The organism is Paraburkholderia tagetis (assembly GCF_022213065.1).
GTDB lineage: Bacteria > Pseudomonadota > Gammaproteobacteria > Burkholderiales > Burkholderiaceae > Paraburkholderia > Paraburkholderia tagetis.
The window spans coordinates 1-57,671 of sequence record NZ_JAKLJA010000010.1 but is presented as its reverse complement, the minus strand read 5'-3'; the positions used below and the strand labels follow the sequence as shown (position 1 = coordinate 57,671).

Here is a 57,671-nt window from a genome sequence, read left to right as displayed (position 1 = left end):
CGGGCAATACGCATGGGCCAAGCGCACGCTCGACAAGGAATTCCCCGAAGTCGTCTCGATCCTGCTGCGTCAGGCGGGCGAATTCGGCTTTGGCTTTGCGTCGCGGCCCGGATGGACGCCCGACGAGCTAACGAAGCAGTGCCGCGAATGGGCTACCGCGATCGTCCACGAAGCGAGCGCCGACGAAGCGCTGATCGACCCGCTCGCCGCGCAGATCAAGTCCGGCGTGCAGGATATCCAGACGCTGGAAGAGTCGATGCAAACGCCGGCGTGGCGGCTCGCCGAATCGGTGCGCCAGCGCGTCTATGAAGCGAAGATCGGCTGCGAGCAGGCGAACGGCAGTCTTGCGCGCGAGCGTCTGGGCGAATTGCGCGGTCTCCTGCGTCTGGGCATCGCACACGGCACGTTCCAGAAGCATGAAGCGCAGCAGATCATGGAATATCTGCGTCTGTTGAAGCCGGAAATTTTCGTCGAGGAACCCGACGATGTGTTCACGCGGCTCGCCGCGTGGCTGCGCAACTTCTTCGTGCCGCCGCCAAAAAATCAGGCGCGCTAACCAGTACGCCAAGCAGGCAGACCAGGCGCCAGGCACACCAGGCGCGGCCCTACTCCCACATCTTGCGCAGCTTCGCGCCGATCTCGACCTTCGCGCGCGCCGCGGCGGCCAGTCCCGCCGCGCTCGGCGCGCTCGCCACCGGCGCGGGTGGCCAGGCGCGCGACTCGAAGAGCGGCAGCATCTGCGCCGCGATGAAGCGCGTGCGCGACGCCCACACGTGACGGTCGCCGCTCGCGGCCTGGTTGTGCACATAGAAGCGCTGCGGCACGACGATGTGCAGGTCCTCCTTCGCGCGCGTCATCGCCACATGGAGCAGGCGCCGCTCCTCTTCCAGTTCCTCGTCGCTGCCCGCGCCGAGATCCGACGGAATGCAGCCGTCCACGCCATTGAGCACGAACACGTTGCGCCATTCCTGGCCTTTGGCCGAATGGATCGTCGAGAGAATCAGATAGTCCTCGTCGAGCAGCGGATCGGCCGACTCGGCGCTCGTGGCGTCGGGCGGGTCGAGCGTGAGTTCGGTGAGGAAGCGCTCGCGCGACGCGTAGGTGCTCGCGATGCTATCCATCTGCAGCAGGTCGGCGAGACGCACCGGGGCGTCTTCGTGATTGCGCTCGAGATGCGGCTCGTACCAGCGGCGCACGCGCTCGAACTCGGCGGGCCACGGCGTCGCGCGCGCACCGAGCGTATCGACGAGCGCCGCGAACGCAGGCCAGTCCTCGGCCGCGCGCGGCGGCGGCGCGAACGCGGCGAGCGCCTGCGCGGCGCGATACGCGCCCGTACAGGCCGCGACCTGATCGAGCAGGCGCGCCGCCGTTGCCGGCCCGACGCCAGGCAGCAGTTGCGTCACGCGAAAGCCCGCCACGCGGTCGAGCGGATTTTCGGCCCAGCGCAGCACCGCGAGCACGTCCTTCACGTGCGCGGCGTCCAGGAAGCGCAGGCCGCCGAACTTCACGAACGGGATATTGCGCCGCGCCAGTTCGATCTCGAGTGTCGCGCTGTGGTGCGCGGCGCGAAACAGGACCGCCTGCTGCTTGAGCTTCATGCCGCCCTCGCGCGCCTCCAGGATCTGCTCGACGACGTAGCGCACCTGGGTGGCTTCGTCGGCGACCGTGACGAGGCGCGGACGCTGCTGCGACGCGCGATCGGTCCACAAGTTCTTCGTGAAGCGCTCGGCGGCGGCGTCCATCACGGCGTTCGACGCCGCGAGGATCGGCTCGGTCGAACGGTAGTTGCGCTCGAGCGTGACCTGGCGTGCGGGCGGATCGAATTGCGCCGGGAAATCGAGGATGTTGCGCACCGTCGCGCCGCGAAACGAATAGATGGCCTGGGCGTCGTCGCCCACTACCGTGAGTCCGCGCCCGTCCGGCTTGAGTGCGAGCAGGATCGACGCCTGCAGGCGGTTGGTGTCCTGATACTCGTCGACGAGGATATGGTCGAAGCGCCCCGCCAGATCCGCCGCGATGGCCGGTTCCGCCGCCATATGCGCCCAGTAGAGCAGCAGGTCGTCATAGTCGAGCACGTTCTGCTTCTGCTTGGCGTCCACATAGGCCGCGAACAGCGCGCGCAGTTGCGGCTCCCATTCGAGGCACCACGAGAACGAGCGCGCGAGCACGTTCGCGAGCGAGTCGCCCGTGTTGACGACGCGCGAGTAGATCGCGAGACACGTCGACTTCGCGGGAAAGCGCTTTTCCTTCGCCGATAGCCCCAGTTCGTGACGCACGAGGTTCATGAGATCGGCGGAATCCTCCCGGTCGTTGATCGTGAATGCGGGCGAGAGGCCGATCTGCTCGGCGTATTCGCGCAACAGGCGCGCGCCGATGCCGTGGAAGGTGCCCGCCCAGGCGAGCCCCTGTGCGAGGGCCGCCGCTGCGCCCGACACCCCGGCGGCGATGCGCGAGACGCGCCGCGTCATCTCCTGCGCCGCGCGGCGCGAGAAAGTCAGCAGCAAGATGCGGTGCGGATCTGCGCCATTCGCGACCAGATGCGCGACGCGGTGCGCGAGCGTGTTGGTCTTGCCCGAGCCCGCGCCGGCAATCACGAGCAGCGGCGCCGGGAGCGCGGCACCCGGCGCGAACGCCTGCGGCCCGCCGTGCTCGACGGCGGCGCGCTGGGCGTCGTTAAGCTTCGCGAGGTACGGCGCCGCTTCGGGCGCGACGTCGCTCGTGTGAGGGGAATCGGCAAGAGAGACGGTGGACACGGCGGACGCGCTGGCTATCAGGAGAGAGCGGTGAGAAATGAAAGGATCGAGCCGCATTACACTTCGTGCAGGCGCCGCGGCGACGCAGACGCATACTGTATATCCATACACCCCGGGCCCGCAAGCGGCGATCTTGCAGCGATCTGGCGCTATTCAGCACTGAACTTTCGATCCGGGCACACACCGCTGAGTTGGCCCCAAAGCAACGTTGCATCTTCTTGCGAAATCATGACATCCGGCCCCGAGTTGCTATACCCGCCCGCTCGCCCGCGATCGCTTATGATGCTCACCCTTCGCGTGCCCTGCCCGGCGCGCCCTTGACTCCCGTTTCCGCCATGCCCAATCTCGATTTCACCCTCACCGGCGATTACGTCGAACTCCACAACCTCCTGAAGATCACCGGTCTCGCCGACAGCGGCGGCTCGGCCAAGCAGATCGTCGCTTCCGGCGCCGTGAAAGTGGACGGCGAGGTCGAACTGCGCAAGACGTGCAAGATCCGCGCGGGCCAGTCCGTGCTGCTCGGCGACACGCGCATTGCCGTGCGCGAAGCCTGACCCACACTACCGAAGTGAAATGCATCCGAAAGCGGATGCACCATCTAGGTGCTTTTTGTCCGAAAGAAGGGTAATCTCGCAGGAGTCCCCGACCTCGACATAAACGCACTTTCTGAACGCGCGGCGCGATTTATCGCGCCGCGCTTGCTTTTCATGACCCGACCCACTGCCCCCGCGCGCGCCGGCCAGGCGAGCCGCGCCATCGCCCCGCCCTCGCTCAGGCGCCACGCCGCCGACACCGCGCGCCTCGCCGCGCCGCTCGCCATCGCCCAGCTTTCGCAGATGGCCATGAGCGTGACCGACACCGTGCTGCTCGGCTCGCTGGGCGCAGGCGCGCTCGCGGCGGGCGGGCTCGGCGCGAACCTGTTCTTCGTGGTGGTGACGGTGCTCCAAGGCGTGCTGACCTCGGTGAGCGTGAGCGTCGCGCAGGCGCGCGGCGCTGACGATCTGCACCGCGTGCCGCATATCTACTGGACCGGCTTCGCGCTTTCGCTGCTGCTGGCCGTGCCCGCGTTCGCGCTGCTGTCGTTCGCGGCGCCGCTGCTGGTCGCGCTCGGCGAGCCGCCCGTACTCGCGCACCAGGTGGGCGAGTACGCGGCCGTGCTGCGCTGGGGCGCGCCGGCCAGCCTGATCGGCGTGGGTCTGATGCGCTCGTTTCTGCCCGCCATCGGCGCGGCGAAGCGCCTGCTGTGGATCTCGATCATCAGCGTGTTCTTCAACGGCTTCCTGAACTACGGGTTGATTCACGGCGCGTGGGGCCTGCCGCGCCTCGGCTTTCTCGGCTCGGCGGTCGCCACCGCGATCACCGTCTGGCTCACCACGCTCGTGCTGATGGCGCTGCTGCATCTGCGGCCTTCGCATCAGCACTTCGTGGTCGCGCGGCGGCCCACCGCGCCGCTGATGGGCGAGCTCTTCGCGATCGGCTGGCCCGTGGCGATCACCTACGCGGTGGAATCGATGCTCTTTCTCGCCACCGGCCTGTTGGCGGGCCTGCTCGGCGCGATGCCGCTCGCCGCGCACCAGATCGCACTGAACGTGGCTTCGGTGATGTTCATGGTGCCGCTCTCGATCGGCCAGGCGGCCAATGTGCGCGTGGGCTACTGGATCGGCGCGGGCGTGCCGCGCGCGGCGCGCCACGCGGGCTTCGTCGCACTGGCGCTGGGCGTGGGCTTCATGTCGATGTCGGCGCTCGTGATGGTGCTCGCGCCGCACTGGATCGTCGGGCTCTACCTGCACCTCGACGATCCGGCCAACGCGCAGACCGTCGCGCTCGCGGCGTCGCTGCTCGGCGTGGCGGCCCTGTTCCAGATCGTCGACGGCATGCAGACGGTGGGCTCCGGCTGCCTGCGCGGCCTGAAGGACACACGCGTTCCGATGGTCGCCGCGACGCTCGGCTACTGGGGCATCGGCTTTCCGGTCGGCTATGTGCTCGCGTTCCATTTCGGCATGGGCGCGCTCGGGCTCTGGTGGGGGCTCGCGGCCGGGCTCGCGAGCGTGGCCGCGTTCATGACGTGGCGTTTTCATCGCATGAGCCGGCGCGGATCGTTAAGCGGGTCATTAAGCGGGTCGTTAAGCGGGTCGTTAAGCGAACCTCGTTAAGCGAACCTCATTAAGCGAACCATTAAGCGGACAGTTAAAATAGCGGGCTGGCGCGGCCCGCCGTCCGTCCCACAAGGGCGGAAGGCGGGCAGAAAAAGGCAGGAACACAGCACCCCCGTTGTATGAGCCCAGAGCAAGTACTCCGCGCAGATCCGCAGTCAGCGCAGAAACACTTGCCGCGACCAACCACCGAAGCACCACTCCGGCCGGCAAAAGGAGACATGCACGCTTCGCAGCCATGCCGGCCACCCCGGCCGCGCGCGACGCACCGCAGACCAGCCGGCGCATCAGCCATAGCCATGACCCCCCATCGCATTGCGTGCGCGCCAGGCCGCACGCGCAGGCGTCGTCATGGATGCGGCTGCCGCGCCTTTCGCCCCGACCGGTCTCATCGATAACAATCGGCTCGCGACCCGCTCGCAAGCCAATAACGCCCCCGCTCACGGACCACCCACTCATGCTTGCCCCGATTACCCGACTGTTCCCGCTCTGGGCCGTCCTCGTCTCGCTTTTCGCCTACTTCAATCCAGGCGCGGTCGCGCCCATCACGCCGCACGTCACGACGCTCCTGATGATCATCATGCTCGCCATGGGCGTGACGCTCTCGTTCGCCGACTTCCAGCGCGTCTTCACGCGGCCCGCGCCCGTGCTCGCCGGCATCGTCCTGCACTATCTGGTGATGCCGCTGGCCGCGTGGGTCATCGCCCATGCGCTGCACATGCCGCCCGATCTCACCGCCGGCATGGTGCTGGTGGGCAGCGTGGCGAGCGGCACCGCCTCGAACGTGATGATCTATCTCGCGCGCGGCGACGTCGCGCTTTCCGTGACGATCAGCGCGCTCTCGACGCTCGTGGGCGTGTTCGCGACGCCGCTCCTCACGCGCCTTTACGTCGATGCCTCGATCGTCGTCGACGTGCGCGGCATGCTCATGAGCATCCTGCAGATCGTCGCGCTGCCGATCGTCGTCGGCCTTGTGGTGAATCGTCTCGCGGGTGGCCTCGTGCGCCGCGTGGAGCCCGTCCTGCCGCTCGTCTCGATGGTCTCGATTCTCGCGATCATCGCGGCGGTGGTGGGTGGCACGCACGCGAGCATCGCCACGGTGGGCCCGATCGTGGCGCTCGGCGTGGTGCTGCACAACGGCATCGGGTTGCTCGGCGGCTACTGGGGCGGGCGCCTGCTCGGCTTCGACGAATCGGTGTGCCGCACGCTCGCCATCGAAGTGGGCATGCAGAACTCGGGCCTCGCCGCGACGCTCGGCAAGCTCTACTTCTCGCCGCTCGCCGCGCTGCCGGGCGCGCTGTTCTCGGTATGGCACAACCTTTCGGGGTCGCTGCTCGCGGGCTACTGGGCCGGCAAGCCGGCGCGCGGCAGCGAGCGCGATGCCGCGCGAAACTTGCACGGCACGGGCCACACCCGGCGCGTCGCTTCCCGATAGAATCGGTGACAAAAGGCGCACGACGTAAGCGAACCATGGCGGACGCCGCAGCGCCGACAGCTTCGCAAGGGACTGGAGTCGCGAGCTTTGCACCCGGTCGACCGCAGAGGAGAATCCGCTTGTCCGCGCATACCGTTCAGAGCTTCGCCACCGATGTCCCTGATGTCCCTGACGCCCCCGACCTCCCCGATGCCCTGCCCGCCGCCGCAGCAGCGGCACCGCGCCGTGCCGCTTACGCTCGCGCCCAGCGGCGATTGAGCCGATTGAGCCGATTGGGTCGATTGAGCCGATTGCACCCATCGCTTCCGCTGCTTGCGCTTCTGAGCATCACGCTTCTCGCGGCCTGCGCGACGCGCCCGCCCGCCACGGCGTTCCCGCGCGAGACCTCCGCGGCGCTGCCGAGCGCCGAGGCGCGCGCCACCCCGCTTGGCGTCGCGCTCGCGGGGCCCGAGGCGGCCCACCCGAACGAATCGGGTTTTCGCCTGCTCACCACCGGCACCGACTCGCTGCAGATGCGCATCGCGCTCGTGCGCGCGGCGACGAAAACCCTCGACATGCAGTACTACATCGCCAACGAGGACACCACCGGCAAGCTGCTGCTGGGCTCGGCGCTTTATGCGGCCGATCGCGGCGTGCACGTGCGCATGCTCGTCGACGACCTGAATTTCCACGACATCGACCGTCTGATGGCGGCGCTCAACAGCCATCCGAACATCCAGATCCGCGTGTTCAATCCGTATGGCAGCCCGAGCGAGAGCGTGTTCACGCGCACGCGCAACTTCTTCACGAACGTCGACCAGTTCACGCGCCGCATGCACAACAAGGCGACCATCGTCGATAACGAACTCGCGATCGTGGGCGGGCGCAATCTCGGCGACGAATACTTCAGCGCCAGCGAAACGCTACAGTTCCGCGACCTCGACGTGCTCACGGCCGGCCCCATTGCGGCGAGCGTTTCGGCGAGCTTCGACGACTACTGGAACAGCAGCGTGTCCTACCCGCTGAGCGTGCTCAATCACCAGAAGTTCGATCCGCACGATCTCGACGTGGCGCGCGACGACCTGCGCAAGCACTGGCGCGAGACCGCCGACCCGTACAACGCGAAGCCGCTCAACGCCACTCCGCTCGCCCAGCAGATCGCGCGCGACCAACTCGGGCTCGCCTGGGCGAAGTGGGAATTCGTGGCCGACTCGCCGGAAAAAATCTCGGGCGCCGAGCGCGGCCAGATGGGCGACGCGATGCGCTCGCTGCTCGATCGCCTCAACCACGCACACAGCAGCGTGCTGATCGTGTCGCCGTATTTCGTGCCGCACGATGCGGGCATACAGGCCATACGTGCGCTCACCGGGCACGGCGTACGCGTGGCAATCCTCACCAATTCGCTCGCGGCCACCGACGCCGTCGCCGTGCAGGCCGGCTACAGCCCCTATCGCGTGCCGCTGCTCGAGGCCGGCGCCGAGCTCTACGAATTCAAGCCCACGCCGTCCGGGCGCGAGGACGCGCGGCGCATGCACGTGATGGGTTCGCGCTCGCGCGCGAGCCTGCACGCGAAGGCCTATGTGATCGACGAGAGCACCGTCGTGATCGGCTCGCTCAATCTCGATCCGCGCTCGGCCAACCTCAACACGGAGCTCGCGCTCGCGATAGCAAGCCCGCCGATCGCACACGAAGTGGCTGACATGTTCAAGTTCGCGACCTCGCCGAAGGTGAGCTATCGCGTCTCGCTCGCAACGCCCGCCCAGCTCGCGTCGCTGCGCGGCACCTCGATCACCTCCCCGCTCGTGTGGACCGACGAGGAAAGCGGCATGATCCGTACCTACAACCTCGATCCCGGCGCGGGTTTCTACAGGAATGTGCTAACCGGGCTATTCTTGTTGTTGCCAGTCGACAATCAGTTGTGAGACGCAGCTGTGAGGCGCCGCGCACGTTTTGTCGCGCGCGCCGCATCCACTATCGGAGTGTCACCATGACCGCCAGCAACGAGAACGTACGAATGGAGCGCGACACGTTCGGCGAGATCGCCGTGCCCGCCGCGCAGCTCTGGGGCGCGCAAACGCAGCGCTCCCTGCAGAACTTCCGCATCTCGAGCGAGAAACAGTCGCCCGAACTCATCACCGCGCTCGCCACGATCAAGCGCGCCGCCGCCGAAGTGAATCTCTCGCTCGGCGTGCTCGACGAGAGCAAGGCGCGCGCGATCATCGCGGCCGCCGACGAGATCATCGCAGGCAAGCACCCGGGCGAGTTCCCGCTCGCGGTCTGGCAAACGGGCTCCGGCACGCAAACCAACATGAACCTCAACGAGGTGATTGCGAATCGCGCGAGCGAGATTCTCGGCGGCGAGCGCGGCGAAGCGCGCAAGGTGCATCCGAACGACGACGTCAACCGCGGCCAGTCGTCGAACGATGTGTTCCCCACCGCGATGCACGTGGCCGCCGCATACGGCATCGTCAAGCATCTGCTGCCCGCGCTGAAGACGCTGCGCGATACGCTGGAAGCCAAGTCGAAGCAGTTCGCCGACATCGTGAAGATCGGCCGCACGCATCTGCAGGACGCCACGCCGCTCACGCTCGGCCAGGAGTTCTCGGGCTACGTCGCGCAGCTCGATCAAGGCATCAAGCACGTGGAGTCGACGCTGCCGCATCTGTACGAACTCGCGCAAGGCGGCACCGCCGTGGGCACGGGTTTGAACGCGCACCCGCAGTTCGCGCAGAAGGTGGCCGAGACCATCGCGAAGCTCACGGGCGTGCCCTTCGTTACTGCGCCCAACAAGTTCGAGGTGATGGCCGCCGCCGACGCGCTCGTGTTCGCGCACGGTGCGCTCAAGACCGTGGCCGCCAGCCTCATGAAGATCGCCAACGACATTCGCTGGCTCGCGAGCGGCCCGCGCTGTGGACTGGGCGAGCTCTCGATTCCCGAGAACGAGCCGGGCAGCTCGATCATGCCGGGCAAGGTGAATCCTACGCAATCCGAAGCAGTGACGATGCTCTGCTGCCAGGTGTTCGGTAACGACGTGGCCGTGAATGTGGGCGGCGCAAGCGGCAACTTCGAATTGAACGTGTTTCGCCCGATGATCGCGCACAACGTGCTGCAATCGATCCGCCTGCTGGCCGACGGCGCGCTCTCCTTCAACGATCACTGCGCCGTGGGCATCGAGCCCAACCGCGCGCGCATCGACACGCTGCTCAACGAGTCGCTCATGCTGGTGACGGCGCTCAATCCGCACATCGGCTACGACAAGGCCGCGCAGATCGCGAAGAAAGCGCACAAGGAAGGCACGACGCTCAAGACCGCCGCGCTCGCGCTCGGCCATGTGACTGGCGAGCAGTTCGACGAATGGGTCAAGCCCGCCGACATGGTCGGCACGCTGAAGAAATAACTTCAGCCCATCAGACCCGGCCTTTCGCTACTTCGTCGGGCTTCAGCTCGACGATCGCGTCGAGCGCTTCCTTCACGTCGAGCGCGTATTTCGCAAGGCGCTTTTGCTCGTCCGTTTCCGGCACGAACGGCGGCACGGGAATCGGGTTGCCGTTTTCGTCGACGGCCACGAACACGATCAGGCAATCGGTCGTGAGGCGTAGCTGGCCGCTCTTCGGGTCGCCCGCGTGCACGGTGATGTGGATGTGCATCGAGGTGCGGCCCGTGGCCACCACGCGCGCGCGCAGCTCGACCATGTTGCCGACGAGAATCGGCCGGCGAAAGCGGATATTGCCCACGCTCACCGTCACGCAGTAGCGGCCCGACCAGACGGCGGCGCACGCGTAGGCGGTTTCGTCGATCCATTTCATCAAGGCGCCGCCGTGGACTTTGCCGCCGAAATTCACCGAAGTGGGCTCGGCAAGAAAGCGGAACGTCGTTTCCGAACGGTCCAGCGGCTGGGAAGGCGTACTCATAGTGGCTCCGCTCGTGGGGTTTGCGCCTGACTGGCAAGGCGTCGTTATGGGGTGCCGTCGATTATACGAGCGCCGTATGTCATCCAGAGGCCAGTCACGCACAGACACCTCCCCCTGCGGACACCCACGCGGACGGGAGCGGCAACTGGCGTATTTGCCCGGTACTGGACACCGGCATCTGGCATCTGGCGCCCGGCAAATGCGCGCTCAGGCCGCCGAAAAGCGCGCCCGGTAGTCGAGCGGCAGCACGCCATAGCGCCGCTCGAACGCGCGCCGCAGATTCTGCTCGGTACCGAAGCCGCAGTCCGCGGCAATCCGCTTGACCGGCAGCCGCGACTGCGCGAGCGCGTGCGCCTCGGCTTCCACACGCATGGCCGCAACGGTGCGCGCGGGTGTGCGCCCTATCGCCTCGACATAGCGCCGCGCGAAGGTGCGCGGGCTCATGCGCGCCTCTTCGGCGAGACGCTCGACGCTCAGCTCCGCATGCAGGTTCGCGGCCATCCAGCCATGCAGCGCGTCGAAGGCGCCGCCCGCCGCGCTTTGCGCCGCCAGCGCCTCGCTGAACTGGGACTGCCCGCCCGGGCGCTTCATGAACACCACGAGCCGGCGCGCGGCATGCATGGCGACCGCGTGACCGCAGTCCTCCTCGATCAGCGCGAGCGCGAGATCGATGCCGGCCGTCACGCCCGCCGAGGTCCAGACCACGCGGCCGTCGCGCTCGTCGCGCACGAAGATCGGCTCGGGATCGACGCTCACACGCGCAAACCGGCGCGCAAGCTGCGCGGCGTTGCGCCAGTGCGTGGTGGCGCGGCGACCGTCGAGCAGGCCCGCTGCGGCGAGGTAGAACGCGCCGGTGCAGACCGAGGCGACGCGCCGGGCGCGCGGCGCGGCGGCGGCGATCCACGCGACGAGTTCGGGCTGCAGCACGGTCGAATCGTCGATAGGGACGCCCGGGACGATCAGCGTGTCGATAGCGGCGGTGTCAAGCGCGTCGAGCCGCTCGGTGACGACCGGCATGCCCGCGAACGTGGATAGCACGCCGCCCGCCACCGAGGCGAGTGTGACGCGATAAGCGCAGGGATCGGCGGAATGGGGGGAATTGGCCAGCTCGGCGGAGACGGGCAGCGCCGCAGCGCGCCCCGCGCGCATCGCCAGTTCGGCTCGCCAGAAAGCCTCGACGGGCCCGCAGGCGTCGAGCAGCACGAGATCGGGCGCAACCGCAAAAACCACATGGCGCACGCAATGAGACGCAGACATAGGGGGCAAAGGGCGATGAAGGCTCGATGCCGCCATCATCGCACGCGCGCCGCTGGCAGATACGGCGATCTTGCGTCAATTCCTGCCATGCGGCGATGCCTGCGAGGACAGAACGATGGGACGGCGGAACGACGCCATGTTCGCCCGGTTACTTGTGGACCGTGATGCCTTGGTCGATCGTGCCGTACATCGTGATGCCGCTCGCGCCGCTCGACGACGTGCTGCCGCCTTGGGCGCAGGCCGTGCAGAGCAGCGCAAGCGCTGCAAGGGCCAGAATACGTTTCATGACTGCCTGTTTGCTTCCTGAGAGGAACTCATTCTAGCGCGGTGCGGCCAGGCGCCCGCGCTCGCGCCCCAAGCCGGGCGTTCCGCACTGGGCGTTCCGAATCGGGCATCCACGATTAGCCAGCAACGCCGCACTGTTCGCGCCCAATTTGCACGCCATATTTCATGACAGCCTGAAACGTCGAATGCCAGGTTTCGCTAGAGTGAACACATGGGCCGGCGCGCCACGCTCGAACAGGCGATGCAAGCCGGCCGTCCGAACCGGCCATCCGAACCGGCCTTCGGACGTCAGATCCGCACGGGAGCCATCATGCCTATTCCCCCTACCGATGAAACCAGCCACTTCCCCGGTCTCGCGCGTGTCGCGGCACTGCTCGCCGACCCCGGCCGCGCCGCCATGTTGTGGGCGCTCATGGACGGCAGCGCGCGCCCGGCAGGCGAACTCACGATGATCGCGGGTCTCTCGCCGTCCGCCGCCAGCGCGCATCTCGCCCGCCTCGCCGAAGGCGGCCTGCTCAAGCCCGAAGTACGCGGGCGGCATCGCTACTACCGCATCGCCACCGCCGAAGTCGCCGCGGCCATCGAAGCGCTGATGAACGTCGCGCACGCCGCCGCGCCGGCGCAGCCCGTGACGCGCCCCGCGCGCGCCGTGCCCGTGGAAATGCGCCACGCGCGCACCTGCTATGACCACATGGCGGGCGTTGTCGCGGTGCGCGTGTTCGATCGGCTCGTCGAAGGCGGATGGCTCGTGCGCCAGGCCGACGATCTCGAAGTGACGGAGCAAGGCGTCGCGCGGCTTTCCAGTTGGGGCGTCGATCTGCGGGCGCTGCACGCACGCCGTCGGCGCTTCGCCTGCACCTGTCTCGACTGGAGCGAACGGCGCCCGCATCTGGGCGGTGCGCTCGGCGCGGCGCTGCTCGAACGCTTTACCTCGAATGGCTGGGTCGAGCGCACCAGCCGCCCGCGCGTACTACGCATCACGCCGCTGGGACAGCACGAATTCGACACGTTCGCGACGACCTAACCGCGCCAACAATCTGACAAATACCCGACAACGTCACCTAACATGCGTCGAAAATCGGCCTTATCAGGAAGTGGCACACGTTCTGTTACATCTGGTGCATAAGCCCTAACAATTGAGCGCGCATGGAAACAGACGCGGCGGATAGAGTTCCCCACATAGCTCCCTGAAATTCGCTCCAGGGGCTGGAGAACCAACATGACAACGCGCACCTCATCGCTGACCACGTTTCGCCGCTACGACAACACCCAAGAAGCGCTCCGAGGCTCGCACCAGGACTCGCGCGTCGCAGCGCACCGCCCGCGCGGCCGCACGCTCATCGCCGGCGCCGTGCTCGCCGCCTTTGCGCTCAGCCTGACAGGCGCCAACGCCTGGGCACAAGCCGCGCCGCAAGGTGCGCCCGTCGCCAGCGCCGCTGGCGACCCGCCCGGACGCGTCGCACGTCTCGACTACATGGCGGGCGACGTGACGACCGAGCCCGCTGGCGCCACCGACTGGTCCTATGCGCAGCTGAACCGCCCGCTCACGACTGGCGACCAGCTCTGGAACGACGCCAATGCGCGCTCGGAGATGCACATCGGCTCGACGGCCGTGCGCATGGGTGCGCAAACGAGCGTCGACGTGCTCAATCTCGACGATTCGAGCGCCCAGCTCAAAGTCGCGCAAGGCACGCTATCGACGCGCGTGCGCCAACTGCCTCCCGGCGCCTCATACGAAATCGACACGCCTAATCTCGCACTCGGCGTGACCAGCCCCGGCGACTATCGCGTGGACGTCGCGCCCGACGGCAGCGCCACGACCGTCACGGTGCGCAGCGGCAATGTGACGGTGTATGGCGAGAACGGCCAGACGCCGATGTCGGCGGGCCAGCAGATCCGCTTCGCCGGCACCGACCTGCAACAGGTGGCAAGCGACGCCGCGCCGCCTCCCGATGCCTTCGACCGGTGGGCGCTCGCACGAGACGCCAGCGAGGACCGCTCGGTCTCGGCGCGCTATGTTTCGCGCGACATTCCCGGCTATCAGGACCTGGACGCCAACGGCTCGTGGCGCGAAAGCCCGCAGTACGGCGAGGTATGGACGCCCAACGACGTGCCCTCGGGCTGGGCGCCGTATCACGACGGCCACTGGGTATGGCAGGCGCCGTGGGGCTGGACATGGGTGGACGACGCGCCGTGGGGCTTCGCGCCTTATCACTACGGCCGCTGGGCCTACGTCGACGATTCGTGGGCGTGGGTGCCGGGTCCGATCGTCGAGACCGCGCCGCCCATCTACGCGCCCGCGCTCGTCGCCTTCGTGGGCGGCGGTGGCGAAGGCCCCGATTGGAGCGTGAATCTCGCCATCGGTGGAGCGGCGGCAGCGGGCGTCGCGTGGTTCGCGCTCGGGCCGGGCGAGCCGTGGCATCCGCGCTGGGGCGACTGGAGCCCACATTACTACGACCGCGTGAACCAGACCGTGATCGTCAATAACTACCGCCGCGACGTGAACGTCACGAACATCAACGTGCATAACAACATCAATGTGCACAACACGTACGTGAACTACCGCGTGCCGGGCGCCGTGACCGCCGTGCCCGCCACGGCCTTCGTGCACGGCCAGTCGGCCTCGCGCTTCGCGCAGCGCGTCGACCCGCGTCTATGGCAGAACGCGCGCATTCAGCCGGGCACGCCGGGCATCGCGCCGGTCAAGGGCAGCTTCGGTCCGAACCTGCGTCGCGCCGATTATCGGCCGCCCGCCTCGCTCAATCAGCGGCAGGTGGTGGCAACGCGTGCGCCGGTCGCACCGCCCGCATTCCGCGACAACCTCGCGCAGCGCTTCGCACACGGCGGCGGCGCCGTGCCGGGCGCGGGCGCACCGGTCGTGCGCGTCGCCGCGCCGGCGCATGCCGGCTTCTCGCCCCTCTCGCCCGCCTCGCGCGGAGGATGGCCGCAGCAGAACGTGCGTGTCGTGCCGCCACACTCGCCCGTGATCGGCGCGGCGGGACGGCCTGACGGCGCCGCGCGTCAGGGACCGGGACAAATGCCGGGACAAACGCCGCGTCAAGTGCCGGCTCAGGTGCCGGGTCAGGTGCCAGCTCAGGTGCCAGGTCAAGTACCGCACCAGGCGCCGGGCCAGTCGCCGCATCCGGGTGCTTTCGCTCAGGGCGGTCCGCATGGCCCTGGTGCGAACGAGCCCATGGCCCCGCGCGGACAACAACCGGGCCAGCCTGGCATGCCCCCCGTCATGACGAACGGACACGGTCCGGCCGCCCCGCAGCAGAACGAAGCGCATGGTGGCGTGCCGCGTCCGCCGCAGTTCTCCGGCCGACCGCAGGGTACGCAGCCGCAAGGCGCCCTGCCCGGCGGCGAGCCGCGCGCACCGGGAGCCGCCGGCAACATGAATGGCCGCGCGATGGCGGACGCGCCGAGAGAGGCGCATCAGCCCTCGTGGATGCAGCCGCATGCGCCGATAGCCCAGCGCGGACAGCCAGGCGCTGCGCCGGGCCAGCAGAACCGGCAGCAAGCGCTCGCGATGCAGCAGCCGCATGAAGGCGCGCCGGCACGCGTGCCGCAACCCGCCATGGGCGAAGCGCCGCATGGCCCGCAACCGATGCAGCCGCAACCGCGCGCGCAAGCACAGCCGCAGCCACAACCGGAGCCGCGCGCCGACCTCCGTGCGCAACCTCAGCCGCAACCACGCGCCGAGTTTCATCCGCAGCCGCAACCTCAGCCGCAACTTCAGCCGCGCGAAGCGCCGCGCCCGCAGCCTCAGCCGCAGCCGCGTGCCGAGTTTCATCCGCAACCTCAGCCGCAGCCGCGCGCCGAGCCGCGCCCGCAACCGCAGCCGCGCGCGGAATTTCATCCGCAACCGCAGCCGCAACCGCGTCCGGAATTCCACCCGCAACCCCAACCGCAGCCGCGCGCCGAATTCCACCCGCAGCCCCAGCCGCAGCCGCGCGCCGAATTCCACCCGCAGCCCCAGCCGCAGCCGCGCGCCGAATTCCACCCGCAGCCCCAGCCCCAACCGCAACCCCAGCCGCGTCCGGAATTCCATCCGCAGCCGCAACCCCAACCTCAGCCACATCCGCAAGCAGGCGGCGGCCACGACGAACGCCATCACGGCTGAGCCCCACCACCCCGCGCGCGCAAAAACGCGCGCCATCAACGCAAAAGCCCGCGAACGTCGCCGTTCGCGGGCTTTGTTTATCGTGCGCCAATAACCAGGGACTAACGGCGCCAGGGCACGCTAGACCGCCATCGGCGCCGTGAGCGGATCGTGGTGCCGGTAGCCCGCCAGCGAGAAGTCCGCCGGCTCGACCTTTTCGAGCCACTCGGGCTCGTAGACGCCGGTCTTCGCGTACTCGGGCACGCGCGACGCGATCTCGAGGCGCGGGCTCTCATAGGGCTCGCGGCGCAGTTGCTCGTTGAGCATGCCGAGCTGGTTCTCGTAGATGTGCGCGTCGCCGATGAAATACGTGAACCAGCGCGGCGTATAGCCCGTCAGGCGCCCGACCAGGTGCAGCAGCACTGCGCCCTCGGTGAGATTGAACGGTGTGCCGAGCCCGACATCGTTGCTGCGAATGTACAGGCACAGCGAAATCTCGCGCTTCGCCACGTTCGGCAGGAACTGATAAAGCAGGTGGCACGCGGGCAGCGCGATCTCGTCGAGCACCGCCGGGTTCCAGCCATGAAACAGAATCCGGCGATCGGCGGGATTATTCATGATCGTGTCAAGGCACTGGCGCAGTTGGTCGACCGCCTTGTAGAGCAGCACCTTCGGGCGGCCATCCTCGCTGAATTCGCTCACGCGCGCAAAACCGCGCGATTGTGCGTCGGCGAGCTGCGCGCTCGCGTCGGCGTCGAGCACCTTGTAGGCGGGCCACTGGCGCCACTGCACCCCGTAGACATCGCCCAGATCGTCGGTGCCGCGGCGATACGGATTGGCGAGCCACTGGGCGTTCTCGTTCGCGTTGGCATCCCAGACCTTGCAGCCGAGCGCACGGAAATCCGCCGCGCTGCGCGAGGCGCGCAAGAAGCCGATCAGCTCGCCCACCGCCGACTTGAACGCCAGCTTTTTCGTGGTGACGGCGGGGAAGCCCTGTTGCAGGTCGAAGCGCAGCATGGCGCCCGGCATGCTGATCGTGCGGATGCCGGTACGGTTTTCCTGCCAGGTGTCGGTGTCGAGAATCGAGCGGACGAGCTCGAGATACTGTTTCATGCGCGCTTCCCTGAGCGGGCGCGCGAGCGCACCCGGTGCGGATTCAAAAGCGAGATTCTATAGCAAGCGGGCAAACGGCAGACCCGGGCCCAATGAGTGGCAAGTGGGGAACAAACGGGTCACAAGCGGATCGCAAACGCTCGTGAGCGCTTACAAGCCCACTAGCGGCGATAAACCAGGGAGGAAACACGCAACGGCACAATGACATATCGCCATAACATGCTGATGCAATGCGCATTATCTTGGAGAAGCAGAAAATAAAATATATGTTGGAAATAATGTGCCGCAGGGCGATGCCCGGCAAAGGTAAACGTAAACGGCGTGAATATCGATAAGCAGATTAGCGTGACAACCCTGTGGCGAATGATCGGCGCATGATCCGCAAATAGCCCGCAATATCGCCACCGGCAAGCGGCGCTGGCCGCGAGAACCGCAACCGCGAACGAGCGAACGAGCAAAAGCGATCCGGAACAGGCGGACAAGGCGGCCCACACGCGCGAGCCGCCTGCCGCACGAACCTGCGCCCCCGCGCAAGCCCGCTTGCACCCCTGCACCCTCTTGCACCCTTACGGCCAGTTCCAGCTCTTCGTCGCCTGCTCGGTCACTTCTTCTTGTCCGGCCACGTCGCGCGGCCGTGATGTGGTCCCCTCGACAAGGCCGCTTTCAGGCCCCGCCCCCCGAAACCAGTCCGCCCGGATGCGGCGCGAGCGGATCGCTTTCCATATGCCGCATGCCGTGTGCGCACAGCAGCCGGTACAGCGTCACGCGAGAAATACCCAGTTCCTGCGCCGCGTCGCCAAGACGCCCGCGATGGCGCAGCAACGCGAGTTCGATGGCCTGGCGCTCGGCGGCCTCGCGCGCCTGCGCGAGCGAGACCGGCACCACCTCGACGTAATCGCCCAGTTCCAGATCGCGCGCCGTGATTGCGCGCCCTTCGGTCATGACGATTGCGCGCCGCACGCGGTTGATGAGCTCGCGCACATTGCCGGGCCAGCTGTAGTTGTGCAGCGCTGCGATGGCATCGGGAGAAAAGCCGCGCAGGCGCCGCCCGCCGTCTTTCTTGAAACGTTCGAGCATGTGCCGCGCGAGCAATTCGATGTCTTTGCCGCGCGCGCGCAGCGGCGGCTCATCGATCTGCAACACACACAGCCGGTGATACAAATCCTGACGGAAGCGTCCCTCGACCATGGCCGCACGCATGTCCACGTGAGTCGCGGAAATGATGCGCACGTCCACGGGAATCTGCTCGTGGCCGCCAAGACGCTCGATCTTGCCTTCCTGGAGAAAGCGCAGCAGGCTCGCCTGGCTTTCCATCGGCAGGTCGCCGATTTCATCGAGAAAGAGCGTGCCGCCGTTGGCCGATTCCACGCGCCCGATCTTGCGCTGGCTCGCGCCCGTGAATGCGCCGCGCTCATAGCCGAACAGTTCCGATTGCAGCAGATGCGGCGGAATGGCCCCGCAATTGATGGGCACGAAGGTCGCATTGCGCCGCGACGAACGTTCGTGAATGGCAACCGCCGTGAGTTCCTTGCCGGTGCCCGACTCGCCCGAGATGAACACCGGCGCGTCGGTCATCGCGACCTTGCGGATCGAGCGAAAGAGCGCCAGCATCGCCTCGCACGAGCCCACCATTTCGCCTTCCGCGCCGCCCGAGGTATCGTTCGAGGCAGACTCGACCAGCGAGACCATGCCATATGCATGACCCACGGAATCGACGATGCGCTCGCCGCTCCACGGCACCGTTACGTAATCGAAACAGTAATCGCGCACGAGACGGCGCAAATTGGCGTCCTGCAACTGGCCGGTGGTGGTCGCGGCAACCCAGCCCACGTTAGGCAACGTCAGGCACGGCTCGAAAGCGCCGATCTCATGCAGATGGAATTCGCTCGACAGATCCAGCAGCCCGCCCGCGGGCAACCCCGCGCGCAGCGCACGCCGCGCGTCCCGCGCGTTGCCGACGACTTCCACCTGCCAACCCCGGTCGTGGAACCGCTCGTTCAGCGCTTCATTCGGATTGCGCGTCACGTAAACCAATTGCCGCGTTGCGGATTCCATTATTCAGATCCTCTTGCCAACACATCGTTGCGAAATGACGGCACGCACCTGATGTACAGACACGCAGCAAAAGAAACCATTCGCCGGGCACAAATAAGCGCGGCGAACATGGGGGCTTTTGCTGACAGTGAATCCCCGAACTGCGGCGTGTGTCAACTTGCCCTTGGCGGGGCATTTGTTATGGGTATTACTCGTTTTTCTGAAGCTTACTATATGGATCGGGAAGTTGGATAGAAAATATGCGGTGCGAATCGATAAGGGCACGATGGAAAGGTTTCCATTACGTAGCCACTGAATAGTAAGAGGAAAATCAATTGCGGATGTTTCCATTCCGTTGCTCCCGCACCGTTTTCCGAAACGTGCCGCGATACGTGTCGATTACGTAAGAAAAAAATCGCGCAAACGTTCTCCGTTGAAACTCTCAAGCGAATTCTGGCGTTTAAAACAGCCTGGCGTTTCAGCGCTGAAACGTTTTTGCGAAAATCCGCTATTCAAAATCCGTAGAAAATATTCGAACCCGCGACGTATCAACGGATTGCGTGGCATGGCACACGTTTCGCTAAATGTCCCGCACCAGGAGATACGCCATGCGACTCATTCCTTCGAACGTCAGACGCAGTGTGCCCCGCACGGGCGGCATGCTGGCCGCCGTGCTGATTCCCGCCGCGCTCTTCGCCTTCTCGCCGTCGGTGCACGCACAGACCGCAACTGATGCGGCAAGTGCGAACGTCGTTGCGGCGAGCACCACTGTCGTCCCTGCAACAGGCGCGGCCATGGTGCCCGCGACGCTCGACGTGAGCATGGCACCCAACTCTGATAACGGCGCAGGCAGCAAAAACTTGAGCGCCAGCATGGACACCGGCACGCTCGCCGCCGATCCGGGTCCCGCAGGGGACGATCCGGTGCTCGCGGGCATCGGCGCACTCGACGACCAGACCCTCGCCCGCCAGCACGGCGGCGCCGTTGGCATGGTGATGGTCGCCGCCACGCCGCAGCTCATGCGCGGCAACAGCGTGACGCTGTGGGACGAAATCGCCCCGCCCGCCCCGCTGCCGATCCCGGTGGACGCCGGCCAGGCAGCGCAGAACAACATCGCCAGCTACATCCGGAAGTAACGAAAGCAACGCAACTACACGCGGTTATCGCCAGACAGGCCCGTGCCCGGTGCGGTGCGGGCCGGAGGCGGCGCCCGATGCGCGCCGCTCCGGCATACAGACGGAGACAGACATGATCGTTCGCTTAAAGACGCCTGGTGCGCGCCGGCACTCCGCCCGGCTCGCCGCCGTCCTGAGCGCCGCGTTCGCCGCAGCGCTGACGGCAGGCGTCAGCGCACAGCAGGTGACCAATCCCGGCGACATCATCGTCGAGCGCGACATCACCCCGCGCAGCGCGTTTGCCAACGTGCCGAAGAACCAGGACCCCGTGCTCGTGCGGGCCACCACGTTCCCGAAGAACACGTTCGACCCGACCATGGCGGCGCTCGTCACCGACACGGACCTCACCAACGCGCACGGCAATTCCGGCGTGAACACGAGCGGCGCGCTCGCCGGCGGGGCCGCGGGCGTGCAGGCCATCAACCGCATTCTGGTGGGCAACCCGGCGGGATCGAACTCGGCGCTCGGCGCGGGCGGCAGTGCCCAGGCCGTGGGCGGCCTCGGCGGCACGATCTCCTCGACCGTCACCGGCGCGCTCGCGCCGATCACGAGCGCGCTGGGCGCCATCGGAGGTGTGAAATGAGCCGCCTTCCGCATTTTCGGCACGTTCAACCCATTCAGCACGCTTTTGCAGCGACCGCGCTCGCCGCCTCACTGGTTGCATTCGCAACGACTGCGCAGGCTCAGGTCACGGTAGGCGCAACCGCCGTGATCGCGCCAAACGCCGCAACCTCGACAACCGGCGCGCTCGCCGTGAACGAAGCGGCCGGGCTCGACAACGCCCAGGCCAACCAGCTGACGATCACCAGCGGCGGCTCGGTCGCCAATGTGAATCTCGACGAACAAGGGACCACGACGCGCGCCCGGCTTGGCAATGCCAGCGCGCTGATCGGCTCGGGTGCTTTCTCCAACACGTCCGGCGCCATGATGGTGAATCAGGCGGCGGGCGTGGGCAACATCCAGCGCAACAGTGCGCAGATAGGCACTGGAGCCCCTGGAGTCACGTTGGTATCGGACGGGGAACTGTCCGCGACCAGCGCGACGAACGGCGGTATGGGCAGCCAGGCAGGCGCGGCACGCGGCATTCGTGAGGTACGCATCGACAGTGCGGCCTTCAGGAATGCAACGGGCCTCGTACAGGTGAACCAGACAGCCGGAGCCGGTAACGCAACGGCGAACAGTTTTGTGCTCCGTCCCCCGGCGGGCACTCTTTTTTAACTGATCACTCAAGTATCGGAGCGAAACATGAAGCGCACCCTCATCGCAGCAGCAGTCCTCGCGACGGCGGCAAGTTCCGCTTTCGCCGGCCCCAAGACGGCTTTCCTCTTCAACGCCACTGGCGTAGTCGAAGCGGTAGGCATCGAAGGCTTTGTTGGACTGTTCGGATGCGTCGCCGTATCGAGCACGGCCGGCGCGGTCATCAACAACACGCAGACGACGGGCGGCGGCACGCTGCTCCCGCAGGCACAGAGCTATGACCTCGGCAATGTCACGACCACCTTCAACAACAGCGTGCGGAGCAGGGTCGGCACGGGTACGAACTCCAGCTACCGGACCTCGTATTTCGCCGAAGGCTCCGCTTCGCAGTCGGCCAGTTCGTCGTCGAGGACGCATAACGTAAGCGCATCGACCTCGACGACTTCGTCGAGCGACTCGAGATTCAGCAGGACCTTCAACGCCGGCATCGCGGCCAGCTACCACGTCAGGACCGACAGCGGCAATACGAGCAACTCGACAACCGCCAGCTCCTCCAGCGACGTGGGCCACAACAATCAAACCCAAACGTCCAGCAGCGTCGGCAGCAACACCTCGACGCATTCGCAGAACGGCAACGCCCACGTCCAGGCCAATGCCTCGTGGTCGCACACCGGCGACTGGTGGAACGGCTCGGCCAGTTTCGCCGCGAACGGGTCGGAAGGCTCGTCGCACACGACGACCAACTCGCATGACAACAACAATACGACGTCGACCGCGAATAACTGGTCGAGTGCCGACAGCCGCAACACGCGCAATAGCTCGACCAACGCGAACACGGCCTACGCCGACGGCTCGGGCAGCGCCACGGTCTCGGCTTATGCGAACGGCACGAGCAGCAGGTCGAGTGACTCGAGCAACACGTACAACCACAGGTTCAGCGAATCGAGCAGCAGTTCGCACTCGCACTCGCAGTCCTACGCGAGAGCCACGGCAGAAAGCCATACGTCAGGCTACAGCGTGAATGACACGATGACCACGGTCAACGAAACGACGACCGGCTCGCTCACGCATCACATCGACACGCGCAAGGCCGCCACGCTCGACGCCAATACGGGCAGCAACGCGGCAGTGGGCGTGCAAGGCAACCTGGGCGTGAACGTCGCCGAAGGCATCAACAACGCGCAAAGCAACGATGTCGCGCTCGCTTCGGTCGACGTGGGCAATGTGTTCGGTAACGCTCAGATTTTCAATAATCAGGCGTCCGCTGGCAAAGCGAATGTGAAAAACTTCAATCTGAACGCATCGGTGGGTGACGGCTCGCTCGCCAGCGTCTCGGGCAATGTCGGTGTAAACGTCGCTTCGGGTATCGGCAACGCGCAGAACAACAGCCTCGCCGGCTCCGTGACGACGACCAATGCGGGCTCCGCCCGGACGACGGCGATGGTCGCGACCGACAACAATGTGCAGAACGCAGGCATGGCGGCTACCGGCCAGTTCCAGGGTACGGCTAGCCTCGGCGCCGGCACGCTCGCCCACGCCACCGGCAACATCGGCGTGAACATTGCTGGCGGCATCGGCAACCTGCAGCACAACGGCATGGCCATCGCGGCAATGAATAACGGCCACTAAGTATTGCCAGCTATCACCTGGCAATCCTGAAGACGCTGTCATTCCATGCTGTACCCCGGCGCCGGTCGCTGCCACACAGCGGCCGGCGCACAAACCAGAAGCAGGAGACCACCATGTCCGGGTCCGTATCGTCCCCGGGGTCAAGGATATGTGTCGTCGCGCTGGCGCTTGCCGCCATTGCGGCATGGGCGCCTTGCCGTGCGCAGTCGAGCATCGACGCGACGCACCTGGTCGGCGTGCCGATCAAGCTGCCGCTCCACTCGATGCGCGACATCCGCTACCGGAGCGTCGTCACCCAGCAATACGACTATAGCTGCGGTGCCGCCGCGCTCGCGACGTTGCTCAAGTACGGCTACGGCATCGACATTGCTGAACCGGAATTGATCCGGCGCATGATGGTGTTCTCCACGCCCGAGGTGGTCGTGAAAAATGGCTTCTCCATGCTCGACATGAAGAAGTTCGTCGAAACGATCGGCCTGCGCGGCCGGGGCTTTCGCGTCAATACCGACGCGCTCTATCACCTGCAGATTCCCGTGCTCGTCCTCATGAACATCGATGGCTACGAGCACTTCGTGATCGTCAAGCATGCCGAGAACGCCCGCATCTTTATCGCAGACCCCGCGCTCGGCAACCGCATTGTCGCCGAGGACGACTTTGCGAAGACGTGGAACGGACTCGTCTTCGCCGTGCTCGGCAAACCGTTCCTGGAGGATTCTCCGCTGTTGCAGAACAACGAGTCGCTCGCCCTGAAGCTGCGCGAGAACGCCCTGCTGAACGGCTCGGCGCCGACTCCCTTCTTCGAATATGGCCTCGACAAGGCCATGATGTTCTGACGTCCTGAATAATCATGAAACGCAACCTCTCACAGTGTGGCATCGCGGCAGGCGTCTGCGCGCTCGCCTGCGCTTGTTCGGGCAATGCGTACGCAGCAGAAAGCCTTGCCGCCACGCAGGCGGCCGTGCCTGCGTTTCTCTCCGCGGGCGGCCCCGATGCGCAGCCCGTGCGCTGCGAGCCCGTTGGCGACGACGTGCTCGCGCATCAGACCGGCAAGTACGCCGGCAGCGACATGATTTCCGGTTTCGTGCTCAACGTGCTGTCGCAATGGCAGTTGCCCAACGGCGCCAGCGCCGTGGCGCAAGGCTCGCTCACCGTCGCCCAGAACGCGGCCAACCGGCTGAGCGCCGGCGTGCAGACCACCGCGCGCGTCGCGGACCCGATGCCGGGCGGCAAGAACCCGGGCAATAGCGGCGCCGCCCCGAACATGTCGGCCTCGGGCGGCCAGAACGTGACGGTCAACGGCGTATCGCAGATCACCCAGGTCGCCGGCAACGGCAACGTCGGCTCCAACGCCGCGACCATCGACTACAGCAACACCGCCATGCAGCTCGCCGGCATGACTGGCTCGAACCAGACGAGCGCATCGGCTTCGAATGCGAACGGCACCATCAAAGCGGGCATCGCATTCGGCAGCAACGGCATCAACGTCACGCTACAGACGCCCGCCGGCATGGCAACGCAGAACATCGTGCCAGGCAGCGCCCAGCAGGCGGGCGCCATTGCCCAGTTGCTCCAGGTCGCAGGCAATAACCAGCAAGTCGCCAATCAGTTGCAGCTCAGCCTGCAGACGCAGCAGCTGAGCGCGCACATGATCCGTCAGGCCGGCGTATTACAGGCGCTACGCAACACGCGCTAACAAACAGCGTCGGCCATTTCGCCAACCCCATGCCGTCGACCGCCATCGCCGGCCAGAACAAGGAGACATAACACGGAGGCCAGCACGCGGCTAGCCAGACCGCGTGATGTATCGAACAACGTATCGACGGCGCGGCGCGGAACCAGGGGGTTCTGTCGTGCACCAGCTTTCGATCCGGGGGGGAAAAGAATGAACTTGATGTCCAAGACGGCGGCACCGCGTTTGAGGCTGGCCGCCATTCCAGCAGCAGTCCTGCTTTTCACGCTCGCGCAAACCGCCAATGCGCAGGCATTGCAGAGTCAGTCTGTCGAAGACCGGCTCACCACACTCATGCGCGTGGTCGACGAGCAGCAACGGCAGATCCAGTCTCTCGAGCGCCAGGTCACGAACCTCGAAATGGCGCAGCGCGGCCGCGGCATGCCGGGCGCTGGCGCGCCTGACGCCGCCGCCGGCACGAGCGTCGCCGAGCAGCCCGGCGCGGACGGCCTGCCCGTGCCGCTGCCCCCGCTCGCGCAGGCGCTGCCCGGCGCCACGGCGCCCGGCTCTCTCACCGGCACCGCCACCGGCGTGCCGGTAAACCCGCCTTCGCCTGACGCCGGCCCGACCGCGGGCGCCACCGGCTCCTCGGCCGCGAGCGGGCCGCAGCAAGGCGCACCCGTGGGCGTCAATGCGGGTGCCAACGCGGGCGCGAGCCCGACCGTGGGCGAAACGCAAAAGAACGCCGCGCCCACTCGCACCGAGGCGGAGCAAGCGGTCGTGCAACGCGAGCACGCGCCGCTCTTCGACCACAAGCTCACGCTGGACTGGGGCATCAGCGACACCTATTACGACCGCCGCCAGCTACAGCTCTCGGGCTTCCTCGCACTCGATGCGATCTTCCTCGGCAACATCAATCTGGGCGAGACGAAGTCTCACCAGATCATGGCCGACCTCGACACGCGGTACGGCATCACCGACCGCATGAGCATCGACGTCGACGTGCCCTACATCTACCGCCACAGCAGCTTCATCGTGGGCGGCGCGGGCGGCGCGGCGAACACGCTCTCCGATGCGTCCGTGAACTCGAACGCGATCGGCGACGTGAACTTCGGGATCTACTACCAGTTCCTGAAGGAGACCAACAACCTGCCCGACGTGGTCGGTAGCCTGCGCGTGAAGACGCCCACCGGCACCTCGCCATTCGGCATCAAGGTGCAGCAACTCACGCCCGACAACACCAACCTCGTCGCGCCCAACAAGCTGCCCACGGGCACCGGCTTCTGGAACGTCACGGCGGGCGTCTCGGTGCTGAAGACCTATGACCCGGTCGTGCTGTTCGGCAGCCTCTCGTACACCTACAACATCGCGCGCTCGTTCGCCGACATCTCGTCGGTCATCGGGCAGACGCAGCCCGCCCAGGTGAAGCTCGGCGACATCATCCAGTTCGGAGGCGGCGTCGCGCTCGCGTTCTCCGACAAGGACTCGGCCAGCATCTCCTACACGATGGCCATCGAGCCGCAGTCGAAGACCAAGGCGCCCGGCGGCAGCTGGACCGGCGTGCCGGGCAGCGAGACCACGGCCTCGGTGCTCAACTTCGGCCTGAATCACGTGGTCAACAAGCACCTGACGATCAACGGCGCGGTATCGGTCGGCCTCACGCCCGACGCGCCGAACTTCGTCGTCGGCGTGCGGTTCCCCTACACCTTCTGATGAGAACGAGGTCGATCGTGCGCGATTCCTCACATCTGGGCGCTACCGTGACGTCTTTGGCCGGGGCGGGCCAGCGGCTCGCCATGGCGGCAGCGCCGCCGCGCCCCATCGCAGCGGCGGACGGCGTAGGCGCAACCGGACCGCGCGGGCTCGATGCGGCAGACCGCACACCCGATGGCAGGCTCGATGGCAGCCCCGATAGCAAACCAGATAGCAGCGCCGGCAGCAGCCCCGATTGCAGCCCCGGCAGCAGCCCCGGCAGCAGTCCCGACAGCAGCCCGCTAGCCGATACCGACCGCGCGCTGCTATACGTCGCCCGCGTGCCGGACACGCAGCTAGGCGCGTATCTGCGCAGCCGCGGCTGGGAAGTCGCGACGGCCAAGAGCGCGCACGAAGCGACGCGGCTCGCCAAAGCCGGACCGACGTGCGCGGGCATCGTCGACCTGACCAGCTTCGCGGCGCGCGACCTGGCCGGGCTCGAAGCGGTGCTGCGGCTGCAGCAGGTGGGCTGGATCGCGCTCACCGACGCCAAGCGTCTCACCGATCCCGAAGTGCGGCGCCTCATCCGCCACTACTGCTTCGACTACGTGCAACTGCCGATCGCGCCGGCAACGCTCGACTACCTCGTGGGCCACGCGTTCGGCATGGTCACGCTGTGCGATCTCGACGATGCGCCCGCCTCGGCCCCAAGTCAGGACGAAGATGAGATGGTGGGCACCTGCGAAGCGATGCAGCAGCTCTTTCGCACGATCCGCAAGGTGGCGAACACGGACGCGTCGGTGTTCATCTCGGGCGAATCGGGCACCGGCAAGGAGCTCACCGCGCTCGCGATCCACGAACGCTCGGCACGCCGCAAGGCGCCGTTCGTGCCGATCAATTGCGGCGCGATCCCGCATCATCTTCTGCAATCCGAACTGTTCGGCTACGAGCGCGGCGCATTTACGGGCGCGAACCAGCGCAAGATCGGACGCGTGGAATCGGCCAACGGCGGCACGCTCTTTCTCGATGAAATCGGCGACCTGCCGATGGAAAGCCAGGCGAGCCTGCTGCGCTTCTTGCAGGAAGGCAAGATCGAGCGCCTCGGCGGCCACGAGCAGATTCCCGTGGACGTGCGTATCATTTCGGCCACCCACGTCGATCTCGAAGCCGCCATGCGCGACGGGCACTTCCGGGCCGACCTGTTTCACCGCCTGTGCGTGCTGCGCGTGGACGAACCGCCGCTGCGCGCGCGCGGCAAGGACATCGAAATTCTCGCGCACCATGTGCTGCACAAGTTCAAGATGGACAGCGCGCGCAAAATCCGCGGCTTCACGCCCGACGCGATCGAGGCGATATACAACTACAACTGGCCCGGCAACGTGCGCGAACTCATCAACCGCGTGCGGCGCGCGATCGTGATGGCCGAAAGCAAGCTGATCTCGGCCGCGGATCTCGATCTCGACCAGTTCACCGAGCAACAGACGGTATCGCTTGCCCAGGCGCGCGAGGCGGCGGAAAAACGCGCGATCGAGGCCGCGCTCCTGCGCCATCGCCATCGCCTGGCCGAAGCGGCCGCCGACCTCGGCATTTCGCGCGTGACGCTCTACCGGCTCATGGGCACGCACGGGCTGCGCGACGAAAAGACGATCTTCGGCGGCGAAGCGGAGAACCAGCCGGACCTGCCGCACGAGCCTCAGGCCTGACACCGCGAGCGACGAGCTGCGCGGACTGCCGACTGCGGCCGGCGTCCGGGGGGCGCGGGAGCAGCTTCCAGTTGCATGAACGGCCGCTGCGAGAGCGTCGGGTAAAATCGGGGCGATCGACGTTTCCACTCCAACGCACTTCGAACTTCTCGATGACGACGCTCACCCTGATCGTCGCTCGCGCCCGCAACGGCGTGATCGGCCGCGACAACGAACTGCCCTGGCGGCTGCCCGAAGACCTTGCCTTCTTCAAGCGCACCACCATGGGCGCGCCCATCGTGATGGGCCGCAAGACGCATGAATCGATTGGCCGCGCGCTGCCCGGTCGCCGCAACATCGTCGTCACGCGCGACGCCGCCAGGCGCTTTCCCGGCTGCGACACGGTCACGAACCTGGAAGCCGCGCTCGCGCTCGCGGCGCAGGACCAGGCGCCCGAAGCGTTTCTGATCGGCGGCGCGCAGCTCTACGCCGAGGGCATCGCGCTCGCGCACAAGCTGATCGTCACGGAGATCGCCACCGACTTCGAAGGCGACGCCACCTTCCCCGCGCCCGACCCGGCGCACTGGCGCGAGACGGCGCGCGAAACGCTGCACGCGAATCCGCCCAACGACTTCGACTTCGCGTTCGTCACCTACGAGCGGCGCGACTGAGCACCAAGCGCCCGCATGAACAATCGATCGGGCGTTTGAAAAACAAAAATGGCACGCCAGGGCGTGCCATTTTGCATTGAAGCGGGGAAACAGAGAAAAGCGCGGAGAAAAGCCCGGAGAAAAGCGCCGCGCGCTTACTGCCCCGCCACCGTCATGCGCTCGATCAGCACCGAGCCGGTCTGACGCGTGCCACGCGTGAGCGTATCGGCGCCCACCGCGACGATGCTGTGGAACATCTCCTGCAGCGTGGACGCCACCGTGATCTCCTCGACCGGATACTGGATCTTGCCGTTCTCGACCCAGAAGCCCGAGGCGCCGCGCGAATAGTCGCCCGTCACAAAATTCACGCCCTGCCCCATCAGCTCCGTGAGCAGGAGGCCCGTGCCGAGCTTCTTGAGCATGGCCTCGAAGTCGTCCTCGGGGTTCGTGAGCGAGCTTTGCAGCCGCAGGTTATGCGAACCGCCCGCGTTGCCAGTCGTCTGCATGCCGAGCTTGCGCGCCGAATACGACGAGAGGAAATAGCCCTGCACCACGCCGTCCTTCACGACTTCGCGCCGTTGCGTGCGCACGCCTTCCTCGTCGAACGGCGCGCTGCCCGCGGCGCGCGCCACGTGCGGGTCCTCGACGACCTGGATATGCGGCGCGAACACCGGCTTGCCGAGACTGTCGACGAGAAACGAGGTCTTGCGGTAGAGCGCGCCGCCGCTCGTGGCCTGCACGAACGCGCCGAGCAGGCCCGCAGCGATCGGCGCCTCGAACAGCACCGGCACCTTGCGCGTGTCGAGACCGCGCGCGTTCAGGCGCGCGAGCGCGCGCTCGGCGGCATAGCGGCCGACCGACTCCGGCGAGGCGAGCTCGCTCGCGCTGCGCCGCGAGGTGTACCAGTCGTCGCGCTGCATGCTGCGGCCCGTGCCCGCGATGGGCGCGCACGCGATGTAGTGGCGCGAATAGGGATAGCCGTGCATGAAACCGCCCGAGGTGGCGAGCACGAACTGCGAATGCTGCGCCGAGACGCTCGCGCCTTCGGAATTGGTCACGCGGCGGTCGGTGGCGAATGCGGCGTCCTCGGCGCGGCGCGCGATCTCGACGGCCTCGTCGGCCGTGAGGCTCCACGGGTGATAGAGGTCGAGGTCGCGCGGCGCGGTTTCCAGCAGGTCGGCTTCAGCGAGGCCCGCACAGTCGTCGTCGGCGGTGAAGCGGGCGATGTTGTAGGCGGCCGCCACGGTGTCCTTGAGCGCCTGCGCGGAAAAGTCCGAGGTGCTCGCATTGCCGCGCTTGTTGCCGATATAGACGGTCACGCCAACCGACTTGTCGCGGTTGTGCTCGATGGTCTCGACTTCGCCGCGCCGCACGGAAACCGACAGGCCATCGCCTTCGGAGATTTCCGTCGCGGCGTCGCTCGCGCCGAGCGCCTTCGCGTGGCGGAGGATATCCGACGCGATCTCTTTCAGCTCGTCCTGGGTGTGCGGGAAAAATCGTTGCCGGGCTTCGATGTCTGCAGCCATTGTCGTTACGGTCCGGTTTCGGGCCGGGGCGGCCCGCTTGTCGTGTGTCGGGTGTGTCGGATCATGCGCCACGCTGAAGAACCATCGGAACCAGTGAGGCGCGTTTCGCGATCATAGCAAGGTATGCGAACGCGTACCGCAGGCGCATTGTCCGCGCTGGCCTGAGGTGCCCCACCCGCGCCCCGTCCTCGCGCCCGATCCGACAGCGCGCGCACGCTACAATACGCATCATGAAACGCAAAACCCGCATTCAACCCATGAACGACGCTGCCGCCAAACAGGGCAACGGCGAGGACGACAACGGCTACGATCGCCCGAGCAAGTCGCAGCTCAAACGCGAGATGACCGCGCTCCAGGAGCTGGGCACCGCGCTCGTCGAGCTGCCCAAGGACGCGCTCAAGCGCATGCCGATGACGGAAGACCTCGCCGACGCCGTCCACGAGGCCCGCCGCATCACCGACCACGAAGGCAAGCGCCGCCAGCTCCAGTACGTCGGCCGCATGATGCGCGGCCTGCGCGAGGACGAAGTCGCGGCGCTGCGCACCGCGTTCGAGGAGCACCGTGGCGTGAACAAGGCCGCCACGGCGCGCCTGCACTGGATCGAGCGCACGCGCGAGAAGCTGCTCGCCAGCGACGAAGCCCTCACCGAATTCATCCGCCAGCATCCGGGCGCCGATCCGCAGGAAGGCCGCACGCTGATCCGCAACGCGCGCCGCGAGCAGCAGCAAGCCCGCCCGCCGAAGTACTTCCGCGAGCTGTTCCAGTGGATCAAGGACCTGAGCAGCCAGGGCGCCGACGATCCGTTGGAAGCGGCGAACCGGCGCCCGCACGGCGATCGCGACGATAGCGACGAGGACCACGAAGATGACGAAGCCTGAGCGCAGCCATCCTGATGAGTTGGTGATCGGCCTCGTGTCGGTCAGCGACCGCGCCACGAGCGGCGTCTACGAGGACAAGGGCATTCCGTCGCTGATGGAGTGGCTCGGTCACGCGCTGAAGTCGCCGTGGCGCGCCGAAACGCGCCTGATCCACGACGATGCGGCCACCATCTCGGCCACCCTCACCGCGCTGGTGGACGGCCTCGGCTGCGACCTCGTGCTGACGACGGGCGGCACGGGCCCCGCGCGCCGCGACGTGACGCCCGAGGCGACGCTCGCCGTGGCCACCAGGGAAATGCCGGGCTTCGGCGAGCAGATGCGCCAGATCAGCCTGAATTTCGTGCCGACGGCGATTCTCTCGCGCCAGGTGGCCGTGATCCGCGAAACGGGCAACGGCGAGGGCAACGGCGCGGACGACCACGCGGCGCTCATCATCAACCTGCCGGGTCAGCCGAAGTCGATCAAGGAAACACTGGAAGGCCTGCGCGACGCGCAAGGCACGGTGAAAGTGCCGGGCATTTTCGCGGCGGTGCCGTACTGCGTTGACCTGATCGGCGGTCCGTATATCGAGACCGATCCGAACATCGTCGCGGCTTTCCGGCCCAAGAACGCGCAGCGAGCGCCGCGCGCGTAACCACTCCATCGCCTCAGACCTGGCGAACGGTGCGGCGCAAAGAACTGCGCCATTCGCCAGATCATCCGGGTCATCCAGGCCGTAAGCCGGCCCTGCTCCCTTACTTCGCCGTGCTGCCCGCCTGTGCGGCATCGTTCGCCGCGCCCGCAGCGGGAATGAGAAAGTGCTCGCGGTAGTACTTGAGCTCGTCGATGGACTCATGGATGTCGGCGAGCGCCGTATGCATCGCGCGCTTCTGGAAGCCCTTGTAAATGGCCGGCTGCCAGCGGCGGCACAGCTCCTTGAGCGTGCTCACGTCGAGATTGCGGTAGTGGAAGAAGCGCTCGAGCGTGGGCATCCAGCGCGCCATGAAGCGGCGGTCCTGGCAGATCGAGTTGCCGCACATCGGCGACTTGCCTGGCGGCACGTACTGCGAAAGAAACGCGAGAATCTGCTCAGTCGCGCTTTCCTCGGTCACGGTGGAGGCGCGCACGCGCTCGGTGAGGCCCGAGCGGCCGTGGGTGTTGCGGTTCCATTCGTCCATGCGGTCGAGCATCGCTTCGGGCTGATGGATCGCCAGCACCGGACCCTCCACGATCTTGTCGAGCGTGGAGTTGGTCACCACCACGGCGATCTCGATGATCCGGTCGTTGTCGGGATCGAGCCCCGTCATCTCCATATCGAGCCAGATCAAGTTCATGTCGGTGCGCTCCATCGCCGGAGTCGCCTGGCCCGCCGGGTCGGCAGAAGTGATATCAGTCATGAGAGACAGCCTGAAACGGTTGAGATGCGGAGGTCCGGACCGCCGAAGTGTCCACGCGAAGTGCCCGCGCGATGTTGCCGCGAATACGGCGCTAACGCCCGATGCCGACGCGGCTCGCACGCCGAAAGCGGGGATGCCATGGCCGGGCCGCCGAGAACATATAATTGTCGCATAGATACCACGGACTCCCCGGATGCCGACCTCTTCAACTGCGTTGTCCCCCGCGCTGACTTTCAGCGTCGTTTTCGTGATCGCCGTGCTGGCCATGGTCGCGACCAAGCTCTGGCTCGCTTCGCGCCAGGTCCGCTTCGTGGCCGCGCACCGCGGCGCGGTGCCCCCGCAATTCACGGCCACCATCCCGTTGACGGCGCACCAGCGCGCCGCCGACTACACCGTCGCGCGCACGCGCCTCGGCATGATCGAAATCGTGCTCTCCGCGGTCGTCCTGATCGCGCTCACGCTGCTGGGCGGCGTGCAAGCGATCGACCTCGGTATTTCGGACCTGATCGGGCGCGACTACGTCGGCCAGATCGCACTGGTCGCGGCCGTGCTCGCGCTGAGCGGCATCGTCGAATTGCCGCTCGACTACTACCGCCAGTTCGTGATCGAGGAGCGCTTCGGCTTTAACCGCATGACGCGGCGCATCTTCTTCGCCGACCGCATCAAGGGGCTCCTGATCGGCGCGCTGTTCGGCATTCCGCTGCTCTTCGTCGTGCTGTGGCTCATGAGGCAGGCGGGCAGCCTCTGGTGGCTCTGGACCTGGGTGGTCTGGGTCGTGTTCCAGATGCTCGTGCTGGTGCTCTACCCCACTTTCATCGCGCCGCTCTTCAACAAGTTCGAGCCGCTGCGCGACGAGGCACTGCGCTCGCGCATCGAGGCGCTCATGCAGCGTTGCGGCTTCGCGGCCAAGGGCCTCTTCGTGATGGACGGCAGCCGCCGCTCGGCGCACGGCAACGCCTATTTCACGGGCTTCGGCTCGGCCAAGCGCATCGTCTTCTTCGACACGCTGCTCGCGCGCCTCTCGGGCAGCGAGATCGAGGCGGTGCTCGCGCACGAGCTCGGCCACTTCAAGCGCCGTCACGTCATCAAGCGCATGGTGGTCACGTTCGCGATCAGCCTCGTGCTGCTCTTCGTGCTCGGCTGGCTCACCCAGCGCGTCTGGTTCTACGAAGGCCTGGGCGTGCGGCCGTCGCTGATCGGCGGCAACGAAGGGCTCGCCCTCGTGCTGTTCTTCCTCGCCGTGCCGGTGCTCCTGTTCTTCGTCACGCCGCTCAGCAGCCTCAGCTCGCGCAAGCACGAGTTCGAGGCCGATGCGTTCGCGGCCACGCAGACCGACGCGCAGAACCTCGTGAACGCGCTCGTGAAGCTGTATGAAGACAACGCGTCGACGCTCACGCCCGACCCGCTCTACACCGCGTTCTACTACTCGCATCCGCCGGCTTCGCAGCGGATCGACCGACTGCTCTCGCACGCATGAACCGGCGCGCAACGAAAGCCGCCGGCAGCGCAGCACAAGCAGGCACGGGGGCGACGCTGCACGGCGTCGTGATCGCGGCGCACGGACGCCACTACCTGGTCGCGCCGGACGACGGCGGCGCGGCGCTGCAGTGCTTCCCGCGCGGCAAGAAGAGCGAGGTCGCGGTGGGCGACCGCGTCGAGTATCAATCGACCTCGGCGGACCAGGGCGTGATCGTCGCGATCGGCGAGCGGCGCAACCTGCTCTACCGCTCGGACCAGTTCAAGTCGAAGCTCTTCGCGGCCAACCTCGACCAGCTCCTGATCGTGCTCGCCACCGAGCCGCACTTCAGCGAAGACCTGCTCGGCCGCGCACTCGTGGCCGCCGAGGCCAACGATCTGAAGCCGATCATCCTGCTCAACAAGATCGATCTGGAAGCCGCGCTGCCGCTCGCTCGCCAGCGGCTCGAGCGTTATCGGGCGCTAGGCTATACGGTGCTGGAAGTGTCGGAGAAAAAGCATCCCGAAGAGGCGCACGCGATTCTCTCCGAGCATCTGCACGGCCATCACACGATCCTGCTCGGGCAGTCCGGCATGGGCAAGTCGACGCTCGTGAACCTGCTGATTCCCGACGCCGAGGCCGCCACGCGCGAGATTTCCACGGCGCTCAACAGCGGCCGCCATACGACGACGTTCACGCGCCTCTACACACTCCCCAATGGCGAACACCCGGGCGGCGCTCTGATCGACTCGCCGGGCTTCCAGGAGTTCGGGCTCTATCACCTCACGGAAGGCACGCTCGAACGCGCGTTTCCCGAGTTCCGCCCGCTGCTCGCGCATTGCCGCTTCTACAACTGCCACCACCTGCACGAGCCGGGCTGCGCGGTGCTCGAAGCCGTCGAAGACGGCCGGGTCGCGCCGGAGCGCCATGCGCTCTATGCGCAGCTCGTGCACGAGATCAGCCAGGTCGTGCGCTGACGCGCCCTCCCCCCGCCACCATGCTCAAGCTCGCGCGCGCGCCGAACGTGATCATCGCCCAGCACTGGATGAACATCCTCGCGGCTGCAGGCGTGCCGTGCGAGCTGCACAACCGCTACCTGAGCGGGGCGATGGGCGAGATTCCCGCCGATCAATGCGCGCCGGAGATCTGGCTCGCCGACGAGCGCGACGAACAGCTCGCACGCAAGCTGATTGCCGATGCCACCAACGGACCGCCACCCGGCGCACCATCGTGGCGCTGCCCGCAGTGCGGCGAGACGCTGGAGGCGCAGTTCACCGTGTGCTGGCAGTGCGGCCGCGAGCGCGATCCGCGCGACGACTGACGCCTCTTCGCGCGCCTCGCCGCGCCCCTGAAATGCAAACGGCCCGCTTTGAAGCGGGCCGTTTTCCTGTGCGCAAAACGAGGCAGCGGGTCGCTCAGACCCAGACGGCGATCGTGAGCATGAGCAGCAGGATCATCCACAGGATCACCGCACGCCACACGAGACCCACGGCCGATTGCAGCGTGCGCGGCGTACAGTCGTCGCCGACCGTGTAGGGGTCGCCGTCGCCGGGCTGGGCCAGTGCATCGACGCTCGATTGCTCCGCGAGCGGCCCCGAGAGACGCGCGCCCAGCGCACCGCTGCCGGTCGCGAGCAGCACGCCTTCGTTGGTGTCGGGCCACTGGTTCGTGTGGTTGCGCCACGAGTAGATTGCGTCTTCGAAATTGCCGACGATCGCAAAACCCAGCGACGTGAGCCGCGCCGGCACCCAGTCGATCACGAAGAACACGTGCTGCGCGAAGTTCGAGAAGGCTTCGGTACGGTCGTCGGCGGGACGCGACCATGCGCGCGCCAGATATTCGGCGATGCGGTACAGCACCGCGCCAGCCGGCCCGATCGGCACGAGAAACCAGAAGAACACGCCGAACACGTGGCGATGCGAGGCCACCACGGCATGGATGAGCGTATGGCGCACGATCTCGCTCACGGGCATGTCCACGGCGTCGATGCCGGTCCACTCGGTGAGGATCTCACGGGCACGCGGCACATCGTCGTTGTTCAGCGCGAGATGGATGTCGGTGAAATAGTGGCTGAACTGCCGGAAGCCCAGCGTGAAGTACACCACCACCACGTTCCAGAGAAACGCCAGCACGAAGCTGATGTGATAGAGCACGTAGTAGATAAGCGCGGTGGCCACCGTCCACGGCAGCACGACCACGAGCCAGGCGATCAAGCCGTGCTTTTGCTTGCCCGCGTCGAAGCCATGCGCGGCCCAGTCCGCATTGAGGCGCAAGAGCGCCATCACCGGATTATTGGGCGAAAGCGCCCGCACCTGTTCGATGACGAGAGCCAGCAATACGGAGAAGAAAGTCATGCCACGCGCCGTGCAAGTCGGGTTGCAAAAAGGATTGCAAAAGGGGTTTTCAGAAATTGTTGCAACGATATCACAGGGCCAGATGTGCCTGAGCATATGGCGGCAAAGACACAACAGCGACACAACCCGGACACCGCAGCGGCGCGCCGTAGTGCATGAGTTTGCGCTGCGGCATCGCGCGATCAATCACGATGCCGCACCTGCCGCCCCGCGAAAAACGCGTTGCGTCAGGCGAGCAGAAAACGATAAAAATTGCGCAGCATGCCCGCAGTCGCCCCCCAGATGAAGTGCGCGCCGCTCACGCCCGCGCCCTCCTGCGGATACGGCATGGCGAAGAAGCGGCGCTCGCCGCCCTCCCAACGCAGCACGCGCACCTGGTGGTGCGCCGGGTTCATCAGAAAGTCGAGCGGCACTTCGAAGATGCTCGCCACTTCGAGCGAATCGGCCATCACCGTGAAGGGCTCATGCACGAGGCCCACCACCGGCGTCACCTTGAAGCCCGTGCCCGTGAGGTAGTCGGGCAGCGCACCCAGCACCTCGACGCGCGCAGGGTCGAGATTCACTTCCTCGTGCGCCTCGCGCAGCGCGGCGGCAATGGCCGTGGCATCGGCGGGCTCACGGCTGCCACCCGGGAAACTGACCTGGCCCGCGTGGTTGCTGAGGTTGTCGGCACGCTGCGTGAGCAGCACGGTGAGGCCACCCGGCCGCATCGCGAGCGGGACGAGCACGGCGGCCTCGCGCGGATCGCGCATCTCAGTCACGCGCGCCTCCTGCGGCTCGGGATCCCAAGGCAAGCGCTGCTCGAAACGCGCGCGCAAGCCGTCGGGCGTGAGCCGGCCGGCGGCGACATGAGGGAGATCGGCGCCCGTCGACAAAATCGGCAGGCTTTCAGGTTCAAATACTGGACGGATCAACGGCTGACTCGGAATTCGGGCACACGTGCGTATTTTGCGGCCAAAAACAAAAAAGCACCCCGAGGGGTGCTTTTTCTTACAGCTTTTACGCCTGCTCGGCCGGAGCAGCTGCGCGGTCTTTCGACACCAGCTTTTCCTTGATACGAGCCTTCTTGCCCGACAGGTTGCGCAGGTAGTAGAGCTTCGCGCGACGCACGTCGCCGCGGCGCTTCACCACAATGCTTGCCAGCAGCGGCGAGTACGTCTGGAACGTACGCTCGACGCCTTCGCCCGACGAGATCTTGCGAACGATGAACGACGAGTTCAGACCGCGGTTACGCTTTGCGATCACGACGCCTTCGTATGCCTGAACGCGCTTGCGGGTGCCTTCAACCACGTTCACGTTGACGATCACCGTATCGCCGGGAGCGAATTCGGGGATGGTCTTCTCGCCCAGCACGCGCTGGATTTCTTCCTGCTCGAGTTTTTCAATCAGATTCATGACTGACTCCGTAAGCCATCTTGTCGGCGTTCGTACCTGCGCTGGCGTTCGAGAACGTTTCCAGCAACTACGGCCCCGATAGAGGATGGATTCACAACTGGCGCCGTTCACGCATGAAGCGGCACCGCCTTTGACGCCCCGTGTTGCACCCGCCCGAAGCCCTACGCTTCGTTCGTGCCCTTCGCGAGACTAGCGAGCCATGCCTCGTCGGCACGGCTCAACATCTTGCTCTTCCTGGCCCGCTCGATCAGATCGGGCCGTTTGTGCCACGTATTGCGCAGCGCTTCGCGGCGGCGCCATTGCTCGATTTCCGCATGATGGCCGCCGAGCAGCACATCGGGCACACGCACGCCGTCGTATTCCTCGGGCCGCGTGTAATGCGGGCAGTCGAGCAGACCGTCCACGAAACTGTCCTGCACCGCCGACTGCGCGTCGTTGAGCACACCCGGCAGGAGCCGCACCACGGCATCCATCAGCGCCATCGCGGGCAACTCGCCGCCCGAGAGCACGAAGTCGCCGACGCTCACTTCCTCGTCCACGCAACGGTCGACCAGACGCTGGTCGATCGCTTCATAGCGGCCGCACAGCAGCACGAAACCGGGCTCCTGCGCGAACTGCACGACGCGCTCGTGCGTGAGCGGCTTGCCCTGCGGCGACATCAGCAGCACGCGCGGACTCGCGACGCCCTGCTCCGCCTGCGCGGCTTTCGCCGCGCCGATCGCCGCTTCGAGCGGCTTGGCCAGCATGACCATGCCGGGGCCGCCGCCGTAGGGCCGATCGTCGATGGTGCGGTAATTGTCGGTCGTGAAATCGCGCGGATTCCACGTGCGCAACATATAACGCTGCTGCTTCGCGGCCCGGCTGGTGATGCCCCAGTCGGTCAGCGCGCGGAACATCTCGGGAAAGAGCGTAACGACATCGAACTGCATCGCTCTCTCCGTTCAGCGAATCAGCACAGCAGGTTCAGTAATCGGCTTCCCAGTCGACGACGATACGCTTCGCCGCCAGGTCCACCGTCTTCACAAACACGCCGACGAACGGAATCAACCGCTCGCCGGTGGCGGGCTTGCCGTCCTTGCCCGTCGACGGGTACTCGACGCGCAACACCGACTGCGCGCCGTTGTCGATCAGGTCGGCGACCTTGCCGAGCTCGACGCCCGCCTCGTTGGCGACATCGAGACCCATCAGGTCGACCCAGTAATACTCGTCGGCTTCGGTCGCGGGGAAATCCGCGCGGCTCACGTAGATGCGCGCGCCGCGCAACTGCAATGCGGCGTCGCGATCCGCAACACCGCCCAGTTGCCCGACCACGCTGTCGCCGTGCACCTTGGCGCTCACGCGCACCGCGGAATGGCGTTCCGGATGCTCGCGGCCCTTCAGGAGCCACCAGCGTTTTGCTGCAATGAGCGCCTTGCCGCCTTGCGCGTGCGGGGCGATTTTCAGCCCGCCCTTGAGGCCATAGGCATCGAGCACGGCGCCGACTTCGACTGCGTCGGCTGGCCAGCTCGCCGGCGTTTCGGCGCGCAGGCCTTCGGCCGCGCCGAGCGCTTCAGGCGCGCTATCAACAGGATTGCGCGCCTGCGCGCGTACCGCAGGCTTGCGCGCGAACGCGCCGAACGACGGCGCCTTGCGCGACGCGGCGCCAGATGAAGCTTCGGCGCCTGCTTCAAGGCCTTCGGGACCTTTGCGCGGCACATCGCCCGCTGCGGCAGCAGCGCCCTTGTCCGCTTTTACGTCGTCATGCACGGGCATGGGCAAACCTCGCAGCCAGCTTGAACGCGTACACGCGGCTCACGCTGCGCGCACGTGGGTAAAACATATAAAGACTTAAGCAGCCGGTTGAGCGGCAGCAGCCTTTTGCGCTTCCTTCACGAGACGCTCGACGGCCGGCGACATTTGCGCGCCGTTTTCTTGCCAGTACGTCACGCGATCTTGCGCGATACGGAGGGTTTCACCCTTGGTGGCGACCGGGTTATAGAAGCCCACGCGCTCGATGAAACGGCCGTCGCGACGGTTACGCGAATCGGTTGCGACGATGTTGTAGAACGGGCGCTTCTTCGAGCCGCCGCGTGCCAGACGGATGATGACCATACTAGAATCCTTGAAAACCGGGGGTTCGGGACTACTGAAACATGCGATTATAGCCCGAAACCAATGGCATAACAAACACTTAACCGGGACCCGGGCGGAAACGGCGCGAAAACGACGCGCCAATCGGGGGAATGCGTTGGGGAAACGACGATGAATGGCGATCGATCAGCGTCTGACGGATGTGGCGGGCAAGGCTGCGCACAAGCGCCGAAGCGGCGGCGGGCGTGGATTTATGCGACATGGTGCAGCACAAAAACCTCGCGCATCGGGTGCGTTGCCTGCATCGCATGTATCAAGCGCTTGTGGCGGCGCGACAACGCGCCTTCGCCCACACACACCACAGATCCGGCCCCTCATCGACGCAACTTGAGCCATGTCGATGCGCCGCGCACGCGCGCGGCGCCCCGCATTTTACGGCAATGCTGCGCACCGCTCGCACTCGCGGCCCCGCTTGTCTCCTCGCTGGTCTCCTCGCTTGTTGCCCCACTCTTCTCCTCGCCAGTCGCCCCATTTGCTGCCTCGTTTGCCGCACTTCTGAGCGCATCGGCCGCGCTGGCCGCGCCACCCATCGAGCGTATCCGGCTGCCGGCCGGCTTCCACATCGAAATGCTCGCCGACGACGTGCCCGGTGCGCGCGAAATGACGCTCTCGCCAGCCGGCACGCTTTACGTGGGCAGCATGGAAGGCCGCGTCTACGCGCTCGAACTGCGCGACGCCAAGGTCGTCAAGCGCCGCGTGGTCGCCTCCGGGCTCACGATGCCGGTGGGCGTCGCCTGGCACGACGGCGCGCTCTATGTTTCCGCAGTCTCGAAGATCGTGAGGCTGGACGCCATCGACACGCATCTCGACAATCCGCCCAAGCCCGCCATCGTCACCGATGCACTGCCCGCCGATCGCCACCACGGCTGGAAATTCATCGCCTTCGGCCCGGACGGCAAGCTCTATGTCCCGCAGGGTGCGCCCTGCAATGTCTGCCTGAGCGCGAACGATCCGCAGCGCGACCACTACGCGATGATCGGCAGAATGAATCCGGACGGCACGCACTACGAGACGATCGCGCGCGGCGTGCGCAATACGGTGGGTTTCGCGTGGCATCCGCAGACGCACGAACTGTGGTTCACCGACAACGGCCGCGACCTGATGGGCGACGACACCCCCGACGACAAGCTCAACCGGCTCTCGCGCGTGGGCCTCGATTTCGGCTTTCCCTACTGCCACGGCGGCAACGTGGCCGATCCGGAATTCGGTGCGGGCCATCCGTGCAGCGGTTTCACGCCGCCTGTCGCGAAGCTGGGCGCGCACGTCGCGGCCCTCGGCATGCGCTTTTATACCGGCTCGATGTTCCCGCCCGGGTATCGCGACAGCATCTTCATCGCCGAGCACGGCTCATGGAACCGCAGCAAGAAGGTGGGCTATCGCGTGGTGCGCGTCACCGTCGGCGCCGACGGCACGAACGCGCATCAGGAAGTGTTCGCGCAGGGATGGCTCAATCCCGACGAGACCGGGTGGGGCCGCCCCGCCGACGTGCTGCCGCTGCCCGATGGGTCGCTGCTCATCAGCGACGACTACGCGGGCGCGATTTATCGCGTGACCTACGCGAAGCCCTAGCTGCGGCACGCTCCCCCCGCTGCACTCACGCACCGCCGCTTTCAGGCATTTCCCGGCATAAGCGGCAACCTCTGCTTGCGCGAGCGCGTGCCACGTACAATGGCCGGCGGCCCGCGTCCGCGCGTGCCCGCGCGGTTGCACACGCAGTCATCGCACACGCAGTTGTTGCGCAATCAACGCGCAGTCACCCAATCCGTCTGCTCATGTCCAATCAAAAGAATCCCGCACGCTTTCGCTCCAAGACACTCACTGCTGCCCTCGCCTTCCTGTTCGGCAGCCTCGGCGCGCACCGCTTCTATCTGTATGGAATGCGCGACGTATGGGGCTGGGCCCATATCGCCGGCACGCTGCTCGGTATTCCCGGCGTGCTCCTGCTCGTAGCCACCCAACGCGCTTCGATACCGGGCTGGGCACTCGCAACGATCGGCGCCGTATCGGTGCTCTCGGCGTTTCTTGCGGCCATCGTCTACGGGCTGCGCCCCGACGCCAAGTGGGACGCGCAGTTCAACGCGGCCTTCGCGGGACAGCGCGCGAGCCGCTCGGGCTGGACCGTGATCTTCGTGGTGATCTTCTCGCTGTTCTTTGGCGCGTTTTCGCTGATGACGGGCCTTGCGCTCTCGTTCCAGACTTACTTCGAATCGCAGGTCGAGGCGGCCAAGGCAATCTCCCAGTAGCAACGCAATAGCCACGGAATCGGCACTGCGGCCACAGATGCCGCAGCGGCCGCACTAGAACAAATCGAGTTGCGGCTTCTCGCGCACCGTCTTCGCGCGCACGAATGCCGACATGTCCAGAATGCCGTGACGCCGCTCGTTCAACCCGAGCCGTTTCACGGCCTTGTGAAAGCGCTGCTTGAGCAAATCCGCCCAGAGCCCAGTGCCCTTCATGCGTTGCGAAAACGCCGAGTCGTAATCCTTGCCGCCGCGCATATCGCGCACGCGGCTCATCACCCGCGCCGCGCGTTGCGGAAAATGCGCCTCCAGCCAGCCCTCGAAGAGCGGCGCCACCTCCCACGGCAGGCGCAGCACGATATAGCTCGCGCTCGTTGCGCCCGCCTCGGCGCAGGCTTCCAGCACCCGTTCCATGTCCGGCTCGGTGACGAATGGAATCACGGGCGCGATGCTCACCCCTACAGGAATGCCCGCCTGCGCGAGCGTGCGGATCGTGCGCAGCCGCCGCGCGGGCGTGGCTGCGCGCGGCTCGAGCGTGCGCGCGAGATCGGCGTCGAGCGTGGTGATCGTGATCGCGGCCATGAATTGCTGGCGTTGTGCCATGGGCACGAGCAAGTCGAGATCGCGCTCGATCAGCGAAGACTTGGTGATGGCCGCAAACGGATGCTCATGCTCGCTCAGCACCTCGATCACGCGGCGCGTGATGCGCAGATCGCGCTCGACGGGTTGCCAGGCATCGGTGTTCACGCCTAGCGCGATGGGCTCAGGCTCGTAAGCGGGCTTCGCGATTTCGCGCGCGAGCAGCTCGGGGGCGTTGATCTTCGCGTAAATGCGGCTCTCGAAATCGAGCCCCGGCGAAAGCCCGAGGTAGCTGTGCGTAGGCCGCGCAAAGCAGTAGATGCAGCCATGCTCGCAGCCGCGATACGGATTGAGCGAAACGTTGAACGGAATATCGGGCGACTGGTTGCGCGTGAGAATGCTCTTCGCGCGCTCCTCGAAGACCTGGGTGCGCAATGCGGGTGTTGCTTCGGTGGCCAGATCGTCCGCGCTATCACACTCGCCCTCACCGTCGCCATCGTGACCGCCTGCGCCCTCGCCTGGCTGCGCGTGCTGCCAGCCATCGTCGAAGGCTTCGCGTTGATCGACCTCGTAGCGCCCCTGCAGGTTCGTGACGGCCCCGCGCCCCTTGCGCGGCGCGGGCGGAGCGACGGGGTACCAGGTCTCAGGCGAATGATCAGGGTTAAGGTCTTTCACGGCAAAGCAACAAGGCGTCTCAATACTGTATAAATATACAGTATTGAGACGCCTTGTCGAGGGAGAAAAACGGGGCGCTTTCGAGCGCGTCCCGCGGGTGCCGCATGCCTTTAAGCCGTCGCGCGGCTACTCGCCTACCGCAATCGTCAGCGTCTCCTTGATCTCCTCCATCACCACATAGCTCTTCGACTGCACCGCGCCCGGCAGTTGCAGCAGGATGTCGCCGAGCAGCTTGCGGTAGTCGGACATTTCGCCAATGCGCGCCTTGATCAGATAGTCGAAGTCGCCCGAGACCAAATGGCATTCGAGCACTTCGGGGATCTTCTTCACCTCGCGGCGGAACTGGTCGAACATGTTGCCGCTCTTGTGGTCGAGCGTGATCTCCACGAACACCAGTAGCGCCGCGCCCAGCACATTGGGGTTCACGCGTGCGTAGTAGCCCGTGATGACACCGTCGCGCTCCATGCGCTTGACCCGCTCGATACAAGGCGTAACGGAAAGCCCGACCTGCTCCGCGAGATCCTTCATGGCCATGCGGCCATCCTCCTGGAGCAGCTTCAGGATCCGGTGATCGAGCCGGTCCAGCGCGCGGACCGGCTGACGCTGCGTTCTCATGCTTTTTTCCTGAAAATCTAAAAAATACGATAACAAAATCTAGTCGCAGAGCAATAGCATAGTCGATATTACTGGCTATATCCGATTTTTCATGCCATCTGTGCTGGATGACCCCAAACCGGGCGCATCAGCCACTGGCGAGACGGCGTAGCCCTAACAAATCTATGTGGAGCAGGCTATGCGAGTCGTCGTGTTAGGCAGTGGTGTGGTCGGGGTTGCCAGCGCCTGGTATCTTGCCCGCGCGGGCCATGAAGTCACGGTGATCGACCGCGAGTCCGGTCCCGCACTCGAAACCAGTTTTGCGAACGCCGGCCAGATCTCGCCGGGTTACGCCGCACCGTGGGCCGCACCGGGCGTGCCGCTCAAGGCGATCAAGTGGATGTTCGAGAAGCATGCGCCGCTAGCCATCCGCCTCGACGGCACGAAGTTCCAGTTGCAGTGGATGTGGCAAATGCTGCAAAACTGCACGACCGAACGCTATGCGCTCAACAAGGGCCGCATGGTGCGCCTCGCCGAATACAGCCGCGATTGCCTCCAGGCGCTGCGCGCCGACACCGGCATCCAGTACGAAGGCCGCACGGGCGGCACGCTGCAAGTGTTCCGCACGCAGCAGCAGTTCGACGGCGCAGCGAAGGACATCGCCGTGTTGAAGGAAGCGAACGTCCCATACGAGCTGCTCACCGCCGCCGAACTCGGCCGCGCCGAACCGGCGCTCGCCGCGGTTTCGCACAAGCTCACCGGCGGCCTGCGCCTGCCCGGCGACGAAACCGGCGACTGCCAGCTCTTCACCACGCGCCTCGCGAAGATGGCCAAGGAACTGGGCGTCAAGTTCCGCTACAACACGCCGATCGACGGCCTCGCTGTGCAAGGCGAGCGCATCGCGGGCGTGCAGTGCGGCAAGGAACTCGTGCGCGCGGACTCGTATGTCGTCGCGCTCGGCTCGTTCTCCACGAAGATGCTGGCCGGTCTCGTGAAGATTCCGGTCTACCCGCTCAAGGGCTACTCGATCACGGCGCCGATCGTCAACGCGGGCGCCGCGCCGGTCTCCACCGTGCTCGACGAAACCTACAAGATCGCGATCACGCGTTTCGACGACCGCATCCGCGTGGGCGGCATGGCCGAGATCGTGGGCTACGACAAGACGCTCAAGCAGGCGCGGCGCGAGACGCTCGAAATGTGCGTGAACGACCTGTTCCCGGGCGGCGGCGACACCTCGCAAGCCACCTTCTGGACCGGCCTGCGCCCGATGACGCCGGACGGCACGCCGGTGGTGGGCCGCACGCCGTTCTCGAACCTGTTCCTGAACACGGGCCACGGCACGCTCGGCTGGACGATGTCGTGCGGCTCGGGCCAGTTGCTCGCCGACCTCATCTCGGGCAAGCAGCCGGCGATCAAGTCCGACGATCTCTCGGTCTATCGCTATCTCGGCGAAACGCGTGGCGAGCATCGCCCGGCTTACGCGTAATTCCTGCGCTGCTGCCGCGCATGTACAAACGGCGCCTTATACAAGGCGCCGTTTTTTATTTCTTCGGTCACGTTGATGCCGCGCGGCCCGTTCTCCGCATGCGCCTTCTCAGAACTGATCTTCCGATAGCGCCAGCATGCCCTCGGCGCCGTTCGCGCTGACGATCGCCGCTTCAAGCGCCACGGCCTGCGGCAACACGTGTTCCGCGTAGCACTGCGCCGTCGCGAGCTTCGCGCCATGGAACTTCGGATCGCCCTGCATCAAGCGCTGCGAGGCAAGCATGGCGCGCGCCATCTGCCAGCCGCCCAGCACGATGCCCGCGAGCTTCAGATACGGCACGCTGCCCGCGAAAACCGCGTTCGGATCGCGCCTCGCGTTGGCGAGCACGAAGCCTACCGCCGAGGCCAACGCCTGCTGGCCGAGCGCCAGATGCTTCGCCATCGACTTGAATGCGGGACCTTCATGAGCCCCGAGCTGCACGACGGTCTGCCCGATTTCGTCGACGAGCGCCTTTGCCGCCGCACCGCCATCGCGCAGCGTCTTGCGGCCGATGAGATCGTTGGCCTGAATGGCCGTGGTGCCCTCGTAGATCGCCAGAATGCGCGCGTCGCGATAGAACTGCGCCGCGCCCGTTTCCTCGATGAAACCCATGCCGCCATGCACCTGCACGCCGAGGCTCGCCACGTCGATGGCAAGCTCCGTGCTCCAGCCCTTCACGATCGGCACGAGGTATTCGTAGCGCGCCTGATGCTGCGCGCGCACTATCTCATCGGGATGCCGACGCGCGCGGTCGCTCTCCCCCGCCGCCACATACGCGAGCGCACGCGCGGCCTCGGTGAGCGCGCGCATGGTCGAGAGCATGCGGCGCACGTCGGGATGGTGAATGATGGTCACGGCCGCTTTGGCGGACCCGTCCACGGGGCGGCTCTGCACGCGCTCCTTCGCGTATGCGGCCGCCTTCTGATACGCGCGCTCCGCGATCGCCACGCCCTGCATGCCCACGGCGAAGCGCGCCGCGTTCATCATGATGAACATGTATTCGAGGCCGCGATTCTCCTCGCCGATCAACTGCCCCACCGCGCCGCCGTGATCGCCGTATTGCAGCACGGCCGTCGGGCTCGCCTTGATGCCGAGCTTGTGCTCGATGGAGACGCAATGCACGTCGTTGCGCGCACCGGGCGAGCCGTCGTCGTTGACGAGAAACTTCGGCACGATGAAGAGCGAGATGCCCTTCACGCCTTCGGGCGCATTGGGCGTGCGCGCGAGCACGAGATGGACGATGTTCTCCGCCATGTCGTGCTCGCCCCACGTGATGAAAATCTTGGTGCCGAAGAGTTTGTAGGTGCCATCGGCCTGCGGCTCGGCGCGCGTGCGCACGGCCGCGAGATCGGAGCCCGCCTGCGGCTCGGTGAGATTCATCGTGCCGGTCCACTCGCCTGAAATGAGCTTCGGCACGTAGCGCTGCTTCTGTTCCTCGCTGCCCGCCGTGAGAAGCGCCTCGATCGCGCCATCGCTCAGGAGCGGACACAGCGCGAACGACAGGTTCGCCGCGTTGAGCATCTCCATGCACGGCGTACCAACAAGCTTCGGCAGTCCTTGTCCTTCGTATTCCTGAGGATGTTGGACGCCCTGCCAGCCACCGGCAACGTATTGACGAAAGGCATCGGCGAAACCAGGTGTCGTGTGCACGTTGCCGTTTTCCCAGCGGCTCGGATTGCGATCGCCTTCGACGTTCAGCGGCGCGAGCACCTCTTCACACAATTTCGCCGCCTCCTGGAGCACGGCCTGCACGGTCTCGGGCGTGACATCCTCGCCGCCGGGCAGCGCGGCAATCTCTTCGAGTCCCGCCAGTTCCTTCATCGCGAACAGCATGTCGCTTATCGGTGCGTTGTACATGGCGTTTGTCTCCAGTCCAGGCCTGCGATGATGAAAAAAAGGGGCGCACGAAGCGCCCCTTTTGTGTGCCGCCGGACCTCGCACTGCCGTCCGGCTTCGCCTGTGTTGCGGCGCTTAGCCGAGCTCTTTGACGAGCTCGGGCACGACCGTGAATAGATCGCCCACGAGGCCGTAATCGGCGACGCTGAAGATCGGCGCTTCTTCGTCCTTGTTGATCGCCACGATTACCTTCGAGTCCTTCATGCCAGCCAAGTGCTGGATCGCGCCCGAGATGCCCACTGCAATGTAGAGCTGCGGTGCGACGATCTTGCCGGTCTGGCCGACCTGGTAATCGTTGGGGACATAGCCCGCATCCACTGCCGCGCGCGAGGCGCCCAGTGCTGCGTTGAGCTTGTCGGCGAGCGGTTCGAGAACCTTCGTGTAGTTCTCGCCGCTGCCCAGACCGCGACCACCCGAGACGATGATCTTCGCGCTCGTGAGTTCCGGACGGTCGAGCTTCGTGACTTCACGGCCGACGAACTGCGAAAGGCCACTGTCCGCTGCCGCGTCGAGTTTTTCGACTGCTGCGCTGCCGCCAACGGCCGCGACTGCATCGAATGCGGTCGTGCGGACCGTGATGACCTTGATGGGGTCTTGCGATTGCACGGTTGCAATCGCGTTACCCGCGTAGATCGGACGCTCGAACGTATCCGGCGAGTCGACTGCCGTGATGTCGCTGATCTGCGCGACGTCCAGCTTCGCAGCGATACGCGGCGTGACGTTCTTGCCCGCTGCCGTGGACGGCGCGAGGATGTGCGAATAATTCTTCGCAATGCCAACGATTGTGGCTTCGACATTCTCTGCAAGACCCACTTCGAGTTGCGGCGCGTCGGCCAGCAGTACCTTCGCAACGCCGGCAATCTTTGCTGCTGCGTCAGCGGCTGCTTGAGCGTTGTGACCCGCGACCAGCACGTGGATGTCGCCGCCGATTTTCTGCGCGGCAGCCACGGTATTCAGCGTCGCAGCCTTGATGGTTGCGTTGTCGTGTTCGGCTATTACCAGGTTCAACAGATTCGTCATTTCTTTCTCGCTCCCCTAACCTTTAAAGCACCTTGGCTTCGGTCTTCAGCTTCTCGACCAGCGTCTTCACGTCCGCAACCTTCACGCCTGCCGAGCGCTTGGGCGGCTCGACAACCTTCAGAGTCTTCAGACGCGGCGCGACGTCCACACCGAGGTCTTCGGGCTTGAGCGTCTCCAGCGGCTTCTTTTTCGCCTTCATGATGTTCGGCAGCGTGACGTAGCGCGGCTCGTTCAAACGAAGGTCCGTGGTCACCACAGCGGGCAATTTCAAGGAGAGCGTTTCCGCGCCGCCATCGACTTCACGCGCGACCGTGGCCTTGCCATCGGCAACCGTGATCTTCGAAGCAAACGTGGCTTGCGGCAGGTTCGCCAAGGCGGCGAGCATCTGGCCGGTCTGGTTCGAATCGTCGTCGATGGCTTGCTTGCCGAGGATAATCAGCGAAGGTCGCTCTTTATCGACAACGGCTTTAAGCAACTTCGCCACCGCGAGCGGTTGCAACTCCTCAGTCGACTCGATGAGAATGGCGCGATCCGCGCCAATAGCCAGCGCAGTGCGCAGCGTTTCCTGCGCCTGCGCGACACCGGCAGACACGGCGATCACTTCCGTCGCCACGCCAGCTTCCTTCAAACGAACCGCTTCTTCCACGGCGATTTCGTCGAACGGGTTCATCGAGAACTTCACGTTGGCGATATCCACGCCCGTGCCATCCGACTTCACCCGTACTTTCACGTTGTAATCGACAACACGCTTAACCGGCACCACGATTTTCACTTTCGTCCCCTTCACTGTTTCACATGCGCTACTCGAGAGCGCATTACACGTGGGTTCGTGGCGGACGACAACTATCGATTAACTCTGCCCGTCATAGCGCACCTATTGGCCGGCTCGCGGGCTCAGAGGTCACGACGTTCTGGTTTGCCTACGCGTTTGTCTGCATGCGCCTCACCCGCGCGACACACCTGAATCACGCAACTCGCGCCGCAATATCTTGCCGGTCACGGTCTTCGGCAGTTCGTCGACGATCGCGACGATGCGCGGATACTTGTACGCCGCCATGCGCTCCTTGCAGTACGCAACGAGTTCGTCGGGCGTGACACTCGTCTGCGGCTTGAGGCTCACCACGGCCTTCACTGTCTCGCCGCGATAGCTGTCAGGCACGCCCACTACAGCGGCCTCGCGCACGGCCGGATGCGTGTACAGCACGTCCTCCACTTCGCGCGGCCAGACCTTGTAGCCGCCCGCGTTGATCATGTCCTTCTTGCGGTCGACGAGATAGAACCAGCCGCTGGCGTCCATGAAGCCCACATCGCCGGTACGGAAATAACCCTCGACAATGGCCTTCGCGCTTTCGTGCGGCTTGTTCCAGTAGCCCGGAACGATCATCGGCCCGCGCGAAATGATCTCGCCCACTTCGCCAGGCGGCAGCGGCCGCCCTGCGTCGTCGCCGATATACGAGTCCACGTCGAAAGCCGGCACGCCAATCGAAAGCGTGCCCGACGCGGCATCGACGGGTGCATCGCGACCCACCGGCACCAGGTGCGTGGGCGAAGTCGTTTCAGTCAGCCCGTAGCCGTTGTGAATGTAGTGGCCGAAGCGCGCGCGAAACGCCTCGATCACGCTCGGTGGAATGGGCGCGCCGCCCGAATAGATGCGCCGCAGCGAGGCGAAATGCGCGCGCGTCGCCTGCGGCTGATTCATCAGCGCGATAAAGGCCGTGATCGCGCCGATGGTGAATTCGGGCTTGTGCTCCGCCATCGCATCGAGCATCACGCCGGGCTCGAAGCGGAACGCAAGCACGAGCGGCGCGGCGCAGATGAACGCGGCGGCCACGTGGCCCACGAGTCCGGTGATGTGAAAGAGCGGCGCGAGGCCGAGAATGGGCGCACCTTCGCGCAGGCCGATCCAGTCGCGATACACCTGCGCATTGAACGCGACGTTGCCGTGCGTGTTCATCGCGCCCTTGGGCATGCCCGTGGTGCCCGATGTGTAGACGAGCATCGCGACGTCGCTCGCGCTCAATTCGACGACGGGCGGCCTGCGCGAGCGATACGCGGCGATGACGGCGCCGAGGTCTTCGGCGTCGGGCTGAACCGGCGCTGCCGTTGCCGCTGCCGCTGCCGCCGTTGGGTTCGCGCGCGCCATGCCCGCGAAAAGCCGTTCGTCGTTGCGGCTCTGATAATCGAGCGCCGATGTGGTCATCACCATCGGCGCGATGCCGCCTTCGCCCGCTTTGCCGGCTTTGCCCGCTTCGGCTTGCACGCGAGCTTCCTCGGCGAGCAAGGGCCGCACCACTTCCTCATGGAGCGACGCATGGCAAACCAGCATGCGTGCGCCGGAATCGGCCAGCAACACGCGTAACTCGCGCGCGCGGTTCATCGGATTGACGGGCACCGCAATCGCGCCGATCTTCCACGCCGCCACGAGTGCGATCACGAACTGCGGCACGTTCTGCAGATAAATGGCGACGCGATCGCCGCGCGCGCAGCCGCGCTCGATCCATGCACACGCAAGCGCGTCCGATTGAGCGTCGAGCTCGGCGTAGGTGAGCGCGCCGTCGAAGTAGCGCAGCGCGGCGTGCTGCGGCGCGCGCTCGACGGCGGCGCGAAACAGGCTCAGGGCGTCGGCGTAGTCCTGCGAGATCGTTGCCGCGTGGCCGGGCGCATAGTGCGCGAGCCACGGTTTGTTTTCGTAGAACGTCATGTGCGCTCCGGCAGGGTAGACATGGGCGCACGACCAACGCGTCGCGCGCAGCAGACCGGTTCAATGGCCAGGCATGCGGACGATGCTACGCTTAATTGACCACCGCCGGACCCACCGGCGCACCGCGGCACGCCAGGCCCTACACATGCGTGCGCAACATCGCGATCTGCTCGCGCCAGCGCGCGAGCACTTTTTCGCGCTCGTGCAGGCGGAACGTCACGCCGCTCAGCACTTCGGCATACTTCGCGCGATGCACGTCCACGCGCTCGATGCGCAGGCGAAACACGCCAAGGTCGAGGTCGGTCTGATGCTGCGCCACCAGGCTCGCGTGCGCGCGTATCTCCAGCATCGCACCGTCGTGCACCAGCGTCAGCGTGAGGCGCGCGTCGCGCAGCATGTTCTGTGCGGTGTTCGAGCGCGGCCACATCGCCACGAGCAGCGTTTGTGCGTCGATGGCCAGAACTTCGCCCACGCTCAATTGCGCGCCATGCGGCCAGCCGTCGGCGCTCACGGTCGAGAGCCGGAAGGCCTCGTTGGCGCGCGCTTCGAGGTGCTCGCCGTTCAGCGCGTCCACGAGTTCCGGTGGCAGAACGCGCGCGTCGTGCCGCTCGCGCGGGTGCTCGCCCCCTGGTGAGGCGGAGCCTTTTTCACTGAAATACGCCGTCATGTTCCCGCCCTCCCGATAGCCATTGAAGCGACGCGCGCAAGCGCCACGTCAATCTAGCGCATCGCGCGCGGCGATGGAATCGCCGGCTCGGGCCGCTCGCTCGCCGCACTTGTATTCGCTGACATTTTCTCGGCTTATACTCGGCGTCTCCGTGTCCCCACCGCGCCATTCCAACGACTATGAAACGTGTGACCGTCCGGCAATCGCCGGTGCATGGCAAAGGCGTATTCGCGCTGCTTCCGTTGCGCGCCGGGGAGCGCATCTTCCAGTACAAGGGCATGGTGACCACGTGGCGCGAGGCGGCGCGCTGGAATGCGCGGCGCGGCGACTCGGGCCACACGTTCCTGTTCGGCCTTTCCGATGGGCGCGTGATCGACGGCGGGCGCGGCGGCAATGGCGCGCGCTGGCTCAATCATGCGTGCGCCGCGAACTGCGAGGCGATCGAGGACGACGGACGCGTGTTCATCGAAACGATCCGCGATATCGCGCCCGGCGAGGAGCTCTTCATCGACTACGCGCTCGAAATCGAAGAGCAGAGCGCAGACGATGCGCAGCGCGACTATGCTTGCCGCTGCGGCGCCCCGCTCTGCCGCGGCACCATGCTGGGCGAACTGGCCGCGGGCGCGCTCGTTCTCGCGGTGTGAGTCAGCGGTTCAATCGAACGATTTGCTCAGGAATACAGATGAATCGCGCGACTGCCGTCGTTAGCCTGGAATCGCCGAAACGACCTCGTGGATCCAGGCCTCGCACCACGGCGTTTCGCGTGAAAAACGCGCACTGAGGTCGTCGGCACACGTTTTCCGGGCGCCATGCGCAGGGGCCGGACAGCGCCCAAAAAACGCACGTCACGCGGCGCTTTGCTTGAGCCTCGCGTACACGAACTGCCCGAAATACCACGACAGATCGGAGTGGCTGAGGATATTCGCATCCGACAACGCGCCGGCTTCGAGCTTCAGGCGGCGCAGCATGAGCTTGCCGGCCTGCGACGCGATATACAGGCGCACGAGCTCCTTGCGGGTCTTCTCGTCGGCGGATTCAAAGTGCTCGCGCCCGCGCTGGACTTCCTCGTTGCGCTGCGTGCGCGCCTCTTCGTCGCGCGCGGCGATGCTCTGCTTCACGGCGCTGCCGGCCGCGGCCCGCGCGGTTTCCTCGGCGCTCACGGCGGCAGCCATCTCGCTCTGGATCGCGACCATCTTGCGCTCGGCCTCCGACACCTGCCAGTTGTGGCTCAGCGCCTTCATCAGGTAGCCGGCCGGGCTCTTGGTGACCTTGCCCTGGTTGAGGCGAAAACGCGTGTACTCGATGGCCTGCTGGATGCGCTCGTCGGTCCAGCTCATGCGATGCTCGGCAATCACGTCGAACTGCTTGTTGCTCAGGCCGAATTCTTCCTTGAGCGTGAGCAGCAGATCGTGTGCGTCGGGCTGACGGCTGAGCATGGCGGCAACCGTATCCTTGCGCTTCAGGCGAAAGCGGATCTTGTTGATCTTGCGCGAGGTTTCGGAATCGGCCCGCGTCTCGTAGCTCAGGTCGATGTCCGAGAGCTCGTTGATCTGACGCACGGCCGGATCGAGATACTTCGGCCGGAAATGCTTGAACTCCGAGGCGCTCGAACCGAGCTTGCCGGGCCAGCGGCGCATGACGTCGAGTTCGATCCACTCCGTGAAGCCAGCGCTCACATAGGGCAGCACGTAGTCGTAGATCGCCCGCGCGAAAGTCTGCGAGAAGGCGGCCGTGATGCACAGGTTGAGCCAGTGGTGCTTGTCCGGACCGGTGATGTGACGCAGCATCAGTGGCGGGATGCGGAACTGGATGCGCCCCTTGCCGATCTTGACGCTGCCCATCAACTGCTCGGAAATCCACTGGTCCTCTTCGCTGGGCGCGCGGTCGGGCGGCGTGTCCGTCACCTCGATGAGCACCCGCTGCGCCTCCTTGATCACGCTCTGGAGATGGCGCACGTTGCGGCTCTCGTAGCGCATGAGCCACTTGAAATAGTTCAGGTCGACGTCGTAGATCTCGCGCGGCAGCGGCTCCTGGGCGGCGATGAAGTAGGCGGCGTCGATAAAGCGCCGCGACGACAGCCCGAGGCCGTTGATCGCCACAAAAACGTTATTGCGCTGAAAGCCGATCTCTCTCGTGCTCTCGCTGATGGGCTGGCCGGACATCTCCTCAAACAACCCGAGCGACATCTGCTGGGTGGTCGTCCTGCGTCCGCTCTCCTCCGACATTCGCGTGCTCTCCGTCGATATTGGCCGCGACTCTATCACTCCGCTAACACAAGTCAACACAATAAACGTTACCTCGAATGGCGAGCGAGAAAGGGTCGGCACAAAAAACGTGCCGAACTGCACATAGACCTCTCCATTGCCAGCACAAAAAACGGCACCTATACGCACATAAATCGATGCCTCTTGCACATGGAACGTTGCTTTTCGACGCCAAGTTGTTGAAGACAAAGGAGTTGGATGCGTACGTTAGTGGGTTTGTGGGTTTTCTTTGTTTAAGTAAACAAACCAACCGCGTATAGCGAAGACGCTTCGCGCAAAATTTCCCGCGAATTGGATAACGGCTTCGAGGCGAATTTCTTGGCGTCGAACGCCTGGATCACCGTATAGACGGGTGTTTTGCACGTGTGACTTTCTGAATTCGTCTCGCCGTCGGCTCATCTGAGACGTTTTATAAGCCCTTTGGGCAACGTTTTATGTGCGAGCACGCACCTGGACAGTAACGGTTTGTGTGCAAGCTGCTGATCGAAGGCGCTCGATGGCAAGTTCCTCTCGCGTAACGCTCCATCGGGTAACGGTTTTTGTGCGCAACCGTGTGAGCGCTCCAAGGTTGAGGTTTTTGTGCAGGGGGATTGGGCTAATGGAAGAGGTAACGTTTAATGTGCACGAGCCTTCGAGGATGGCCGGCCGGCGTCAGGAGAGTCCGGGCAGGGAACGGTAACGGTTTTTGTGCTGACTTTCTGGCGCTTTGGCGAGCGGGCACTGTTTGCGGACAGAACCGTTGCCATTTCGTGGCGAGTGTTCGGCAATAGCGTTGCTCTGGCCTTGCACGGAGGTCACGTTTTTTGTGCAGATCCACGCTTCGGTGGTTCGCTGCTCAGCGGGTGTCGGTGCAGGTAACGGTTTTTGTGCTGCTTGTCTGGACTTGAGCGGCCGAAGTCCGTGTGCGTGCACAAAATCCGTTACTGTGAAACCCGGAGTTAGCTACATCATTTCCGGGATTGGCGAAAGTGCACAAAAACCGTGACCTTCGCGAATTCCTCGTGTTCGTGCGAATGCTTATGTGACGGCGAAAATGGGAATGAGTCGCCGCACGCGTGAGAATGGTGGAAGATTTGGACGGCCTTCTGCGTAAAAAATAAGCAGATCGGCGCAAATGGCCTTAATCGTCGCCTGGACGGCCTGATGGCCTGGCGAAGGTCCAAGGCTGGACTCACGGCTTCGAGGCCGTTATAGCGCAAATAAAAAGGTCGATTTTTTTAAAAATCGACCTCAATCAGTGTGTTTCGATACGCTTTTCCTGTATTCTACGCTTTATCCAAATTCCGATGAAAAGCGTATTAATGGCAAAGACTATCGAATTTCCATCGATCGATCGGCGCGTGGACCTTTCCGCGGTCACGCAGTTTGCAGAGGAAGCCGGTCATCTGTCAGAAGAACTTCGGGAAATGATGCTGGCGCCGAAGCCACGGAAGATGGCGCCCACATTCACGTCCGCGCAAGTCGCCGAGCTCTGCGGCATCGACCGTATCAAGCTCAACAACCTGCTCGCTACGCGCGAGGGTCTGCCGCAGGGCGAGGCACAGGGTTCGGGGCGCAGCCGGGTGTTTACCTTGCCTGAAGCGCGCACCTGGGTCCAGCAGGTTTCGGATATTTATCAAACGCCACTTCATACAGGCGTGCGCGATGGCGACGGCAAGGTAATTCTCGTCGCCAACTTCAAGGGCGGCTCCACCAAGACCACCACGACGATGTGCCTCGCGCAAGGTTTGACGTTGCGCGGGCGGCGCGCGCTGCTTATCGACCTCGACCCGCAGGCATCGCTCACCGAGCTTTGCGGTCTCTATGCGGAAAAGGAAGTGACGGAGGACAGCACGGTCCTGCCGTTCATTTACGATCCGCAGATGGAAGGCGGCCTGCTGAATTTCGTGCAGCCGACATATTGGGATGGCCTCGACGTCATTCCGGCACACCCCACGCTGTTCTCGGCGGAATTTCATATTCCCGGCACGGTCATCAAGAACCCGGGCTTCAAGTTCTGGGACTTGCTGCGCCAAGGTATTCAGACGCTGCGTCAGCACTATGACTACATCATTCTCGATACCGCGCCGTCGCTGTCGTACCTCACGATCAACGCCTTGATGGCCGCCGACGCGATGGTCATGCCGCTGGTTCCCGAGAGCCTGGACTTCATCAGCTCGGTTTCGTTCTGGAGTCTCTTCTCCGATCTCGCGCACACGATCATGGAGCGCGGCGACGAAAAGACCTACGACTTCGTTTCGGTGCTGCTTTCGAAGGTGGATTACGGCAAGACGTCGTCGGCGCCGGTCGTTCGTTCCTGGGTGCAGCGCACCTACAAGGATTGGGTGAGCGCGGTGGAAGTGCCGGCGAGCTCGGCCATGAGTAATGGCGCGCTGGCGATGGCCACCGTGTTCGACATCAGCAAGGGTGACCTTGCCGACAAGACGGTCGCGCGCGTCCGACAACCGCTCACGGATTACGTGCGCTGGATCGATGACCTTTATGTTGAGCAATGGAGGGCCGGGAAATGAGCTCGTTTCGCGACAAGATGGCGGCCAAGACCGCGGAACTCGGCTCGACTTCGGAGCGCCAGACGACCGAACGGCCTGCCGCGCCCGCCGCTCAGGAGCCACGCCGCAGTAGCGCGTTCAAGACGGGCCCGGGGATGCTGGGCGCGCTGGCCGTGGCGCAGCAACGTATCCAGGAACTCGAAAGCACGAGCGACAAGCTCATGCTTCCCGTGAACGCGATTCAGCCGAACCCGTGGCAGCCGCGCAAGATCTTCAGCGACGAAGGCCTCGCTTCACTGGCCGAATCGATCCGCGAAGTGGGTCTGGTGGAGCCGGTCGTCGTGCGGCGCGCGGACAACGGCTATCAGTTGATCGCCGGCGAGCGACGCCTGCGCGCGCATGTCCTGCTGCACGAGGAAGAGATTCGCGCGTCGGTGATTGAGTGCTCGGACCAGGATATGGCGGTGCTCGCGCTGGTCGAGAACGTGGGGCGCGAGGATCTGACCGACTATGAAATTGGTCAGTCGCTGCGTCGCGCAGAGCGTGAATTTCCGACGCGCACGCGTATGGCGGAAGCGTTGGGCATGTCGCGCAAAGGGCTGTACCGGTTTCTCGCGTTCGAGAAGCTTCCCGATTTTATCCGCCGTGACCTCGATCTGAATCCCCGGTTGCTGGGCGGATCGGCTGCGGACGAGATCGTTTCGGCCATCAAGAAGCATGGCGCACACGGGATGAAGGCGGCGCGCGAGCTTTGGCCGGCGGTTGTGTCTGGGACGCTGGATCAGGGGAAGCTGGCCGCCGCCATCGGCGCGCAGTCGGATCGCGGCGACAGCGAGCAAAGCGTTTCGGAGCGGAGCATCGAGAAGATTTTTTCGGGCAAGAGCCACGCTGGCAGCATCACGAAGGATACGAACAGCTTCACCGTGAAGCTGAAGACCGGCGTTCTTTCGGACGCGCAGGAGACGCAGATTCGCGAACTCATCAGCCAGTTGTTCAATGTGAAGCCCGGCTGAGGGAGATTTTTAGATTCTCGGATGGTTGTTAAAGGCCCGCGAAAGCGGGCTTTTTTTTTTTTTGTGCGCCGAGCATGCGCAACAGCTTGGGGGTGAGAGTCCCCTGCCCAGCCAGATGGGGCGAAGGGCTAGTGAAACGCAAGGGCGTCGTCGCGAGGCGGGGTCTGAAGGAAGCGT

General features: G+C 65.4%; 50 protein-coding genes (1 of these 50 running past the window's edge). 28 read left to right on the top strand and 22 right to left on the bottom strand.

The window, feature by feature from the left end; translation table 11 throughout:
• Positions 1-556, top strand: the 3' portion of a protein-coding gene (locus tag L5014_RS14575) for a DUF4088 family protein (protein ID WP_238464449.1). It extends 194 nt beyond the left edge of the window; only the last 556 of its 750 coding nucleotides appear in the window; its start codon lies beyond the left edge, outside the window; the stop codon is at positions 554-556.
• A 49-nt stretch (positions 557-605) separates the two neighbouring features.
• Here L5014_RS14575 and L5014_RS14570 read toward each other — a convergent pair whose 3' ends face one another.
• A complete protein-coding gene (locus L5014_RS14570) occupies positions 606-2,810 on the bottom strand; it encodes an ATP-dependent helicase (protein ID WP_238464448.1) in 2,205 nt (734 codons plus the stop codon).
• A 278-nt stretch (positions 2,811-3,088) separates the two neighbouring features.
• On the opposite strand from L5014_RS14570, the gene L5014_RS14565 reads away from it, so the two are divergent.
• The 5 genes from L5014_RS14565 to fumC all read left to right on the top strand — a co-directional run bounded on the left by L5014_RS14565 (position 3,089) and on the right by fumC (position 9,717).
• The gene (locus tag L5014_RS14565) at positions 3,089-3,307 is read left to right on the top strand and encodes an RNA-binding S4 domain-containing protein (protein ID WP_238464571.1); all 219 of its coding nucleotides are present in this window, start codon (positions 3,089-3,091) and stop codon (positions 3,305-3,307) included.
• Between the two features lie 153 nt (positions 3,308-3,460).
• Complete coding sequence (locus L5014_RS14560) at positions 3,461-4,906, top strand: MATE family efflux transporter (protein ID WP_238464447.1); 1,446 nt, start codon at positions 3,461-3,463, stop codon at positions 4,904-4,906.
• A 457-nt stretch (positions 4,907-5,363) separates the two neighbouring features.
• Positions 5,364-6,341: a ketopantoate/pantoate/pantothenate transporter PanS gene (gene panS / locus L5014_RS14555; protein WP_238464446.1), complete on the top strand. Its 978-nt coding sequence runs from the start codon at positions 5,364-5,366 to the stop codon at positions 6,339-6,341.
• Positions 6,342-6,622: 281 nt separating this feature from the next.
• Positions 6,623-8,242 (top strand): phospholipase D family protein, encoded by a 1,620-nt coding sequence (locus L5014_RS14550; protein WP_238464445.1) that lies wholly within the window; start codon positions 6,623-6,625, stop codon positions 8,240-8,242.
• A gap of 65 nt (positions 8,243-8,307) precedes the next feature.
• Positions 8,308-9,717 carry a class II fumarate hydratase gene (fumC, locus tag L5014_RS14545; RefSeq protein WP_238464444.1) on the top strand — a complete coding sequence of 470 codons (1,410 nt, stop codon included), beginning with the start codon at positions 8,308-8,310 and terminating at the stop codon, positions 9,715-9,717.
• A 10-nt stretch (positions 9,718-9,727) separates the two neighbouring features.
• On the opposite strand, the gene L5014_RS14540 is transcribed toward fumC, so the two are convergent.
• From L5014_RS14540 to L5014_RS14530, 3 genes are all read right to left on the bottom strand, one after another.
• A complete protein-coding gene (locus tag L5014_RS14540) occupies positions 9,728-10,231 on the bottom strand; it encodes an acyl-CoA thioesterase (protein WP_238464443.1) in 504 nt (167 codons plus the stop codon).
• Positions 10,232-10,438: 207 nt separating this feature from the next.
• The gene (locus L5014_RS14535) at positions 10,439-11,488 is read right to left on the bottom strand and encodes a GlxA family transcriptional regulator (protein ID WP_238464442.1); all 1,050 of its coding nucleotides are present in this window, start codon (positions 11,486-11,488) and stop codon (positions 10,439-10,441) included.
• A 148-nt stretch (positions 11,489-11,636) separates the two neighbouring features.
• Positions 11,637-11,774, bottom strand: coding sequence for a hypothetical protein (locus L5014_RS14530; protein ID WP_238464441.1), 138 nt, complete (start codon positions 11,772-11,774; stop codon positions 11,637-11,639).
• 309 nt (positions 11,775-12,083) lie between these two features.
• Here L5014_RS14530 and L5014_RS14525 point away from each other — a divergent pair, with 309 nt between their 5' ends.
• Both L5014_RS14525 and L5014_RS14520 read left to right on the top strand, forming a co-directional pair.
• Positions 12,084-12,797, top strand: coding sequence for an ArsR/SmtB family transcription factor (locus L5014_RS14525; RefSeq protein WP_238464440.1), 714 nt, complete (start codon positions 12,084-12,086; stop codon positions 12,795-12,797).
• 195 nt (positions 12,798-12,992) lie between these two features.
• Positions 12,993-15,896: a DUF6600 domain-containing protein gene (locus tag L5014_RS14520; protein WP_238464439.1), complete on the top strand. Its 2,904-nt coding sequence runs from the start codon at positions 12,993-12,995 to the stop codon at positions 15,894-15,896.
• A gap of 120 nt (positions 15,897-16,016) precedes the next feature.
• On the opposite strand, the gene L5014_RS14515 is transcribed toward L5014_RS14520, so the two are convergent.
• Both L5014_RS14515 and L5014_RS14510 read right to left on the bottom strand, forming a co-directional pair.
• Positions 16,017-16,988, bottom strand: a complete 972-nt coding sequence (locus tag L5014_RS14515) for a thymidylate synthase (RefSeq protein ID WP_238464438.1) — start codon at positions 16,986-16,988, stop codon at positions 16,017-16,019.
• 663 nt (positions 16,989-17,651) lie between these two features.
• A complete protein-coding gene (locus L5014_RS14510) occupies positions 17,652-19,043 on the bottom strand; it encodes a sigma-54 dependent transcriptional regulator (protein ID WP_238464437.1) in 1,392 nt (463 codons plus the stop codon).
• Positions 19,044-19,630: 587 nt separating this feature from the next.
• Between L5014_RS14510 and L5014_RS14505 the strand changes: the two genes are divergently transcribed.
• The 9 genes from L5014_RS14505 to L5014_RS14465 all read left to right on the top strand — a co-directional run bounded on the left by L5014_RS14505 (position 19,631) and on the right by L5014_RS14465 (position 28,737).
• The gene (locus tag L5014_RS14505) at positions 19,631-20,158 is read left to right on the top strand and encodes a hypothetical protein (RefSeq protein WP_238464436.1); all 528 of its coding nucleotides are present in this window, start codon (positions 19,631-19,633) and stop codon (positions 20,156-20,158) included.
• Between the two features lie 112 nt (positions 20,159-20,270).
• Positions 20,271-20,780, top strand: a complete 510-nt coding sequence (locus L5014_RS14500) for a hypothetical protein (RefSeq protein WP_238464435.1) — start codon at positions 20,271-20,273, stop codon at positions 20,778-20,780.
• 125 nt (positions 20,781-20,905) lie between these two features.
• Positions 20,906-21,415 carry a hypothetical protein gene (locus L5014_RS14495; protein ID WP_238464434.1) on the top strand — a complete coding sequence of 170 codons (510 nt, stop codon included), beginning with the start codon at positions 20,906-20,908 and terminating at the stop codon, positions 21,413-21,415.
• 27 nt (positions 21,416-21,442) lie between these two features.
• Complete coding sequence (locus L5014_RS14490) at positions 21,443-23,023, top strand: cell wall anchor protein (protein ID WP_238464433.1); 1,581 nt, start codon at positions 21,443-21,445, stop codon at positions 23,021-23,023.
• A gap of 113 nt (positions 23,024-23,136) precedes the next feature.
• Positions 23,137-23,856, top strand: a complete 720-nt coding sequence (locus L5014_RS14485; RefSeq protein ID WP_238464432.1) for a C39 family peptidase — start codon at positions 23,137-23,139, stop codon at positions 23,854-23,856.
• Between the two features lie 14 nt (positions 23,857-23,870).
• A complete protein-coding gene (locus tag L5014_RS14480; RefSeq protein ID WP_238464431.1) occupies positions 23,871-24,716 on the top strand; it encodes a peptidase C39 in 846 nt (281 codons plus the stop codon).
• A gap of 198 nt (positions 24,717-24,914) precedes the next feature.
• Positions 24,915-26,405 carry a hypothetical protein gene (locus L5014_RS14475; protein WP_420800073.1) on the top strand — a complete coding sequence of 497 codons (1,491 nt, stop codon included), beginning with the start codon at positions 24,915-24,917 and terminating at the stop codon, positions 26,403-26,405.
• Positions 26,406-26,488: 83 nt separating this feature from the next.
• The gene (locus tag L5014_RS14470) at positions 26,489-28,087 is read left to right on the top strand and encodes a sigma-54 dependent transcriptional regulator (RefSeq protein WP_274389375.1); all 1,599 of its coding nucleotides are present in this window, start codon (positions 26,489-26,491) and stop codon (positions 28,085-28,087) included.
• 152 nt (positions 28,088-28,239) lie between these two features.
• The gene (locus L5014_RS14465) at positions 28,240-28,737 is read left to right on the top strand and encodes a dihydrofolate reductase (protein WP_238464428.1); all 498 of its coding nucleotides are present in this window, start codon (positions 28,240-28,242) and stop codon (positions 28,735-28,737) included.
• A 134-nt stretch (positions 28,738-28,871) separates the two neighbouring features.
• Here the strand turns inward: L5014_RS14465 and pmbA are convergent, their stop codons facing one another.
• The gene (gene pmbA, locus L5014_RS14460) at positions 28,872-30,242 is read right to left on the bottom strand and encodes a metalloprotease PmbA (protein ID WP_238464427.1); all 1,371 of its coding nucleotides are present in this window, start codon (positions 30,240-30,242) and stop codon (positions 28,872-28,874) included.
• A 230-nt stretch (positions 30,243-30,472) separates the two neighbouring features.
• Here pmbA and yjgA point away from each other — a divergent pair, with 230 nt between their 5' ends.
• Positions 30,473-31,120, top strand: coding sequence for a ribosome biogenesis factor YjgA (yjgA, locus tag L5014_RS14455; RefSeq protein ID WP_274389373.1), 648 nt, complete (start codon positions 30,473-30,475; stop codon positions 31,118-31,120).
• Entirely contained in the window at positions 31,107-31,754 is a 648-nt protein-coding gene (mog, locus tag L5014_RS14450) for a molybdopterin adenylyltransferase (RefSeq protein WP_238464426.1), read from the top strand. Before yjgA ends, mog begins: the two co-directional genes overlap by 14 nt.
• Positions 31,755-31,854: 100 nt before the next feature.
• Here mog and orn read toward each other — a convergent pair whose 3' ends face one another.
• On the bottom strand, positions 31,855-32,496 hold the full coding sequence (orn, locus tag L5014_RS14445) for an oligoribonuclease (RefSeq protein WP_238464425.1): 642 nt from the start codon (positions 32,494-32,496) through the stop codon (positions 31,855-31,857).
• Positions 32,497-32,689: 193 nt separating this feature from the next.
• Between orn and L5014_RS14440 the strand changes: the two genes are divergently transcribed.
• Genes L5014_RS14440 through L5014_RS14430 form a run of 3 tightly spaced genes read left to right on the top strand, consistent with a single transcriptional unit; the run spans position 32,690 to position 35,273 of the window.
• Positions 32,690-33,973 carry a M48 family metallopeptidase gene (locus L5014_RS14440; protein ID WP_238464424.1) on the top strand — a complete coding sequence of 428 codons (1,284 nt, stop codon included), beginning with the start codon at positions 32,690-32,692 and terminating at the stop codon, positions 33,971-33,973.
• Positions 33,970-34,929 (top strand): ribosome small subunit-dependent GTPase A, encoded by a 960-nt coding sequence (gene rsgA / locus L5014_RS14435; protein ID WP_238464423.1) that lies wholly within the window; start codon positions 33,970-33,972, stop codon positions 34,927-34,929. Before L5014_RS14440 ends, rsgA begins: the two co-directional genes overlap by 4 nt.
• 20 nt (positions 34,930-34,949) lie before the next feature.
• Entirely contained in the window at positions 34,950-35,273 is a 324-nt protein-coding gene (locus L5014_RS14430) for a putative signal transducing protein (protein WP_238464422.1), read from the top strand.
• A 94-nt stretch (positions 35,274-35,367) separates the two neighbouring features.
• On the opposite strand, the gene L5014_RS14425 is transcribed toward L5014_RS14430, so the two are convergent.
• From L5014_RS14425 to rpsP, 6 genes are all read right to left on the bottom strand, one after another.
• On the bottom strand, positions 35,368-36,306 hold the full coding sequence (locus L5014_RS14425) for a CobD/CbiB family protein (RefSeq protein WP_238464421.1): 939 nt from the start codon (positions 36,304-36,306) through the stop codon (positions 35,368-35,370).
• A 227-nt stretch (positions 36,307-36,533) separates the two neighbouring features.
• On the bottom strand, positions 36,534-37,220 hold the full coding sequence (locus tag L5014_RS14420) for a CoA pyrophosphatase (RefSeq protein WP_238464420.1): 687 nt from the start codon (positions 37,218-37,220) through the stop codon (positions 36,534-36,536).
• A gap of 85 nt (positions 37,221-37,305) precedes the next feature.
• Entirely contained in the window at positions 37,306-37,701 is a 396-nt protein-coding gene (gene rplS / locus L5014_RS14415; protein WP_238464419.1) for a 50S ribosomal protein L19, read from the bottom strand.
• A 161-nt stretch (positions 37,702-37,862) separates the two neighbouring features.
• The gene (gene trmD / locus L5014_RS14410; protein WP_238464418.1) at positions 37,863-38,630 is read right to left on the bottom strand and encodes a tRNA (guanosine(37)-N1)-methyltransferase TrmD; all 768 of its coding nucleotides are present in this window, start codon (positions 38,628-38,630) and stop codon (positions 37,863-37,865) included.
• Positions 38,631-38,664: 34 nt separating this feature from the next.
• Complete coding sequence (gene rimM, locus L5014_RS14405) at positions 38,665-39,453, bottom strand: ribosome maturation factor RimM (protein ID WP_238464417.1); 789 nt, start codon at positions 39,451-39,453, stop codon at positions 38,665-38,667.
• 75 nt (positions 39,454-39,528) lie between these two features.
• Positions 39,529-39,792, bottom strand: a complete 264-nt coding sequence (rpsP, locus tag L5014_RS14400) for a 30S ribosomal protein S16 (protein WP_028215925.1) — start codon at positions 39,790-39,792, stop codon at positions 39,529-39,531.
• A gap of 462 nt (positions 39,793-40,254) precedes the next feature.
• On the opposite strand from rpsP, the gene L5014_RS14395 reads away from it, so the two are divergent.
• Positions 40,255-41,400, top strand: coding sequence for a PQQ-dependent sugar dehydrogenase (locus L5014_RS14395; RefSeq protein ID WP_420800072.1), 1,146 nt, complete (start codon positions 40,255-40,257; stop codon positions 41,398-41,400).
• Positions 41,401-41,603: 203 nt separating this feature from the next.
• Entirely contained in the window at positions 41,604-42,074 is a 471-nt protein-coding gene (locus tag L5014_RS14390) for an NINE protein (RefSeq protein ID WP_238464415.1), read from the top strand.
• A gap of 54 nt (positions 42,075-42,128) precedes the next feature.
• On the opposite strand, the gene L5014_RS14385 is transcribed toward L5014_RS14390, so the two are convergent.
• Positions 42,129-43,325, bottom strand: coding sequence for a PA0069 family radical SAM protein (locus L5014_RS14385; RefSeq protein WP_238464414.1), 1,197 nt, complete (start codon positions 43,323-43,325; stop codon positions 42,129-42,131).
• A gap of 126 nt (positions 43,326-43,451) precedes the next feature.
• The gene (locus L5014_RS14380; protein WP_238464413.1) at positions 43,452-43,940 is read right to left on the bottom strand and encodes an Lrp/AsnC ligand binding domain-containing protein; all 489 of its coding nucleotides are present in this window, start codon (positions 43,938-43,940) and stop codon (positions 43,452-43,454) included.
• Between the two features lie 178 nt (positions 43,941-44,118).
• On the opposite strand from L5014_RS14380, the gene L5014_RS14375 reads away from it, so the two are divergent.
• Complete coding sequence (locus tag L5014_RS14375; protein WP_238464412.1) at positions 44,119-45,405, top strand: D-amino acid dehydrogenase; 1,287 nt, start codon at positions 44,119-44,121, stop codon at positions 45,403-45,405.
• A 108-nt stretch (positions 45,406-45,513) separates the two neighbouring features.
• Here the strand turns inward: L5014_RS14375 and L5014_RS14370 are convergent, their stop codons facing one another.
• From L5014_RS14370 to L5014_RS14350, 5 genes are all read right to left on the bottom strand, one after another.
• Positions 45,514-47,301 carry an acyl-CoA dehydrogenase gene (locus tag L5014_RS14370; protein ID WP_238464411.1) on the bottom strand — a complete coding sequence of 596 codons (1,788 nt, stop codon included), beginning with the start codon at positions 47,299-47,301 and terminating at the stop codon, positions 45,514-45,516.
• A 114-nt stretch (positions 47,302-47,415) separates the two neighbouring features.
• The gene (locus L5014_RS14365) at positions 47,416-48,351 is read right to left on the bottom strand and encodes an electron transfer flavoprotein subunit alpha/FixB family protein (protein WP_238464569.1); all 936 of its coding nucleotides are present in this window, start codon (positions 48,349-48,351) and stop codon (positions 47,416-47,418) included.
• Between the two features lie 31 nt (positions 48,352-48,382).
• Positions 48,383-49,132 (bottom strand): electron transfer flavoprotein subunit beta/FixA family protein, encoded by a 750-nt coding sequence (locus tag L5014_RS14360; RefSeq protein ID WP_238464410.1) that lies wholly within the window; start codon positions 49,130-49,132, stop codon positions 48,383-48,385.
• Positions 49,133-49,303: 171 nt separating this feature from the next.
• On the bottom strand, positions 49,304-51,061 hold the full coding sequence (locus L5014_RS14355) for a class I adenylate-forming enzyme family protein (protein ID WP_238464409.1): 1,758 nt from the start codon (positions 51,059-51,061) through the stop codon (positions 49,304-49,306).
• Between the two features lie 139 nt (positions 51,062-51,200).
• Positions 51,201-51,728: a pyridoxamine 5'-phosphate oxidase family protein gene (locus L5014_RS14350; protein ID WP_238464408.1), complete on the bottom strand. Its 528-nt coding sequence runs from the start codon at positions 51,726-51,728 to the stop codon at positions 51,201-51,203.
• 179 nt (positions 51,729-51,907) lie between these two features.
• Here L5014_RS14350 and L5014_RS14345 point away from each other — a divergent pair, with 179 nt between their 5' ends.
• Positions 51,908-52,372 (top strand): SET domain-containing protein, encoded by a 465-nt coding sequence (locus L5014_RS14345; protein WP_238464407.1) that lies wholly within the window; start codon positions 51,908-51,910, stop codon positions 52,370-52,372.
• A 201-nt stretch (positions 52,373-52,573) separates the two neighbouring features.
• Here L5014_RS14345 and L5014_RS14340 read toward each other — a convergent pair whose 3' ends face one another.
• Complete coding sequence (locus L5014_RS14340; RefSeq protein ID WP_238464406.1) at positions 52,574-53,953, bottom strand: replication initiation protein; 1,380 nt, start codon at positions 53,951-53,953, stop codon at positions 52,574-52,576.
• A gap of 1,340 nt (positions 53,954-55,293) precedes the next feature.
• Here L5014_RS14340 and L5014_RS14335 point away from each other — a divergent pair.
• Both L5014_RS14335 and L5014_RS14330 read left to right on the top strand, forming a co-directional pair.
• Positions 55,294-56,502, top strand: coding sequence for an AAA family ATPase (locus L5014_RS14335; protein ID WP_238464405.1), 1,209 nt, complete (start codon positions 55,294-55,296; stop codon positions 56,500-56,502).
• Positions 56,499-57,494, top strand: a complete 996-nt coding sequence (locus L5014_RS14330) for a ParB/RepB/Spo0J family partition protein (RefSeq protein ID WP_238464404.1) — start codon at positions 56,499-56,501, stop codon at positions 57,492-57,494. Before L5014_RS14335 ends, L5014_RS14330 begins: the two co-directional genes overlap by 4 nt.
• Positions 57,495-57,671: the final 177 nt, after the last annotated feature.

Excerpts from the sequence above, each read along its gene's own strand:
- L5014_RS14465 (WP_238464428.1), top strand. The coding sequence starts at position 28,240 with ATGACGACGCTCACCCTGATCGTCGCTCGCGCCCGCAACGGCGTGATC.
- L5014_RS14505 (WP_238464436.1), top strand. The coding sequence starts at position 19,631 with ATGCGACTCATTCCTTCGAACGTCAGACGCAGTGTGCCCCGCACGGGC.
- L5014_RS14490 (WP_238464433.1), top strand. The coding sequence starts at position 21,443 with ATGAAGCGCACCCTCATCGCAGCAGCAGTCCTCGCGACGGCGGCAAGT.
- L5014_RS14510 (WP_238464437.1), bottom strand. The coding sequence starts at position 19,043 with ATGGAATCCGCAACGCGGCAATTGGTTTACGTGACGCGCAATCCGAAT.
- L5014_RS14570 (WP_238464448.1), bottom strand. The coding sequence starts at position 2,810 with ATGCGGCTCGATCCTTTCATTTCTCACCGCTCTCTCCTGATAGCCAGC.
- L5014_RS14515 (WP_238464438.1), bottom strand. The coding sequence starts at position 16,988 with ATGAAACAGTATCTCGAGCTCGTCCGCTCGATTCTCGACACCGACACC.
- L5014_RS14355 (WP_238464409.1), bottom strand. The coding sequence starts at position 51,061 with ATGACGTTCTACGAAAACAAACCGTGGCTCGCGCACTATGCGCCCGGC.
- mog (WP_238464426.1), top strand. The coding sequence starts at position 31,107 with ATGACGAAGCCTGAGCGCAGCCATCCTGATGAGTTGGTGATCGGCCTC.
- orn (WP_238464425.1), bottom strand. The coding sequence starts at position 32,496 with ATGACTGATATCACTTCTGCCGACCCGGCGGGCCAGGCGACTCCGGCG.
- L5014_RS14425 (WP_238464421.1), bottom strand. The coding sequence starts at position 36,306 with ATGACTTTCTTCTCCGTATTGCTGGCTCTCGTCATCGAACAGGTGCGG.
- fumC (WP_238464444.1), top strand. The coding sequence starts at position 8,308 with ATGACCGCCAGCAACGAGAACGTACGAATGGAGCGCGACACGTTCGGC.
- L5014_RS14475 (WP_420800073.1), top strand. The coding sequence starts at position 24,915 with ATGTCCAAGACGGCGGCACCGCGTTTGAGGCTGGCCGCCATTCCAGCA.
- L5014_RS14480 (WP_238464431.1), top strand. The coding sequence starts at position 23,871 with ATGAAACGCAACCTCTCACAGTGTGGCATCGCGGCAGGCGTCTGCGCG.
- L5014_RS14520 (WP_238464439.1), top strand. The coding sequence starts at position 12,993 with ATGACAACGCGCACCTCATCGCTGACCACGTTTCGCCGCTACGACAAC.
- rpsP (WP_028215925.1), bottom strand. The coding sequence starts at position 39,792 with ATGGTCATCATCCGTCTGGCACGCGGCGGCTCGAAGAAGCGCCCGTTC.
- L5014_RS14500 (WP_238464435.1), top strand. The coding sequence starts at position 20,271 with ATGATCGTTCGCTTAAAGACGCCTGGTGCGCGCCGGCACTCCGCCCGG.
- L5014_RS14330 (WP_238464404.1), top strand. The coding sequence starts at position 56,499 with ATGAGCTCGTTTCGCGACAAGATGGCGGCCAAGACCGCGGAACTCGGC.
- L5014_RS14440 (WP_238464424.1), top strand. The coding sequence starts at position 32,690 with ATGCCGACCTCTTCAACTGCGTTGTCCCCCGCGCTGACTTTCAGCGTC.
- pmbA (WP_238464427.1), bottom strand. The coding sequence starts at position 30,242 with ATGGCTGCAGACATCGAAGCCCGGCAACGATTTTTCCCGCACACCCAG.
- L5014_RS14565 (WP_238464571.1), top strand. The coding sequence starts at position 3,089 with ATGCCCAATCTCGATTTCACCCTCACCGGCGATTACGTCGAACTCCAC.
- L5014_RS14530 (WP_238464441.1), bottom strand. The coding sequence starts at position 11,774 with ATGAAACGTATTCTGGCCCTTGCAGCGCTTGCGCTGCTCTGCACGGCC.
- L5014_RS14335 (WP_238464405.1), top strand. The coding sequence starts at position 55,294 with ATGGCAAAGACTATCGAATTTCCATCGATCGATCGGCGCGTGGACCTT.
- L5014_RS14340 (WP_238464406.1), bottom strand. The coding sequence starts at position 53,953 with ATGTCGGAGGAGAGCGGACGCAGGACGACCACCCAGCAGATGTCGCTC.
- L5014_RS14525 (WP_238464440.1), top strand. The coding sequence starts at position 12,084 with ATGCCTATTCCCCCTACCGATGAAACCAGCCACTTCCCCGGTCTCGCG.
- rsgA (WP_238464423.1), top strand. The coding sequence starts at position 33,970 with ATGAACCGGCGCGCAACGAAAGCCGCCGGCAGCGCAGCACAAGCAGGC.
- panS (WP_238464446.1), top strand. The coding sequence starts at position 5,364 with ATGCTTGCCCCGATTACCCGACTGTTCCCGCTCTGGGCCGTCCTCGTC.
- rplS (WP_238464419.1), bottom strand. The coding sequence starts at position 37,701 with ATGAATCTGATTGAAAAACTCGAGCAGGAAGAAATCCAGCGCGTGCTG.
- L5014_RS14390 (WP_238464415.1), top strand. The coding sequence starts at position 41,604 with ATGTCCAATCAAAAGAATCCCGCACGCTTTCGCTCCAAGACACTCACT.
- rimM (WP_238464417.1), bottom strand. The coding sequence starts at position 39,453 with ATGCCCGTGCATGACGACGTAAAAGCGGACAAGGGCGCTGCTGCCGCA.
- L5014_RS14535 (WP_238464442.1), bottom strand. The coding sequence starts at position 11,488 with ATGTCTGCGTCTCATTGCGTGCGCCATGTGGTTTTTGCGGTTGCGCCC.
- yjgA (WP_274389373.1), top strand. The coding sequence starts at position 30,473 with ATGAAACGCAAAACCCGCATTCAACCCATGAACGACGCTGCCGCCAAA.
- L5014_RS14370 (WP_238464411.1), bottom strand. The coding sequence starts at position 47,301 with ATGTACAACGCACCGATAAGCGACATGCTGTTCGCGATGAAGGAACTG.
- L5014_RS14485 (WP_238464432.1), top strand. The coding sequence starts at position 23,137 with ATGTCCGGGTCCGTATCGTCCCCGGGGTCAAGGATATGTGTCGTCGCG.
- L5014_RS14345 (WP_238464407.1), top strand. The coding sequence starts at position 51,908 with ATGAAACGTGTGACCGTCCGGCAATCGCCGGTGCATGGCAAAGGCGTA.
- L5014_RS14430 (WP_238464422.1), top strand. The coding sequence starts at position 34,950 with ATGCTCAAGCTCGCGCGCGCGCCGAACGTGATCATCGCCCAGCACTGG.
- L5014_RS14560 (WP_238464447.1), top strand. The coding sequence starts at position 3,461 with ATGACCCGACCCACTGCCCCCGCGCGCGCCGGCCAGGCGAGCCGCGCC.
- L5014_RS14470 (WP_274389375.1), top strand. The coding sequence starts at position 26,489 with ATGGCGGCAGCGCCGCCGCGCCCCATCGCAGCGGCGGACGGCGTAGGC.
- L5014_RS14375 (WP_238464412.1), top strand. The coding sequence starts at position 44,119 with ATGCGAGTCGTCGTGTTAGGCAGTGGTGTGGTCGGGGTTGCCAGCGCC.
- trmD (WP_238464418.1), bottom strand. The coding sequence starts at position 38,630 with ATGCAGTTCGATGTCGTTACGCTCTTTCCCGAGATGTTCCGCGCGCTG.
- L5014_RS14350 (WP_238464408.1), bottom strand. The coding sequence starts at position 51,728 with ATGACGGCGTATTTCAGTGAAAAAGGCTCCGCCTCACCAGGGGGCGAG.
- L5014_RS14380 (WP_238464413.1), bottom strand. The coding sequence starts at position 43,940 with ATGAGAACGCAGCGTCAGCCGGTCCGCGCGCTGGACCGGCTCGATCAC.
- L5014_RS14540 (WP_238464443.1), bottom strand. The coding sequence starts at position 10,231 with ATGAGTACGCCTTCCCAGCCGCTGGACCGTTCGGAAACGACGTTCCGC.